Raw genomic sequence first — 57671 nt, forward strand, 5'->3', positions numbered from 1 at the left:
ACCCGATACAAAACGCAATGTCATGATTGATCAACCAATCGGTATCCCAATCCACGAACAGTTTCGATTTTGGCATCGGTGCCAGACAATTTTTTACGGAGTCGCGCAACATAAACCTCGATCGCATTTTCTGATACATCTTCGGCAAATGAAAACAAACGATCCATCAAATGTGATTTCGCAAATATTTGGCCAGGGGCCGCAAAAAATATTTCTATCAACCGCAATTCACGATTGCGCAATGTTTCCGCACCGATCTGCGTGTTTAACGTGCCTTCAAGCGAATCAAGTATGACGCCCGCGAATTCAATTTTGTTGTGCGCCACCCCACCTTGGCGGCGTAAAACGGCGCGACAGCGGGCCTCTAATTCAGAAAAATCGAACGGCTTGGTGACATAATCATCCGCACCCAAATCCAGCAAGCTGACACGATCCGATACTTGTGAGCGCGCGGTCATCACGATCACCGGCGTGCGTTTTTCGCTGGTACGATGGCGGCGCAAAAAATCGCGACCATCTCCATCTGGAAGCATAATATCCAATAAAATCAATTCGTAATCTGTTGTTTCAATAAATGCCTGCGCATCGCCCAGATCGGCGGCATGATCCACGGCATGCCCATCAAGTGCGAAACGATCCGACACAGCCTTGGCCAATTGTGCATTGTCTTCTACCAGTAAAAATCGCAAGCGTTGCCCCCAAAAAATTCGCGTGACAGGTTGCTGTCAGCTTTGTGTATTCTGTTTGCATAATGTTCGGGGATTTCCCCGCATGTCAAATGGGAGGAACATATGACAAAACGCTTTTTCAAGGCGCTCATTACGGGTGCCGCAATTACGGTTGGCGCAACAGGTGTTGCATCTGCCGCTGAATGTATCGCACCTGCGAACCCCGGTGGAGGCTGGGATTTCACGTGCCGTCAAATCGGTAAAATCATGTTTGATATCGGCGCGGTTGATAAACCTGTCCAAGTAACAAATATGGCGGGCGCTGGTGGTGGGCTTGCCTACACTCACGTGGTGAATGAACGCAACACCGATGATGATTTGATCATCGCAGCATCATCCGCCACATCAACGCGTTTGGCACAAAACGCATACGCTGGCATGACCGCTGATCAGGTACGTTTCGTTGGCGCGATTGGCGCAGATCCAGGCGTGATTGTTGTTGGCAAAGACAGCCCATTTCAATCATTGAACGATTTGATTGACGCAATCAAAGCAGACCCCGGTTCAGTTGCATTCGCAGGCGGTTCCGCCGTGGGTGGTTTCGATCACATCAAACCTTTGATGATTTTACAACGTGCCGATTTCACAGACATCGCCAAAGTTAAATACATCGGAGTTGATGGTGGCGCCGATGCGATCACACAGACCATTGGTGGCTTTACACAAGCAATGACAGGCGACATGTCAGAAATCGTTGGTTTTCTAAAGGCTGGCGAAGTGCGCGTATTGGCGGTTTTAACCGATGAACGCGTCCCCGGCTTTGACGATATCCCAACAGCTAAGGAACAAGGTTTTGATGTTGTCGCGGTAAACTGGCGCGGCATGTATATCCCACGCGGTGTCAGCGATGAAACATTCAATTCATGGGCAGAAAAACTGCAAATGGTTGCGGACAGCGCAGAATGGAAAGAAGCCATGGCCGCAAACGGTTTGGCACCATTCACCAAAGTTGGTAGCGATTTCCAATCATACGTTGATGGATTGGTTGCTGAAATCGCCCAAATGTCCAAAGACCTTGGGGTGATTCAATAATGGCCAGTGACCGGATCTTTGGTCTGGTCGTACTCATGGCGGCGCTTGCGTTCATCGCAAGCGCCACACAGATACAGACCAGCTTTCTCGCGGACCCAGTAGGGCCAAAAACATTCCCCATTATGATCGGAGTTGTCGCGGCAATCAGCAGCCTTGTGATGATATTTCGCCCAGATCCCGATCCTGAATGGCCTGACAAACCCACGTTTGGCGCATTGTTTTTCGCCATGCTGGTTCTGATTTCCTATGCATATGCACTCAAACCACTCGGGTTTATTATTCCAACCGCGATTACAGCAGGGATTTTAAGTTATCAAATTTCACCGCGTCCAAAACCAGCGGTTCTGTCTGGTATTGGTCTTTCGGTTGGTTTGTTCATTTTGTTCAAATTCGCGCTTGGCTTGGGATTGATCGCATTCCCCAAATTTTTGATCGGTTAGGGTAAGTTATGGAAATTATTGAAAATCTCGCGCTGGGTTTCAGCGTGGCATTGTCGCCCTATACATTGATGCTGGCGATTGTTGGCTGTTTCTTGGGCACAATTATCGGTGCATTACCTGGGCTTGGCCCATCAAATGGCGTGGCTATTTTGATTCCGCTCACATTCACATTGGGCTTGGATGCAACATCGGCATTGGTTCTGATGACGGCGGTATATTACGGCGCGATGTATGGTGGGCGGATATCGTCGATTTTGCTTAACATTCCGGGTGATGAACCTGCGTTGATGACAACGCTTGATGGGTACCCCATGGCAAAATCTGGCCGTGCGGGTGATGCGTTGGTGATTTCGGGTGTGGCATCATTTGTGGGTGCATTCTTGTCGACCATCGGGTTGATGTTGCTCGCACCAATGTTGGCGCGTGTGGCTTATTTATTTGGCCCCGCGGAATATTTCGCGCTCTACCTGTTGGCCTTTTGCACGCTTGGCGGCATGGCGTCCAATAACCAAGCCAAAGCCGCAATTGCATCATGTATCGGGCTTGGCATCGCCATGATCGGCGTTGATAACAATTCTGGTATGCCGCGATTGACGGGAGGCAATTTGCACCTGATGGATGGCATTGATTTTCTCGTCGCCATCGTTGGTTTATTCGCCATCGCCGAAGTTTTCTTTTTCATTGAAAGCCACGGTAAAGGATCAGCCATTGGTGTAAAATTGGGCAAGGTTCGCATTCCATGGCCTGATATTTTGGCTACAAAATGGACGATGCTGCGCGCCAGTGGCGTTGGGTTTATCGCGGGCATTTTACCCGGTGCGGGCGCATCTTTGGGTAGCTTTCTTGCCTATATGTCCGAAAAATCAATCGCAGGTGAAAATGCGGGCTTTGGCACAGGTGTAGCAAAAGGTATCGCCGCACCAGAGGCAGGCAACAATGCCGCCGCAGGTGGTGCATTGGTACCGATGTTAACATTGGGTGTTCCGGGTTCGGGTACAACGGCGGTGTTGTTAGCGTTATTGATGACCCTTAATATCACGCCTGGCCCTACGTTGTTCACTGATCGACCAGAGGTCGTTTGGGGATTAATCGCATCCCTGTTGATCGCAAACATCGTACTGTTGCTGATGAACGTGCCCATGGTGAAAATATTTGTACGCGTGTTGCAGGTGCCCGCATGGGTTCTGTTGCCCGGTGTGACGATGATTTCGTTTGTCGGTATCTACTCGTTATCTGGCAGTTACTTCGATTTGCTGTTGATGGTGGCATTTGGTGTCTTGGGATATGTGTTACGCAAATTGGATATTCCAACCGTGCCCGTGATCCTTGGCATTCTGCTCGGTGGCAATATGGAAGACGCACTTCGCCGTGCGATGGTATTATCCGATGGCGATGTGACATTCCTGTTTTCAACGCCGATTGCAATCGTTCTCTGGCTCGCGGCAATCGCAGGCTTTGTTGCGCCGATGTTCCTGCGCAGCGTTTTGAAAAAACCACAACGTATAACGGATTAAAACTATGACCAAAGTATTGGTGCCTTCGGGTGCTCTTGGATTAAACTATGACCAATCCGCTCTGATGCGCGGGTTGGATATGAAACCAGACATTATTGCCATTGATGGCGGTTCAACGGATTCGGGCCCTGCGTATTTGGGTAAAGGCATGTCCAAATATTCGCGATCATCGACCAAGGTTGAATGGCAAGGATTGATGGAAGCGCGCGCCAAGGCAGGAATACCTTTGGTTATCGGCACGGCTGGCACTTGTGGTGCGGACAGCACCGTTGATTGGATGCTGGATATCACCCGCGATATCGCCGATGAATTGGGTCAGTCAATTAAAATCGCCGTGTTGCGATCATCTCAAGACCCTGCCAATATCGCCGACGCGTTTGAAAACGGGCGCGTAACACCGTTACAACACGCCCCCGAAATTACGCGTGATACAATCCAAGGATGTTCCAATATCGTCGCCCTTGCGGGTGCCGAACAAATTCAAGCGGCAATTAACACGGGTGCTGATGTGATTATCGCGGGTCGCACTACAGACACCGCCATCATCGCCGCGTTGCCACTAATGCAGGGTGCCCATGCGGGCGGTGCGTGGCACGGTGCCAAGATTGGTGAATGTGGTGCGCTTTGCGCAACCAATCCACAATCGGGCGTGATCATGATTGATTTTGACGGTGACGGTTTCACCGTGACCCCACTTGCCGATGGCGCCAAGGCATCGCCGCACACCGTTTCCGCCCATATGTTATATGAAAATAGTGATCCCAATATCCTGTATGAACCCGGTGGGTATCTGGATGTGACAGATGCAAAATATGTGGCGCTGGATGATACATCCGTGCGCGTCACGGGTTCCAAATGGACAACCGCACCCTATACCGTGAAATTGGAAGGCGCGTCATTGGCGGGGTATCAATGCATATCGCTGGTTTTGCTGCGCGATTCACATTATGTGAAAAACGCACAAAAATGGGCCGATGACATTGGCGAAAAATGCAGCGCCAAGGTGGCGGATCGTTTAAACCTCAACCCAACGGATTTCAATATCGAGCTGCGTCTTATTGGTGAAAACGCCAGCTTTGGCACGTTGGAAACCCGCAGTGTTGATGCCGTGGAAATTGGAGTTTTGGGAATTGTGACCGCATCAACGGATGCATTGGCCAATGAGATTGGCAAAATTCTGAACCCCTATTTGTTGCACCACCCACTTACGCAATCAGAGGAACAACCAACATTTGCGTTTCCTTTTTCGCCAGCAGAAATCAGCCGCGGCGCGATTTATACGTTCAGCCTGAACCATATCATGACATTGGATGATCCCATGGATGCATTCGCATTGGAGGTACACGACATTGGCTAATCTTGGATCAATAGTTGGTAAAGTTCGTTCTAAAAATGCCGGGCCGTTTTGGTTGACGGTGGATATATTCTGCGAAACACCACAGGCGTATGAGCAGGTAGTATCATCGTTGCCCACCAAAACAATCGCGGATGTTTTCCGGGTGAACGAAAGCGTTGTGAAGCGCTTCGATCTATCTGAATTAAACGTGGTAAAATTCAGCCTCCCACGCCCAGAAATACAAGGATCAATGGCGGATCGGGATATGCACGGTGCATCTTGGGCGGCGCTGATATCCGAAATACCCGTTTAACAGCATTTTTATGGGCATCATCACGCAATAGGCAGGTCAAACCTGCCTATTTTTGTCACTTTCTTGTGAATTTCGGAGTATTTGATCGAGATTTCGCAAATGCAGCGTATCACAAGTCGCATTTATGTTGCACCTGCTCACAGATTATGCCACCCATTTTCCCAATCCAATACAAACATTACTAACACCAATCGAAAGGGCAAATAGATGCTCGATCATACAGATTTGAAATCTCTTCTTAACGACCCAAGTTTGCTTTGTTCCAAGGCATATGTTGCGGGCGAATGGGTTGATGCAAAAGCTGGCGAAACATTTGATGTCACAAATCCCGCGCGCGGCGATATTTTGACAACGGTTCCCGATCTAGAGGTCGCGGAAGCGGCACGCGCAATTGACAAAGCCTATGCAGTTCAAAAAGATTGGGCAGCGCATACAGGCAAAGAACGCGCAGCTATCATTCGCAAATGGTACGATCTGGTCGTCGAAAACCAAACCGATCTGGGCACGATTTTGACCGCCGAAATGGGAAAACCATTGGAAGAAGCTGTTGGCGAAGTTCTCTATGCAGCGAGCTATATCGAATGGTTTGGCGAAGAAGCGAAACGCATTTATGGTGAAACCATTCCAGGACATTTGCGCGATAAACGCATTACCGTGCAAAAAGAACCGGTTGGCGTTGTTGCCTCTATCACTCCATGGAATTTCCCTGCCGCGATGATCGCGCGCAAGGTTGCGCCAGCATTGGCCGCGGGTTGCGCATTTGTTGCGCGCCCAGCCAAAGAAACACCGCTTTCAGCACTGGCACTTGCGTTGCTAGCCGAACGCGCAGGCGTTCCAAAGGGTGTGTTCAGCGTGATCACCTCGTCACGTGCAAGCAAGATCGGCAAAGAATTTTGCGATAACCCAAAGGTGCGCAAATTAACGTTCACAGGTTCCACAGAAGTGGGCCGGATTTTGATGGGCCAATGTGCGCCACAAATTATGAAATTGTCACTGGAACTGGGCGGGAACGCACCGTTTATCGTGTTTGATGATGCCGATGTCGATGCCGCCGTCCAAGGGGCGCTGGTTTCCAAATTCCGCAACAACGGCCAAACATGCGTGTGTTCTAATCGCATTTACGTCCAGGAAGGCGTTTACGAAGAGTTTTCCAAAAAGCTCGCTGAAAAAGTATCGCAAATGGTTGTTGGCGATGGATTGATTGACGGTGTCACCACTGGCCCATTGATCGACATGAACGGCTTGGAAAAGGTCGAAGAACACATCAAAGATGCCACATCCAAAGGTGCGCGTATCATTGCGGGTGGTAAGCGCCACGCATTGGGCAGCACATTCTTTGAACCCACTGTATTAGCCGACGTCACATCCGAAATGATGGTCACAAACGAAGAAACCTTTGGCCCATTGGCACCATTGTTCAAATTCAAAACCGAAGAGGAAGCCGTAAAAGCGGCCAACGACACGATCTTTGGCTTAGCGTCATATTTCTATTCCCGCGATTTGAACCGCGTGAACCGTGTCCAAGAGGCGTTGGAATACGGCATTGTTGGCGTGAACACAGGTTTAGTATCAACAGAAGTTGCGCCATTTGGTGGCGTGAAACAATCTGGCCTTGGCCGCGAAGGTTCACACCACGGCATGGAAGATTTCTTGGAAATGAAATACATCTGTACCCACGTCGACGGTTAAACTGATTTCATTGCCCCGCCAAGTGCGGGGCAATTTACATTTGTGATACATAAAGTTTAAAAAACTGAATCCTTGGTTCATTAGCGTGCGCAACACACATGAACAAAGGATACAAACATGTTGATCAATTCCCAATCTTGGATTGCAGAGCGCATTGGCGCCGCAGCCATTATTATTGCCGCATCTTTCACCGCAGATTGTGCAACAGCAGACAGCAACTTTAACCGTATTTCATCATTTGCGACACCATCGAATATGGCAGCTGGCGAAGATTTGGCACGTGAAACATCGCCCGAAATCATCACTGCTACCGCCGATGGGATGCGTTTGGTTTACACTGACAGCCCGCTTGGCGCGTTGGGCATGGTTGATATCTCTGATCCACATGCCCCAAAACCGCTGGGCAATATCGCGATGAATGGTGAGCCGACATCTGTCGCACTCGCGGGTACTTCAGCCTTTGTTGGCGTGAACACCTCCGCAAGCTATACCGCGCCATCTGGTCTGTTGAAAACGATCAACATCGACACGAAATCAGAACTGGCGTCTTGTGATATTGGCGGCCAGCCCGACAGCATCGCAATTGCCAAAGATGGATCATTCATTGCCGTTGCCATCGAAAACGAACGCGACGAAGATTTGGACGGTGGCGTGATCCCTCAAATGCCCGCAGGCGCATTGGTAACATTGCAGGTGAAAGACGGCGTTGCCGATTGTGAAAGTTTAAACACCATCGCCATGACCAATCTGGCACAAATCGCAGGCAGCGATCCAGAACCAGAATTTGTAGATATCAATGCGCTTGGCGAAACCGTTGTGACCATGCAGGAAAACAACCACATCGCCGTGGTTGCCAAAGATGGGCGCATCATCTCGCATTTCGCAGCGGGAACTGTGACATTGAACAATGTTGATTTGAAACGCGACGGTGCGTTGACGTTTGATGAAACCGCAACCGATGTGCGTCGTGAACCAGATGCGGTAAAATGGTTGGACAACGATCATTTCATCACCGCGAATGAGGGCGATTACAAAGGCGGATCGCGCAGCTGGACCGTATTTCGCAAAGACGGAACAGTCGTGTATGAAAGCGGCGAAAGTTTTGAACATGCCTTGATCCAAGCGGGGCATTATCCCGAAAAACGATCTGGCAAAAAAGGCGTTGAACCAGAATCCGTCGAAGTTGGTATGTTCAACGGCACGCCGTATGCGTTTATCGGATCAGAGCGCGGATCAATCGTTGCGGTTTACAATATGTCAAACCCAGCGGAGCCTGTTTTAAAACAACTACTTCCATCAGGTATCGCGCCAGAGGGCATCGTGGCCATTCCATCGCGTAATTTGCTGGTTACCGCAAACGAGGCCGATTTGATCGAAGATGGCGGTATTCGTGCCCACGTCATGACATATGAATTGGGCGAAGGCGTTGCACAGTACCCATCCATCACATCGGCTGGTGCAGATGAATTGATCGGCTGGGGTGCGTTATCAGGTTTGGCGGCAGACAGCGAAACACCCGGTAAGCTTTATGCCGTTAACGACAGCTTTTATGGCATGTTACCCAGCATTTTCGAAATTGATGCAACTGCGACACCTGCAAAAATTACGCGCGCTATTCCAATCACGCGTTTTGGCCAAACCGCACAAAAGTTAGACATGGAAGGCATCACATTGGATGGAAACGGCGGTTTTTGGATCGCATCAGAAGGGCGCACAGATCGCGTCATTCCACACGCGATTTACAATGTGAATGCAAAGGGTGAAATCATACAGGAAATCGGTTTTCCTGCCGAATTGCTGGCCGTTGAAAAACGATTTGGGGCCGAAGGTATCACATTGATTGATGATACATTATGGATCGCCATCCAACGCGAATGGAAAGATGACCCCGCTGATCATGTGAAATTGGTGTCATACAATCTGGAAACCAAAGAATGGGGCGCGGTTTTATACCCAAAGGCCAAACCGGATACAGGTTGGACCGGCCTGTCTGAAATCACCGCATTTGGTGACAGTGTTTATGTCATCGAACGCGACAATCAAATTGGCCAAAACGCTGTTACAAAAAAACTATATCGTATTCCAATTTCGGATATGAAAGCTGCGAAACTGGGCGAAACACTCCCCGTGGTCACCAAAGAAGAGGTGCGCGATTTTATCCCTGATTTGGCGGCGGGTAACGGTTATGTCCAAGACAAATTAGAAGGCTTTGCCATTGATGCCGCGGGTGTTGGATTTGCTGTAACGGATAACGATGGCATTGACGATCATTCTGGTGAAACGCATTTCATCAATATCGGAACAATGACACAGCTGAACTAGGTTTACCCCTACCCCAAAACAACTGTTCGCTGACATTGGATATGCGCCCTTTCGGGGGCGCATATTTTATTTGGGGGTGGAAATAAATGGCGCCACCCCACGGGGAACGTTCAGGGGTGGCGCGTCGGCCTGATCTTGGAAGGGGAGAACCAGATCAGGTGTTCGAAAATCTGTGGGGGGATGACGGCCCAAATCTGGGCCGTCAAATGTTGGGCTTATGCCTCTAACACTTTTTTCTTGCTTGGTTTTGCTTCGATCGTTTTCGCAGCGTTTGCGATTTCGATGCGGCGCGGTTTCAACGCTTCGGGTACTTCGCGAACCAGATCAACGTGCAAAAGCCCGTTTTCAGATTCTGCACCTGTGGCACGCACATGGTCGGCCAATTGGAAACGTTTTTCAAACGCACGTGCGGCAATACCACGATGCAAGTAGTTTATATTTTCATCGGTGTCTGTTTCCGCTTTTTTGGCAGAAATAACCAACTGACCATCACGCATTTCAACGCTGATCTCATCTTCGGTAAATCCAGCGACGGCAACCGTAATGCGGTATTTGTCATCACCTGATTTTTCGATGTTATATGGGGGGTAACTGTTTGGTGTTACTTCGGCGCTGAGCGCGCGATCCAACATTGTTGCCAAACGGTCAAAGCCAACCGTAGAACGGTATAATGGCGCGAAATCATAAGTACGCATAAGGCATCCTCCTTTAGAAGCGATACGTATATAATGCTCCCCAAACTGGGCGAGCGGGTTAATCACCGAACCCCATATGGGCATTCGGATAAATTAAATATGGTGAGTTTTTCGAAAGCTTCAAGCAGAAATTCAATATTTTCTGCGCGCATCATTCACAGTTTGGTTACTATCGTCCCAACTGTTCGGATAATGATTTACCCGCCTTTTTGCCCTGAAACACGCTGCGATCAAATTTCAACTGGCTACGCAGTTGGTCCAGCGGTTCGCCCAAAGCCACCCCAAATGACAAGGGCTGGCCGAAATTTGTTTCACCCTTGGCCGAAACCACAGATGCGATTTTCGGCACGCCATTATCCATGACAAAAATCGGCGCACCTGATGCGCCAAAATCAACGCTACAGGTTGCTTGCAAAACACGATCATCCTTGCCCATCACATGACAGCCCTCTTCGATGGACGGGGCATCGTTGCGCCCCTTGCCGTATGATACAACAGTTAATTCAGCGCCGACCTTGGGTTGGTCGTGTACTGCAAATGGTTTCACCACATCCTTGCTGATGCTACGATCCAGTTCGATTATTGCCAGATCGGTCGCCACCAAATCGCGCCGTGTGCGCCCATCATATTCCATGTTGCGGTAATCCTTGTGGATCACGACGCGCCGCGCCGTACGATACGATGTTGCACGCCCCAACCGCCAACCGGGCAGAAATTTGATTGCACTGGTGTCATAGCGTTTTTTGGTGTCGTTCAAAAACATACAATGCGCCGCCGTTAGCACCTGATTGGGCGCAATCAGCGTACCCGTACAAGTGGCGTGCCCATCCATGATCAACAATCCAACAGCCTGCCATTTATTAGCATCAGTCGGGCTAAGCAATTGGCGCAGTGGTGCGGCATCGTCGGCGTGGGCTGATACGCCCGCAAGCGCCAAACCCAATATCATCAGTATTCGTTTTATCATTTTAGAATCTCTACAAATCAGGCGCTTAATGTCCAGAAAATGCGCCCAAACTATGACCCATGGGTAACTATTTTGTGCGTTCAGGTCGATTTTGCAGCTTTCGGGGCACAGGTCCACCCGTTGCCCAATCCAACAACTCCACCGTGTGTACCACCGGAATATCCGTGCCCGACCCGATTTGCATCATACATCCAATGTTACCGGCTGCGATGATTTCAGGTTGCAATTCAGTTAGCGTCGCCAGTTTGCGATCCTTAAGCTGTGTCGAGATTTCTGGTTGCATCAAGTTATATGTGCCCGCCGACCCACAACACAAATGTGAATCCGCTGGCTCCATCACCTCAAATCCGGCGTTTTTCAACAAAGTTTTGGGATGCGTTTTGATCTGTTGCCCGTGCTGCAATGAACAGGCCGCGTGATAAGCCACGCGTTTATTTTGCGGCTGTTGTGAGGAGATATCCAGATCAATCAAAACCTCGCTAATATCTTTGGCGATATTTGACACGCGCATCGCGGATTGCGCCATATCTGTATTGCGCATCATATGTGCGTAATCCTTTATCATCGTGCCGCAGCCACTGGTGTTGATCACAATCGCATCCAATCCGTCGCCATCCATTTCGCCAATCCATGCCGAAATGTTTTTGCGTGCGGCGGCATGGCTCTCATTTGTTTTACCCATGTGATGCGTTAGCGCACCGCAACACCCCGCGCCATTGGCAACAACAACTTCGCAACCATGGCGGCGTAAGATGCGGATGGTGGCATCGTTTATATCGGTATCAAGCGCCTTTTGCGCACAACCCGTCATCAGTGCCACGCGTTTTTTGCGCGAACCATCGGCGGGGAAAACCTGTGGGCGGTCATTCAAGGATGGTGGAGCGATTTTTTTCGGGGCGAATTCAACCATATTGCGCAACTTAGCTGGCAAGGCGAATGCAAAGGGACGCGCCATATTTGCACCGCGCATGGCCAGTCGGAACCGATTTGGATACGGCAAAATACGCGCCAACAACCAACGCATCGCGCGATCACCCAAGGGGCGATCATAATTTTTTTCGATGTAATCGCGCGCGTGATCAACCAAATGCATGTAATGCACGCCCGATGGGCATGTGGACATACAAGCCAAGCATGACAGACAACGATCAATATGTTTGACCGTCTTTTCATCGGGCTTGCGGTTGTTTTCCAACATATCCTTGATCAAATAAATGCGCCCGCGCGGGCTGTCTAATTCATCGCCAAGCACTTGATATGTTGGGCATGTTGCTGTGCAAAATCCACAATGCACACAGGATCGCAGTATTTCATTGCTACGCTGAATTGCAGGATCTTTTAGTTGTTCTTCCGAGAATGTTGTTTGCATGTGTCAGCCCATTATTCCCGGGTTCAAAACGCCCACCGGATCAAATTTGTCGCGCAGTCTCTGTTCGATTTTCGCCAATACGCTTGGTTGTGGGTGAAACGCAGCAAACCCATCGCCACGAATTATCGTGGCGTGTCCCGCCACGTTCAAACTTTGGCGCAAATCAAAGTCATTCGGCACGCGCACCCAGATTAATCCACCACCCCAGTCCAATTGCATTTCGGCGCTGGCGCAGGATTGTGTTAATTTTGCACAGAATGCTGGCGCATCTGATGGTTTCACAGAGACGCGCCAAATCGCATCAGAATTGCCCGACAACCGTTTTACGTTTTTGATATCTGCCCATATATCATGATCATTTCGTACAATCGAAACCTCGCCAAAACCGGAGACTTTTTCGGCCAGTTTATCAGCGCGATATTTCACCGATTTTGCGAAACCCTCTATACGCAAGACAGTTTTTGAATCTGCGCCTTTGATCGCTGGCAAATACGCTGCCCCTGTTACATCAAACGGGGACCCAAGTGCTGCTGACATTGCGTTGACGGCGGTATTTATATCCGCCCTGTGCAATGTAATTGTGCTTTGCACCTCTGGAATTGGCAGAACTTTGAACGCGACCTCGGTCAAGATACCAAGGCTGCCAAAGCTGCCTGCCATGAGTTTCACCAAATCATAGCCCGTGACATTTTTCATCACGCGCCCACCGTTTTTAATCGCCTCACCCTGTCCGTTTACGAACCGCACCCCGATCAAGCTGTCGCGACATCCGCCCGCCTGAATACGCCGCGGGCCAGAGATATTGCATGCAACAACGCCGCCAATGGTTGGTTCGCCCACGCTATTTAACAATGTGCGATGATCCATCGGCTCGAACGGCAATTGCTGGCCAGATTTGCGCAAAGTTTCGGTTATTTCGGACAACGGCGTGCCCGCCCCTGCGACCAAAGTTAATGCGCCCGGTTCATAGAGCGATACACCGCTGAATCCGTCCATTGAAATCGTGTCATCATAAGACACCGCATTGCCCAGCGCCAAGCGTGTGCCACCCCCACGAATGCGCAATTTACGGCCCGTTCCACTGGAATCCTTTACACATTCTGCGAGTTCTTGTTCATCCTTTGGCGTCATGATGCACGTCGTGATTTTGTCGTGGACAGTGGAAAAACCTTGGCTGCGTTTAATAACCACGCGGGGTCAAACACGTCTTTGACATGTAACTGTGTTTCGATATCTGCAATATTATATTGCGTCATCATCAAGTCGCGTTTTTCCACACCCACGCCGTGCTCGCCCGTCAAACATCCGCCAACCTCGACGCAGAGCTTTAATATATCCGCGCCCATGAATTCACATAATTCCAGATCACCTGGTTTATTGGCATCAAACAGGATCAGCGGGTGCATATTGCCATCGCCTGCATGAAATACATTCGCAACCTTTAACCCGTATTGTTTCGACAGCTCACCAATACGGCGCAGCACCAATGGCAATTCGGAGACAGGGATTGTGCCATCCAAACACATATAATCGGCAATGCGCCCCATCGCACCAAATGCTGCCTTGCGCCCCGCCCAAATTGCCGCGGATTCTTCGCTTGATTTGCTTTCGCGCAGCTCAACGGGGTTGTGCCGCGTTGCAATCGCAGTTATTTTTTCCAACTGCTCGGTGATTTCTGCTTCGGACCCTTCGACCTCGATGATCAGTACTGCCTCTGCATCTGGGTATCCAGCCTTGGCGAAATCCTCAACTGCCTCGATACAGGGGCGATCCATGAATTCGATTGCCACAGGCAACACGCCCGCCTTGATAATGTCAGACACACATGCACCCGCAACTTCGTTTGAATCGAACCCGATCAGGACAGGGCGCGCGCCCTCTGGTTTATGCAAAATGCGCAATGTTGCCTCTGTCACCACGCCAAGTTGGCCTTCTGATCCACAAATAACGCCCAGCAAATCCAAACCAGATGCATCAAGATGCGAACCGCCAATTTCGACGATTTCACCATCCATCATCACCATGGTGACACCCAGCAAATTGTTCGTGGTCACGCCGTATTTCAAGCAATGCGCACCGCCCGAATTCATCGCAACATTGCCTGCGATGGCACAGGCAAGTTGGCTGCTTGGATCAGGAGCATAGAAAAAGTCGTTTTGCTCTACGGCGCCAGTCACGCTTAAATTCGTGCGTCCCGATTGCACACGGATATAGCGATCATCGTAATTTGTTTCCAATACCCCATTCATCCGCGCCACACCCAGCACCACGCAATCGGCCGTGGGTAATGCCCCACCCGCCAATGATGTGCCTGATCCGCGCGGCACGACGGGAACGTTTAATCCCGAACATATGCGCAAAACCTCAGAAACCTGTTGCGTGTTGCGTGGCAAAACAACAGCCATCGGTGCACAGCGATACGCGGTAAGCGCATCGCATTCATATGCTTGGGTTTGGGATGGTTCAGATATGACGGCATCGTCTGGCAATACCGTACGCAATCGCGCGACAATGTCGGATTTGCGGCTTAACACCATTTCGCTGGGGATCGGCATTTCCATGGGATTTTTCCTTGCGTTCAATTGGTAATAATAAATTACCAATTTATCAAAGGCAAGTTTTCATTGCTTAGCGCCCTTCACGTCGCCACGCCCAAACGATCAAGGTTGCCGCCATCAATAACCAGACCCACCCAGGTAGCATCGGTGTTTGGCGTACATCCAGCGTAAGATATGCGTTACGAGGTGTTAATCCGAACCAATTTTCACCCGCACCACTCCGCCCCGCTCGGATTAGGCGCAGATTGGGCACGGCCACGTCTTGGGCGCGGATAACACCCGCACTGGTTTCCAATATCAACGGGCGCAACAAACTGGCATCCGCGATGGTTTTTTCAAATTCAATTGGTGCGGCGGGGCCAACCGCGAACACGGCTTTTAATTCACCGTCCGACAATTCAAACAAACCATTTTGTTCGGCATTTATTCGCGCCGTCCAACGCCCTGGCGACGTTTCGCGAAGTTCTAGCGTTTCGGTTTCCCCATCGGGATAGGTTATATCTGGCGCTTGGATCGATTCGGATAATGAACGGCGGGTGATAAACACCTGTTGGCCGTCCACCTGTGCGGACAACTGCTCTTCTTCCAGTTCGGGTTCTTTCATCATCCAATGAGCAAGTCGGCGCAACAGCTCCAATTGTGGGCCGCCGCCCTCGAACCCGCGTGACCACAGCCATGCTTGATCCGACATCAACATGGCAACACGTCCTTCACCCACACGATCAAGCACCAGTAATGGTTTTTCATCAAACCCGTGCATCACCATATGACCACTGCGCACATTGGTATCAAGCAATCTGAACCAGCGCCCCCAATTTGGGTCATTTTCAGGTGCCAGATCACCCGCCCAATTTTCCAACCCTTGTGTTACGGGGTGGCGATGCCCCGTTTGGGAAATCTGTGGTTTATAGCCTTGGTTAATCACATCAAAGCTGGGTACCGCAGGTAAAATTTCGGCAATATCAGATCGAAACAAGCTGTTCACACCCGCAAAATCGGGGCCGGTTGCAAACAGAACAGCACCACCGTTTTTGGTGTATTCCACCACATTGCGCAGATACGCAGGGCGTAACATTCCCCGACGCCGATATTTGTCAAAAATGATCAAATCAAAATCGTCGATTTTATCCAGAAACAATTCACGCGTTGGAAATGCAATCAATGATAATTCGCGCACGGGAACATTGTTGGATTTTTCTGCTGAACGCAGGATGGTAAAATGCACCAAATCAACCGCGCTGTCGGATTTCAAAAGATTGCGCCATGTGCGCCCACCCGCATATGGTTCGCCTGATACCAACAAAACCCGCAACCGATCACGCACACCATTGATGGTAACAACGGCAGAATTGTTGCGATCAGTCAGCTCGGTTTCATCGGCGGCGATGGTGAATTGCAACACGTTCATCCCGCCATGCGTTAGCGTGATTGGCAATTCCAAATCGGCATCGGTGCGCACCTGAAATTGGCTTTGCACTTCACCGTCAATCGTGATGGTAAGGTTCGCCAACTCGGATTCACTCACTGGAACCGCACCATCATTTTCAATGCGAAGGTTGAGGGTGATTTCTTCGTCAACAATTGCAAAGGCTGGCGCATTGGTCACAACAATACGGCGATCCCAATCCGTTGATTTGCCCGTTTGCAAAATATGCACAGGAGCCGCAAACGTTTGCAAAATCTCGGCATCATGTATGCGCCCATCGCTGATAATGATTGCACCCGCAATGCGATTTTGCGCAACCTTTGATGCCGCATTCGCAAGTGCCGTTAAAACAAGCGAACCGGTTTCATCTTGGGAGATATCATTTTCAATACGGACTTCTCGCAGTTCGAAATTTTCCAAATTTCCAATTTTTTCGCGCAACCCTGCAAGCGCGGTTGCAACCTGTTCAGGGCGATCACTAATTTTTTGGCTTTCGCTGGCGTCTTCGACCAAGAACACAATATCGCTGAGTGGATCACGTTCTTCATAACGTACCACTGGATTAGCCAAAGCACAAAGAATGACACCACCCGCAAGGGCGCGCAAAAACCACCCCGACAATCCACGCCAAGCCGCAAAGCCAGTGGCACAGATTAAAATAATCACACCAATAATAAGCAATATTTCAGAAATAAGCGGGGAAAAAACGATGCTGCTGTCCATGTTATTGCCCTAACCGATCCAACAATGCAGGCACATGTACCTGATCGCTTTTGTAATTACCGGTCATCACATACATCAACACATTCACACCGAACCGAATGGCAAATTCGCGTTGGCGTTCACCATTGGCACCACGTCCAACAGGATATTTAAACCGACCCGATTCCGTGATCGCCCAAGATGCCGCCCAATCGTTCGCACCGATCAACACTGGCGTTACACCGTCGTTGAGATTGCGAAATGGTATACCTTCGACTTGTTCGGCATTTTCTGGTGCTGCCTCAACCCAAACATCGGGGCCGATGTAACGCCCCGGGAAAACCTGTAGCAAATAAAATGCACGCGTCAAAACGTGATCAGTTGGGATTGGCTCTAGGCGGGGAATATCCAAACGACGTGCGATCTGTTGCAATTTGCGTCCATTTGGGGTGCTGCGCCCAATGGCGCCGCTTTGGTTGCCATCGCGTGTGTCAAACATAATGAACCCGCCATTGCGCAAATATTGATTAAGCGACGCCACCGCATCGATAGACAACGCTTGGTGTTTATCCGTGATCGGCCAATACAAAAACGGATAGAGCGACAAATCATCGTTCCCCAATACCACACCAACGGGCGGAACAGGTTCAATATTTGTACGCAGGTATAATTCTGCCGATAACCCATCCAAACCAGAGTGGGACACCTCGTCCACACGCGCATCACCCGTGATAACATAGGCCAGAACCGTATTGTTTGCCGCAAATAATGCGCCATCCTCATCCGATTGCGCGAATGATTTTGAATTGGCGCTGATGACACAAAGCAATGCAATCACCGCAATTTGCCCACTGCGTGCGCCCCGCAACCGCCCTGATAATACCAATGTCGCAAATACATCAATCAGCAAAAGCACAAATGCAAATTGCAGAAACTCTGCCTTTAACGCGCGTTCGCTGGATGGTGACAGGGACAATAAATTAGTGCCAATTGGCCATGTAGCAGAAGTGATCTGTCGATCTGTTTGGATAACATTCAACGCGATTGCACGATCCGCATTTGTGTAAATCCCCGGCTGTAATTCGGGGCCAAGTTGTCCAGCGGCCAATAATTCACCTGACACCCCACTGGCGGATTGTGTTTCGCCCAAAGCACCATATGCATCCAAAACATGCGTCGGCGTCCAAATCGTTCCTGCCACGTCGCTGCTGGTCACGGCACTGGTTTTTGCGGTAATGGCCAAGCGTTCCAACATTTGTACAAACAGGCCGGACAGCGGCAGATTTGACCATTTTGTACTGGACGTGACATGGAACAAAACAACACGCCCTTGGCCAATGTTTTGGCTCGTGACCAATGGCGTGCCGTCGTCCAAACTGGCAATAACGCGTGCGGCCAAATCGGGATCGGGTTGCGCCATAACTTGGCTATTCACATCAACATCATCGGGGATTTTCAAGCCGAAAAATGGGCTTTCTTTGGCGAAATCTTGCAATTTACGCGGCTCGCCCCATGACATTGCACCACCAACGCTGCGCCCGCCAGAACGCAATCGTACAGGCAATAGCGGATGATTTTCAGATTGCCCGATACCGCTGGAAATCAAATTGGGCCCTGCAAACCGCAACAACGTGCCACCCTGTTCGATCCATGTCTGAATATCTTGCGTTTCTGTTTCGTTCAATTCTCCAATGTCGGCGAATACGATTACCTCTGGGTTGGCGACCAGGGCTTCGGACAATTCAGTTTCGATCACCTCTGTTGTGGGTTGTAGCGCGTTGCGCAAATAATGTAGCTCGGATAGCAATGCGCTCGCTTCTGATGCGCGGTCACTGCCAAATAATGCGACCTTGCGCCGACGCAATGAATCATCGCCCAACACCACACTTCCTGCTGAATTCACATCATCAATCGAAACCTGCGTCACCCGATTGCGAAGCTCGATGGGGAGTTCGACCACACCAAGGCTCTGTGCGTTTCCTGCATCAAACACCACATCAACACTGCCAAGTTTGCGCGTAATCCCCGTCGGGTCGGGGCCAATCGCAGAAAGACGCACATTATCCATCGTATCGGAATGAATGCGTGTGAGCGTGGTGTTCAATGCGCCATCCTGAACGGTAATCGGCGATAGGGCGACAACATTTGTATCGCTTTGTACAATCGAAACATCGGCCAAACTGGTAAGTCGATTCAAAAATGCCGCGCGATCGCTGCGGTTTATCCCATCTGAAAACCATATGATTTGGCTGGCCTCTAAATTGGTGACAATATCCAGCCATTGATCGTAATTTGGTTCCCAAGAATTGGGATGAAATGATTGCAGCCGATCGATCCAATTGCTGGCCGCGCTAAACCCGTTTTCAAAATCCGATGTTGGTGTATCTGTCCATTTGACCACCATAACGGGGCGGTTATCTTGCTCCGCCTCATTCAACAAATTTTCCACCTTGTCTTTGCGCATTTGCCATGATTGCGCACTGGCCCATGATGCGTCCATCCCAATCAATAACGCACCGCGCCCAGCGACGCGATCGCTTGGGTTCAACACGGGTTCCGCAAATGCTAATATCGCCGCGCCGATTGCCACTGCACGTAACAAAAGCAACCACCAAGGGGTGCGATCAGGTGTGGAATCTTTGTCCCGTAAACCCAACAATAGCGTAATACCGGGAAAACGTTGGCGAATGGGTGCGGGTGGAATTGCGCGCAGCAACCAGATCAGAATCGGCAATGCCAATCCCGCAATCAACAACCATGGTGACAAAAATGCAATCGCACCGAACGTCATCGCGCAGCCCCCTGTTCCGTTGCATTATAGAGCCACAAAAATGCCGATTGCACCGCGCTATCCGTATTATGTGTGTAATACCGCCAGCCAGATTTACGTGCCAATGTACGCAGCGCGTCCTGTCGTTCTGCCAGTTTTTGAATATATTCATCCCGTAGCGAATTTGCCCGCAACGTTTCGAAATTCAGCGACGATTTCATGCTTTCGAAAATCACCCGCCCTTTGAACGGAAACGAAAGCTCGGTCGGGTCCAACACCTGAACCAAACAGCCAGAAACATTTTGATCGGCAGTTTTGGAAATTGCGCGCACCAGCGGTTCCCATTCCCCCATGAAATCGGAAATCAGGATTGCGCGGCTTCCGTTTGGTAATGCTTTTTGTGGCGGATATGCGTAATCGGATTTTTCGCCGATTGCCGCCAAGGTCTGAGCGATTTTCTGAATTTGGGATTCACCCGATTTTGCAGGGCGTGGATCAGATAATAGCCCAACACGTTCGCCCGCGCGCGATAGCAATATCGCCAAAGCCAAGGCCAGAACCGTGGCAAGCGATGATTTGGTTTCCAAATTTGCATCGCTGGAAAAATCCATCGACGCACCAGAATCCACCCAAAAATGCACCGTTTGCGCCGATTGCCATTCCATTTGACGGATGAATTGCGCATCCGTACGCGCCGATCTGCGCCAATCAATCGCGCTGCGACTGTCGCCCGAAATTGCGGGACGGTATTGCCAAAATTCATCGCCAACGCCCGCACGTTTGCGCCCGTGGGATCCAAGATTCAGCGACGCCACCAAATGTTGCGCACGCGCCAGCAATGCTGGAAAACCCGCGGCTAGCTGCCCCGCATCTGCGCGCAAATGCGCTGGCGTTATGATCTGTTCATCATTCACGCGGCATCTTTGGCTAATATCGCTTGGTCAACCATATTCTGAATCACATCTGACAGCGCAATATTTTGCGCACGCGCCGCAAAACTTAACGCCATGCGATGCACCAACACGGGATGCGCCAGTGCAGCAACGTCATCAAGATCGGGAGTTAGCCGCCCTTGTAACAGCGCACGCGCACGCGTGGCCAACATCAATGCTTGCGCGGCGCGTGGGCCTGGGCCCCAGCTAATGTTATCGCGCACCAAATCGGTTGCGGTCTCATCTTCGGGGCGACCTTGGCGCACCAGATCAAGGATCGCATCAACGATCGCCGCACCAACGGGCATACGACGAACCGCATTTTGCGCTTCTATCAATAATTCCGCATCAAACACCTGTTCAGCTTGCACATCCATAATACCTGTAGTCGCCTCTAGGATCAGACGCTCGGTATCGCGATCAGGGAAATTAACATCAATTTGCAACAGGAACCGATCAAGCTGTGCCTCTGGCAAAGGATAGGTACCCTCTTGCTCAATCGGGTTTTGAGTGGCCAGCACGTGAAACGGTTCTGGCAATGCGCGTGTTTGCCCCGCAATGGACACCTCTTTTTCCTGCATCGCTTGTAACAATGCAGACTGCGTTCGCGGTGATGCACGGTTAATTTCGTCGGCCATCAAAAGTTGGCTAAATATCGGGCCTTCGATAAATCGAAATTCTCTTGCGCCTTGTTTGTTGGTTTCCAATACTTCAGAGCCCAAAATATCCGCGGGCATCAGATCGGGCGTAAATTGAACGCGGCTCTCGCTTAACCCCATAACCGTGCCAAGCGTATCTACCAATCGCGTTTTCGCCAGCCCCGGCGCACCAATCAACAATCCATGACCGCCAGAAAGTAAAACAACCAAACTTTGTTCGATTACCGTGTGCTGGCCAATGATCCGTTTGCCAATCTCGGTTTTGGCTGCGGATAATAAACCGCCGATCTTTTCAATTGATTCTGCGAGATTCTTTTCGTCGGCTGTCATTACACACCCTTTCAAGTTACCAATTGTTATCTTATGTTCATTAAACGAACAAATTGTGGCGATGACAAATGACAAATACGACAAATGGAGAAAAAACGCCTGCGCCCAGTGCAGATAGCATCGCACAAGCGGCCACAAAGGCGACAAAAAAGGGCCCGCCGCCCGTCCATTTGTGGAATCCAGAGTTTTGTGGTGATCTCGATATGCGCATCGCACGCGATGGCACATGGTTTTATTTGGGCACACCAATTGGCCGAAAACCGCTAGTGAAACTGTTTTCATCCATCATTCGCAAAGACGGCGAAGATTATTTTCTGGTTACACCCGTGGAAAAGGTTGGCATCACGGTTGACGATGCCCCGTTTGTGGCAATTGATTTTCAGGTCTCTGGAACTGGACGCGATCAAATCATCACATTTCATACCCATGTGGATGACGAAGCGGTTGCCAGTGCGGATAACCCAATTCGTGTGGAACGCGACCCTAAAACAGGCGAGCCTAGCCCATATGTTTTGATCCGCACGAATCTAGAAGCACTAATAGATCGCAAGAGCTTTTATCGCTTGGTTGATTTGGGTGTTCAGGCGAAACATGACGGTGTGGATTGGTTCGGGGTTTGGTCGTCGGGCACATTTTTCCCAATCATTCCAGTGGCCGAACTCACTTAAATCAATCGTGCCACGGCCCATTTACAGCCGTGCCCAGATCATCAAGACGTTCAAACGTATGTGCACCAAAATAATCGCGCAATCCTTGGATCATGTTTGCGGTGGATTGGCCCGTGCGTGACATGTTATGAAAACTAAGCGCTGCAAACATTGCAGGGACATGCAAACCATGGGCAACAGACGCCGCTGTTACCTGTTGCAACGCGGGAATGTGATCTTTTAAGCGTTGGCCAAATACCGGTGACAGCGCCAGATTGGATCGCCCGCCATTGTCATAAACATCTGAAATTTCGTCCAAAAACACCGAGCGGATGATACATCCAGCACGCCAAACACGCGCAATTGCCGCCAAATCCAAATTCCATTCAAATTCGTTTGATGCCGCATTTAAAATTTCAAACCCTTGGATATATGCGCAAACCTTGGCGGCGATCATCGCCTGTTCCAATGAATTTATCGCATCAACCCGATCCCCCAGCGAATTTCCCAACGCTGTTGGCGATGCGCCAAATATCGTTTCCATTTCAAGACGCGAGTCTTTTTGCGCAGATAAATTTCGTGCTTCAACAGCGGCGGCGATCAGGCTGTTTGGCTGACCCAAATGCAATGATTCCACCACGGACCAACGCCCCGTACCCTTTTGCCCTGCTTTATCAAGAATGATATCCAACATTGCTCCGCCGGTTTTCGGATCGGTAGCGGCGGCAACTTCGCCGGCGATTTCAATCAGATATGAATTTAGCGGCCCATTCATCCATGATTTATATACATCTGCGATATCGCCCGCAGACATCCCCAAACCATCGCGCATAATGCCATAAGATTCTGCGATTTGCTGCATGTCGGCATATTCAATACCGTTGTGCAGCATTTTGATAAAATGCCCCGATCCACCTGGCCCGAACCAATCACAACATGGCGTGCCTTCGAATTTGGCGGCGGCGTCTTTAAGCGCGCCTTCCACCCGTGCCCAACTTTCGCGTGATCCGCCCGCCATGATTGATGGGCCGTGGCGCGCGCCTTCGGCACCGCCTGAAATACCCATGCCAAGAAAATACAGGCCGAGATTTTCCAATTCGGCCGTGCGCCGTTCGGTTTCTTTGTAATATGAATTTCCCAGATCAGCGATCAAATCGCCCTTGTCCAACAGGGGTTTGACCATTTCAATCACGCTATCCAATGGTGCACCTGATGGGACAAGTACCAGAACCGTGCGCGGTGTGGGGAGCGATTTTATCAATGCTTCTGCGTCTTTGCAGATGATCAAATCGCCTTTGAGCGTTTTACCTGCATCCGCGACCGCTTGCATTTTTTCAATGCTGCGATCCAACATTGAAACAGAATGGCCTTCTTCTGCTAAATTTTGCGCAAAAGATGCGCCCATTACACCGATACCAATCAACCCCACATGTGCCATTCACAACTCCGATTTTATTTCAGATAGAAAACCCTTTGTGCAATCGGCATGCAAGTACTTAAAGATGCGGCGTTGATTTTTTGGCTTGCCGTGAAGGATGCGAATGCTGTGGGGAGAGACATATCCGCATGTATGAAACGTAATTTCACGGCAAGCCAGTTAATCAGAACGAGCTACTTGTATGAGGTATTTCGTTCAGATCATTCCATCCCGCGGCAGAGTAAGATTTTGTTCCAGTATCAGCACAAGCGGTCAACATTCCCAACGCAACAACGCCAAGAGCGATTCTTGCGGTGGTAGAGAGTTTTAAAAAATTAGCCATTTCAACATCCTAACATGTTTTGTAAGCATCGCTTACTATTTGTAAGCATCGCTTATTTAGTATTGATTGACGCCGATGTAAACAGTGATTACAAAAAATTATGGAAAAAGTTCAAAAATTGAAACGCGGCGACCTGAAAGAAGCATTGATTGATTATGCAATGGATGCCGCGTTGGACGGGCATGTTGAAACCATGTCATTGCGCAAGGCTGCGCGTGATCTTGGCGTTTCTTCGGGCGCTGTATATCGTCACTTTCCAGACAAGGATTCATTACTTGCAGAGGTGGCCCATCTTGGTTTTTTGGAATTGCGCGAAATATTTTTGGCAATCCGTCCAGAAGGTTCACCTGCAACAGATGTGAAAACCGCAATTGAACGCACCCATGCGCTGGTTAAGGCATATATCAGTTTTGCAATTGCCAAACCCGCGTTGTGGCACATGATGTTTGGACGCATAGGCGTGTTGTGCCGTGAACGCATGATGAAAGATTCAGAGCATATGCGTTACACGCCGCTGGATGCGACAGGCGAAAATTTGAACGATTTATATGAATTGGGCGCATTGGACCGTAAACCAAACATTTCTGATGTGCGCTATATTTGGTCAGCGGTTCATGGCGCGGCCGATTTGGCACAATCAGGTGCGCGGATGGATTCCGATCAATTAGACGCAGTGATCAACGATACAGTTGTGCGAAATCTTCGCGCGGTGAGATATAAAGACGAAGTTGACTAATGCGCTTCGGCCCAGTTGTTTCCAACACCCGCATCCACGGTTAATGGCACGTCTAGTTTCACCACGGGATTGGCCGCATTTTCCATGACTTTGCGTACCGTTTCGGTTGTTTCTTCGACCGCATCTTTTGGCACCTCGAACAACAATTCATCATGCACCTGCAATAACATTTTTGCAGGCAGATGTTTGATCGCATCGGGCATTTGAATCATTGCGCGGCGGATTACATCGGCGGCGGTGCCTTGGATTGGCGCATTGATTGCGGCGCGTTTGGCAAAACCTGCATGGGGGCCTTTGGCATTGATTTCAGCGGTGTGAATTTTGCGCCCAAAGAGCGTTTCAACATGGCCGTGTTCTTTGGCGAATGCCACCGTATCATCCATATATTTGCGAATGCCGGGGAAGCGTTCGAAATAGGTGTCGATAAACGCCTGCGCCTCTTTGCGTGGAATACGCAAATTCCGCGCAAGGCCAAATCCGCTTATCCCATAAATCACACCAAAGTTAATCGCCTTGGCTTGGCGGCGGATCATTGGGTCCATGCCCTCTATCGGGACGTGAAACATTTCGGATGCGGTCATGGCGTGAATGTCATGCCCATCCAAAAACGCCTGTTTCAGATTATCAATTTTGGCGATATGCGCCAAAATGCGCAGCTCGATCTGGCTGTAATCCAGCGCGAGCAATACATTGCCCTCTTCGGCAACAAATGCCTCGCGGATTTTGCGCCCTGCTTCGGAACGGATCGGAATATTTTGCAAATTTGGATCGGTGGAAGCCAACCGCCCCGTGGACGCGCCCGAAATTACATAGGATGTATGTACCCGCCCCGTATCAGGATTGATATGGGTTTGCAGCGCGTCGGTATAGGTGCTTTTGAGTTTTGACATTTGACGCCAATCCAACACGCGTGCTGGCAGATCGTGACCCTCTGCGGCCAAGTCTTCCAAAATATCAACACCGGTTGAATATGCGCCCGTTTTACCCTTTTTGCCACCCTCAAGCCCCAGTTCATCAAACAGGATTTCACCAAGCTGTTTTGGCGAACCCACATTGAATGACCGCCCCGCCAGTTCGTGAATTTCAGATTCCAATCCCGCCATGGATTGCGCAAAACTATTGGACATGCGCGACAGGTGATCGCGATCAACCTTGATCCCGTTCATTTCCATTTTTGCAAGCACAGGGATCAATGGGCGTTCAAGTGTTTCGTAAACCTTTGAAACCTTGGCCGCGTGAAGCTGTGGTTTAAACATTTGCCAAAGGCGCAATGTGATGTCGGCATCTTCGGCGGCGTATTTCGTCGCCTCATCAATTGGAACCAAATCAAATGTGATCGCGGATTTTCCTGTGCCCAAAATCGATTTAATCGAAATCGGTTTGTGATCCAGATAGCGTTCGGACAACGCATCCATACCGTGATTATGCAACCCGCCATGCAGCGCATATGACAGCAACATCGTGTCATCAATCGGGGCGATATCAATGCCATTGCGTTTTAAAATCTTGGCATCATATTTCATGTTTTGCCCGATTTTCAGGATACTTTCATCCTCTAACATCGGGCGCAGGATATCCAAGGCTTGATCAAGGGGGATTTGATCGGGCACAAGGTTGGAACCGCCAAATAAATCGCCTTCGCCCTCTTTGTGGATCAGCGGGATATAGCAGGCTTCGCCCGCCTCTACGCTTAAACATATCCCGACCAGATCAACGATCATTTCGTTTAAACCCGTGGTTTCGGTGTCCACCGCGACATACCCGCGATCATATATTTTTTGAACCCAAGCGTTCAGACGATCAACATCGCACACGGTTTCGTATTTTTCCGGATCAATTGGCAATTGTGCGGCTGGTGTGGCTGTGCCCGATGGGCCAGTGTCGGAAACCGGTTCGGCAATCGCAGGCGCATCAACACCCAGCTTTGCCGCAATCCGTGCGGACATGGTGCGAAATTCCATTTCCGCCAAAAACGGCAGCAATACATCTGGATCGGGGGCATTCACCGCCATGTCGTCAAATGACAAATCAATTGGTGTATCCAATTTCAATGTCACCAATTCGCGGCTGACGCGGATCTGATCTGCCTTTTCAATCAGGGTTTCGCGGCGTTTGGGCTGTTTAATTTCGCTTGCGCGTTCCAACAACGTATCCAGATCACCGTATTCGTTGATCAAGAGCGCGGCGGTTTTAATTCCGATACCCGGTGCACCTGGGATATTATCCACACTGTCGCCCGCCAGTGATTGCACATCAATCACACGATCTGGGCCAACGCCGAATTTTTCTTCGACCTGTTCAACGCCGATGCGGCGGTTTTTCATCGCATCATACATTTCAACACCACCGCCAACCATTTGCATCAAATCCTTGTCTGATGAAACGATTGTGACGCGTGCACCTGCTGTGCGTGCCTGATCTGCCAATGTTGCGATGATATCGTCTGCTTCGAAACCTTCGGTTTCGATACAGGCCAAGTTGAACGCACGTGTTGCATCACGTGTGATCGGGAATTGCGGTGCGAGGTCTTCTGGTGCGGGTGGGCGGTGAGCCTTGTATTCGGGATAGATATCGGATCGAAATGTTTTACCCTTGTGATCAAACACCACGGCCAGATGGGTTGGTGCATCTGATCCTTTTTGATCCTCGACCATTTTGAATAGCATATTGCAAAAGCCGCTGATCGCACCCACGGGCAATCCATCGGATTTACGCGTGAGCGGGGGCAAGGCGTGATAGGCACGGAAAATAAATCCCGACCCATCAATCAGGTGTAAATGATGACCTTTACCAAACGTTGTTTGTGACATCCTGACACCCTCTTTGATTTTAATATTCTTTTAACCGACAGAAACCGCCAGTTTAATGCGCGTTATCTGCGTCTGGTTTGATAACATATTTGCAATCGCAATATGGGCATTCCACCCAACCATGTTCAGCCGGAATTTGCAGCCATACGCGTGGATGCCCACCTTCGCCGCCATCACATGCGATGCGGTATTTTTCGACATAAACTGTTTCTGGTGCGTCTTGAGACATTCATTTGCTCCGAAATTCAACTGTTGAACTTGTTTAGCTAAGCATTGCGATTGCTGCAATGGGTTGTGCCGATTTTGCGCAAGTTTCAGGTGGCTGGTAACATCCGCCCCAACATGCGTCCTGCCAAAATATGCGCATGCAGATGTGGCACATCTTGGACACCATGTTTGCCAGAATTTGCGATCAACCGATAGCCGTTCGCCTCATCAGGGCAAACCCCCAACAATGTGCAAACCTTGCCAATGGTGTGTACCCAATCAAGGATTTCAGCGTCACTGGCATTATTCGCAAAGTGATCAAAATTCACATATGCGCCTTTTGGAATGATCAACACATGATCAGGTGCTTGGGGTGCGATATCGCGAAATGCCAAACAATGATCCGTTTCCAAAACCGTGCCATTCGGGATTTCACCACGCAAAATTTTAGCAAAGATATTTTGATCGTCGTATTGATAAGCCATGAATGATCCTATTTCGTTTTCAGCGCCGCCAGTAATGGCGTGGCCTTCTTTTGAGATACTTCCAAAAATTCAGCCAATACTGCAACCTGTTTTTCAGACTTTGCATTGCGTGTAATGTGGAAAAAATCGTGATAACCAGCGGAGCCGATTTCGTCATTTTTTTCCGCAATTTCCATTTTCATTGCACGCGCGATTTGATCGCTTTCAAAATCAGAATATGTTGCATCTTCGCCAAGCTTTTTGCGAAGCTCGTGGCGGATTTCGCTATCTTCATCGCTTTCGACCAACAGCACCCGCGTTTCACATGCGTCATGAAAAATATCATCAATCACATATTTCGCGCTGGGTGTCACACAAATCGCCAGACGATCCGAATTTCTGGCGTCAAATACCGTGCGCAAAAATGCGCGGCGATGGCGGCTGCGTTTTTCAACATTTGATTGCAAACCGCCCAGATCCAAAATTTCTGCATCATCTTCTTCAAAGATATAACCACAGCTGGAAAGTGTTGTCATGTGCGACACCATAGACGAGAGCGCACGACCGAGGCGGCGATCAAATGATACAATCACATAAACCGTTCGCCCCTTGCCGATGCTGTTACCACGATCCCAAATACGCCCCGAAAATCGCCGCCCATGTCGCCCTGCTTGCACCAAATGGCCAAAAATGTTTTTGCCGTCATCCTTGACGGTTTTCGGCATGGTTTCGGATTGATATAAATCCAACAACTTGGTGCGAAATGGGCCTGCATTTGTGGATGCCTTGCGCGCGAAAAAGCGATCTTGGCGGGTAAGAAAATCCATATGATCGCTGTAAAACGTGACCGGCTTGCCATAATCAGAAAACATCAAAAACGTTGGTGGGGAGTTTTTGATTTCTTCTTGTGGAACCAAATACGACACCACAGTTTGAAAAAAGCATTCGTCTGGAATCCACACAGTTTTGAAAAATCGCACAACATCGGTGCGTTTTTTAACAAACGCAAGCACCGCATCCACCGTTGATCGGCGCAGGCAAAACCACTGTGATCCGATTTTCATCTCAAAACCCTTGGGGACATCACGTTTTAAACCCAAAATTTGTTGCGCTTTGATCAGATGATAAAACAGATTTGGATATTTGCGTTCATTCAGAAAATGGCGATAGTGAAGCCGTTCTTCCTTGATCCCAGTTTGAATCCAACCTGCGTTCCAAAAATCATGATGTTCGATATGATCAGTATTTTCCGCATCAAGGGATTGATGAACATAGGCCGCAGATTTAATGGGTGAACAATCACCTGATATCAAAAAACAATGTGTAAGGTCGGGAAAATGATCAATTGCGGTTTGCAGCCCATTTAACGTTGCTTGCACCAACGACCATTCCCCCCAACCGCATTTCACCCGTTTGGAAAATGCCACATTTGGCACATCCGACAACAACGATTTGAGTTTTTGAAATTCACTTTGGGGGGCAGCGCCATCAAAATGGATGGCAACACAATCGCCCGCATTCACCAACGCCGTGGCCTGTTGTGCGATTGCCTCTGCATTTGCGTGGCACAGTAAAATATACGCGATCTTTGCCAAATTCTTTTCCGTCTGGTTGCACAGCAGTGTTGCTATGGCTTGGATATTTCAAATTGTCCACTTTTATGTGGATTATTTTCAAAATGCCTTATAATTTCCTAATTCGAATTTTAGATGCATTTCATTGATATAATAGGTGAATAAAATATGGGTTTCCCAGGAACTTGGATGACACAAAGCAATAGCGTGGCCTATCGCGTCATTCCAAAATGTGCATGTTCGACAATCGGGCAAATTATGTATTATTCCGACCACGGCGAATTTTTCGACGGTGATGTACATGATGCGACCTCTGGTATTCACAAATGGGGCATCGAAGAATCCAAGCAAAACATCATTGACCGCATGCGCGCCCAAGATACCTATACCTTCACATGTGTGCGCAACCCGTACACGCGCATTCTGTCTTCGTTTTTTGATAAAATTTGCGGGATTCAGCGTAACGGCAATTATTATCGCGGCAACATGGTGCCAAAGCTGATTGCGCAATATGGCATTGAAAACACAGGCGATTTTGATCAAATCAAATCGTTTCGCCGTTTTTTGCTGTTCGCACGCGATACCATTCGTTTTCGCCGCCCCATGGACCCAGACATTCATTGGTCATCAACATCTGGTCACGCATCAACGCTGATCGTGAATGGCGGTCGCTATAACAAAATCATCACCACCGAAAATTTCAAAGAAGGCATGAAAGACGTGATGAAAAACGTCGATGCCAAGCACCAGCTCGACATCGACACGATGCCTCGTTTTAACGAAAGCGAAGGCCACGGGCCAAAACGCGCCCATCCTGTGGCAGACTATTTTGACGATCTGTCCATTCATTTGGTTTACGAAATCTACAAACGTGATTTCGATATGTTTGGCTATGACTGGCAAGATCCATCGCGCAAAGAACCCGTCAAAGAAATCGACCTTGATATGGTTCACGCGGTTTTGGGTGACTAAAGCGTAAAGTTTTCGGCAAGAAGCTGTTTAATATCCGCCTCTGGGCGCGCACCGATATGGCCGATCACCTCGCCTGCAACGACACAGCCCATTTGACCACAGGTCAACATGTCATGCCCGTTTACCAATCCATACATGAACCCAGATGCGAATAAATCACCCGCACCTGTTGCATCTACGCGTGCAACGGGTGCCGCGTCTGCATGATGTGTTTTTCCATCCTTGATGATCAGCGCGCCGTTCTTACCGATGGTACAGGCCACCATTTCGGTGTGCTGCCCCGCCAAGGCCAATGCATCATCAAGCGATGTATCACCATACATCGCCATCATTTCATGTTCGTTGCAAAACAACAAATCTACATGGTCTGCGATCAATTGCTTGAATGCATCACGGTGGCGTTCCACGCAAAACGGATCGGACAATGAAACCGCAACTTTTCCACCTGTGGATTTGCACGCTTCAATCGCCTTGGCGAATGCGGCATGGCTTTCGGGGCCATCAAAACGATATCCTTCCAGATATAACCATTCACAATCGGCCATTTGATCAACATCAATGTCATCAGGGCTAAGATGTTCAGAAACACCCAGATATGTATTCAATGAACGTTCGCCATCTGGTGTCACCAAAACCATGCAACGCCCCGTTTCCGCATCATCGCTTTTGGGGGCCAATGGTGTTTCGTAAACCGCGCCCATTGCGCGAATGTCATGGGCAAAGATGGCACCCAGCTGATCGTCTTTCACCTTGCCCACATATGCAGTGCGCACATCCAGTGCGGCCAAACCAGCAATTGTATTGGCACCCGAGCCGCCAGAAATTTCGGTCGCTGGCCCCATATGTGAATAAAGCTCTGCGGCGCGATCCGTATTGATCAATTGCATAATGCCCTTTTCGATACCGTTATCGACCAAAAAGTTATCTTCACAATGCGCCAGCACATCGACAATGGCGTTGCCGATTCCAACAACCTGAAATTTCTTAGACATTCGTTTTTTCCTCATACTGGCACAAATCTTCGATGATGCAATTTGCACAAACTGGTTTTCGCGCTTTGCAGGTGTAACGCCCATGCAGGATCATCCAGTGATGCGCATGGTGTTGAAATTCTGCTGGAATGTGATCTTCGATGGCGCGTTCCACCGCGACCACATCTTTGCCTTTGGCCACACCTGTTCGGTTTCCAAAACGTAAAATATGTGTATCCACCGCCTGTGTTGGTTGATGGAACCACATATTTAAAACCACGTTTGCGGTTTTGCGCCCCACGCCTGGCAAACTTTCGAGTGCTGCGCGTGATGATGGGACAATGGATTGATAATCATCGACCAATATTTGGCTTAACTTCATCACGTTTTTTGCCTTTTGGCGGAACAATCCAATGGTTTTGATATGTTCCGTTAATCCATCCAAACCAAGGGCGAGCATTTTTTCAGGCGTATCGGCAATTTTAAACAATTCTTTCGTCGCCTTATTCACGCCAACATCTGTAGCCTGTGCGGACAGTGCCACCGCCACCACCAAGGTATATGCGTTCACATGGTCCAGTTCGCCCTTCGGCTCGGCCTCATGTTCGCGAAAACGGCGAAAAATTTCGTATATGGTGTGATAATCAAGCTGTTGTGGCATGGGCGGTCTTTTGCCATGCGAATTGATCAAAGCCAAGGATAAACCCGCATGTTTCGGGTGGAAACACGGGGCAACTTGCGCCATTTTACCCGTATGAAACATGATCCATACCATTACGGCGTGATTGAACGCGCCATCGCACATATTGAAACCAGCGCCAATGCTCAGCCCAGTTTGGACGATGTCGCCGCGGCCGTTGGGCTATCGCCCGCCCATTTTCAACGAGTCTTTAGTCGATGGGCTGGCGTCAGCCCAAAAAAATATTTGCAATATCTAACCCTCAACCACGCAAAATCCATGCTCGATGATCGGTTCACCGTATTGGATACCGCGCTGCAATCTGGCCTGTCGGGTTCTGGTCGGCTCCACGATTTATTTTTGTCATGGGAGGCAATGAGCCCTGGTGAATACAGCCGCAAGGGTGCGGGTTTAACCATTTGCTATGGTTGGTTTGAAACTCCATTTGGCGCGGCATTGGTCATGGGTACGTCGCGCGGGGTATGTGGTATGGCCTTTGGGTCCGAATTTGGTCAACAGGCAACCTTTGCGGATATGACCGCACGTTGGCCGAATGCACAATTTGTGGAAAATCCTGATCACCTGCGCCCGTGGGTGGATAATATTCTCGCAATGCAGGGGCAAACCAACCTTCACCTGATCGGCGCCCCGTTTCAGATCAAAGTATGGGAAGCTTTGTTAACTATCCCCTCTGGTCAAGTCACAACATATGGCGAAATCGCCAAAACCATCGGCAATCCCAAGGCGGTTCGCGCTGTTGGCACCGCCGTGGGGCGCAATCCGATTTCATGGCTGATACCCTGTCATCGCGCCCTGCGAAAATCGGGTGGTCTTGGCGGTTATCATTGGGGTTTGCCTGTAAAACGCGCGATGCTGGCATGGGAATCCGCACGTTTCGACAGCTCAAAAAACCCCTAATTTTATGGCGATTTATTGCCGATTACACCCAATCTACGCGATTGTGACTTGATTATTGCCCAGCAGTGAACACATCTGATCACGAGGCAAATTAAGGAATAAACATGAAAACTCTCATGAAAATCACATCCATCAGTGGTGTCGCAGCATTAACATTAACGGCATGTGCCAATGACGATGGCAGCTTGGGCGAAAAAGGCCGCGAAGGCGCAATCGCTGGTGCCGTTCTGGGCGGGATTGTTGGCGCCATTGACGGCGGCAAACCCAAAAACGTTATCACGGGCGCCGTTATCGGCGCTGGCACGGGTGCCGTCATCGGTAACGAGCTAGACAAACAAGAACGCGATCTGCGCAATCAGATGGGCGGAAGTGGTGCAACCATCACCAACACAGGTTCCGAATTGATCGTAACCCTGCCAGAAGCAATCACATTCGAAACAGACAGCACATATGTGCGCCCAACATTGCAAGGGCATCTGAATTCACTGGCAACCAACTTGCAACAATATCCAAATTCTATGGTTGATGTCATCGGACACACGGATAACGTGGGGGACGCTGGTTATAACCAAGGTCTATCTGCACGCCGTGCACAATCGGTCACAGGTGTCTTGGTTGGTGCTGGTGTGAACCCTAATCGCATCCGCTCTTATGGCCGTGGTGAAACATCACCGGTGATGTCAAATGACAATCCAACGGGACGCGCTGCAAACCGTCGCGTGGAAATCATCATCACACCATCAAACTAATCTGACGTTAACTACAAATTTTGGGGCGGCCATTGCGCCGCCCTTTTCATATCTTGCGCCCACGCCTAACTGGTCATATTCTTTTACCAATTAGGAGAACGCATGCCATTTCAACCCATCGCCCAAGAACGCGTCGCAAGCGCGGTAGTTCACCAAATCGAACAATTGATACTACGTGGCCTACTTCGCCCTGGTGAACGTTTGCCCGCCGAACGCTTGTTGTCGGAAAAACTAGGCGTATCACGCCCATCCCTGCGCGAAGCAATCGCAACATTACAAGAATCTGGCCTACTCACGAGCAAGGCAAATTCAGGGATCTATGTCGCCGATATTCTGGGAAATGTGTTTTCACCCCCCCTGATCAATCTGTTTGCATCCCACAAAGAAGCGTTTTTTGATTATATCGCCTTGCGCCGTGATCTCGAAGGAATGGCCGCAGAGCGTGCCGCAATGCATGGAACCAAAAACGACCATCTGGTAATTCAATCTATCTTTGAACAAATGCAAACTGCACATGATCAAAACGATCCCGAACGTGATGCTGAATTGGATGCAAATTTCCATATGTCCATCACAGAAGCATCGCATAATGTTATGCTCCTTCATATGATGCGGTCCATGTTCGACATGCTAAAAACTGGTGTGTTTTATAATCGCAAGGTGATGTTTGAAATGGACACCACGCGCGTACATCTGTTGAACCAACATCGCGACATCATGCAAGCAATCGTCGATCGCAAACCAGATGCGGCGCGACGCGCGGTCGAGGCTCATCTGACCTATGTTCATGATTGCCTCAAACAAAACGAAACAATGCAATCCCATGACGACATCGCCAAATTGCGTTTGGAAACCACACGAACCCGAACTTAAGGCAAACCAACCTTAACCTCCATTTTGTCCAAATATCCTCGCCGAAGGCAAAAAAAGCCCCGCAATAAATTGCAGGGCTTTCAAATTTTTATGCGAAGGTTAATTAGTGAAGCTTTTCACCAACATCCTTGATAGCCGCGTCAATCAATCCACCAGCGTCCTTGGCGTTCATGCCTTTGGCAATCACGTCATTCGCTGCTTGGATTGCAACGTTTACCGCTGAATCACGAACCTCTTTCACCGCAGATGCCTGCGCTGATGCGATTTGATCTTCGGCGGCTTGCATGCGGCGTGCAATTGAAGATTTCAAATCTTCTTTTGCTTTCGCTGCGGCTGCTTTGGCTTCGTCTTTTGCTGTCGCTACGATTTTGTCAGCCTGCGTTTGCACTTCTTGTTGCTTGCGCTCGTAATCGGCCAAAATGCTTTGGGCTTCCTCACGTAATGAACGTGCTTCGTCCAGTTCTGCGCGGATGCCGTCTGCACGGCTATCCAACATACCAGCCAGTTTACCTGGAACCTTAAGATATGTCAGCAATGCCAAGAACAATACAAATGCGATCGCAACCACAAAGTCTGTATTGTTCAGGCTGAAAAACGGGCCACCAGCAGCAAGTGCAGGAAACGCAATCAGAGTGAAGGCCGATGTTAAAACTGTTTTCATCATCTTAACCTTTCAAACGTGCAGCAACCGCTGCTTTGATTGTTTTCGCATCACCTGAACCGGGCATCATCGCTTTCACGATATCCGCCGCGGCTGCATTGGCAACTTCTTGGATGGATTTTGCTGAACTGTCGCGAATTTCTTTGATCGCTTTTTCAGATTCCGCGGCTTTTGCTGCGATTTCTGCGTCTGCTTTCAAAATGGCTTTGTCCAGATCTTTTTGGATGTCTGCCTTTGCTTCGCCAACAATGTCTTGTGCTTGTGCACGCGCATCAGCCAACGCCTTGTTATAGGCTTCTTCGGCCTCTAACGCTTGGCGTTTCATTTGTTCCGCGCTGTCCAGATCACGTTGGATTGCGCCTTGGCGATCCGCCAAAACACTTGCGATACGTGGCAATGCGATACGATTAAGGATGAAGTACAAAACAACCAACGTCACCAAAAGCCAGAAAATCTGGTTTGGAAATGTTGAGAAGTCTAGCTGTGGCATGCCCGGCGCTGATTCAACAGCGTGGTCTGCACCATGAGTAGTTTCAGCCATTATGCTCTCCAATGGGTATGCGAGCGTGGATAATCCGCCGCTCGCTATCTCTTTTGCGCGCACATACGCGCGCGCAGCTCAATCAATTGGTTTGCTTGAACAAGCAAACAGTCTGCTTAAACAGCAAACATCAATAGCAATGCTACCAAGAATGAGAAGATACCCAAAGCCTCAGCAAACGCGATGCCGATGAACAATGTTGCAGTTTGCGCGCCAGCTGCTGCTGGGTTGCGAAGAGCACCTGACAGGAAGTTCCCTGCAACTGTACCCACACCGATACCTGCGCCACCCATGCCGATACAAGCCAAGCCAGCACCGATAAATTGACCCATTTCTGCGATATTACCTTCCATAGAGATTCTCCTTTTGATGGAATACGTAAGATTAGTGTTCAAACTTTAGTGGCTCGGATGCAGCGCATCGTTGAGGTACACACAAGTTAGAATAGTGAAAACATATGCTTGGATAGCGGCAACCAATACCTCTAGCCCGTACACAGCTGTAATTGAAATAATTGGGAAAATCGAAAACACACCCAATGCGCCAGCGAAACCCGCGAACACTTTGATCACGGCGTGACCCGCCATCACGTTACCCGCCAAACGAATGGAATGGCTAACGGGGCGAACAAAGTAAGAGATCAATTCAATCACAGCCAAGATTGGACGCAATGCCAATGGTGCTGATGAAACCCAGAACAGACCCAGAAATTTCGTACCGTTCTTAACAAAGCCCAAAATTGTCACGCCCAAAAACACACCCATCGCCAAAACGGCCGTCACGGCGATATGCGATGTTGTTGTGAATGAACCCGGGATCAAACCCAAGAAATTGGCCAACAAGATAAAGATGAACAGTGTAAAGATATAAGGGAAATATTTCAGACCCTCTTTACCGGTTACATCTTCGACCATTTTATAAACGAAACCGTACATCATTTCGGCAACTGACTGGCTGCGTGATGGGATCACTGCGCGACCACGCGTGCCGATAACCAACAAAACAGTTGCAACAACAACCGCAATCAACATCCACAAAGTGACGTTTGTTGGCGTGTACCAGTGAATTTCACCCGCACCAAACAAAGGTTTGATTTGGAATTGATCCATTGGATGGATGTTGAAACCTGTGCTTGATTCTGCTTCGGCCACGCGTCTTTTCCTTTTGTTTGACAACAACGATTAATCGTCGTCGTACATCTCGTCTTTGCCAGCGGGGGCCACGGGGGCGTCCGACTGCATCTTCTTGTCTTGGATTTCTTGCGCGGTTCGCATCATTGTGCGTACACCGGCAATAAACCCCAGCATTGTAAATATGATCATCAACAAAGGCAGCGTTCCAAACAGAACATCCAATCCGTATCCGATCCCGAAACCAAGCAACAAACCTGTTACCAATTCCGTCACCATCCGCCAGCCTGCTTGCGCTTGGCTATAGTGGCTTTCTTCGCGCGGTGCGGGCTCTTTCCCTTTGCGCAGCGCATCAAGCCGACCATTTAAGGCATCCAATCGCTCTTTATCGGGGCCATCTGACATATGTCTGCCTCCTGATTCTGGCGTTGAATTGCCCATACCGGACAGTTGCGCGGAAAATAGAAATTAACCCTGCCAGAGTCAATCATTCTATTTTCACTTAACTGACTGAAATCAAACAAAAATCACAAACTGCGACATATGCGAACCTAACGTCATCACAAATTCGTTCACGCAATTGATTATTCAACCATTCGGTTGAAAGTAACTTTGCGTTCCAAGGGGTGACAGTTTGAATTCTTCGTTCTAGGTTATCCAAAACAACGCAGGCAATTCACATGGTCAAACCAAACGCAGCACAACAAGCATTTACGCAAAACCTCCCCTTGTGTCAGGCATTGGGGATGGAAGTCACGGATGTGGATGAAGGAACCGCAACATTGATCATGCCCTATTCCCCCGAATTGATTGGTGACCCGACCACAGGCGTTATTCACGGTGGTGCGGTTTCCGCATTGATGGACAGCGCCAGCGGATTGGCTGTTTATATGCACCCTGAAAACAAAGGGCACACCGCAACGATAGATCTGCGCATTGATTACATGCGCCCCGCAGCACCGAATAAATCCATCACCGCCCATGCAGAAGTGTACCACGCAACCCGCAGCGTCGCGTTTTTGCGCGCAACGGCATGGACAGATGATCGAAACCGCCCCATTGCACAGGCCACGGGTGCATTTGTATTCACCAAGAAAAAGAAAACATCATGATTGAAAAAATCGAACCCGTCCAAGATGTCAAACGCCGCCGCGATGCGGTACTCAGTAGCTTTGTCGATCGTGTGCCGTTTTTAAAATTCATGGGCATAACATTTGATCGCCGCGGCAATGAATTAACGGGCATTATGAATTTCGATCCCAAGCTGATTGGCAACCCCGTTGTTGAACGCCTACACGGTGGTGGCACCGCGTCATTTTTAGAAAGTGCCGCGATCATTACCTTGGCATGGAAAAACATTTGGGATGCTATGGAAGCGGGCGAAATTGATTTGGAAAATCTTGAGGGCGGCGCTTTGCCCCCCTTGCCCAAAACCATTGACCTGACAATTGATTATCTGCGTCCGGGGTTGCCCCGCGATGCCTACGCCCGCGCCACGGTAAACCGTTCGGGGCGGCGTTACGCATCCGTTCATGTCGAAGCATGGCAAGATCGACGTGAGGTATTATTCGCACAGGCGACGGGGCATTTTTTAATGCCCTATGAAATGCGACCATAAAGATAATCACGTGTAATCGGCAGGCTATTTAAATCCTTCGTTAATTGGAATTGAAACACCACTTGGCGATCATTGCGAAAACTTGCCTCTGACACGGCCAGATAATATCGCCACATCCGACAGAAATCCGTGTCATACATATTGGTGGCCGCATCTATGTTTGCCTCGAACCGTGCGCGCCAATGGCGGATTGTTTCGGCATAATGCAAACGCCATATCTCGATATCTGCGGTTAACATATTTTCGTTTTCAATTGCGGTTAATGCTTCGGACATGGCGGGGACGTATCCCCCTGGAAATATATATTTCAAAATCCACTTACTTGTCGCATTGGGTGGCCCAGCGCGCCCGATAGTGTGGATCAGCGCAACGCCATCGCTGACCAAGAGTTTGCGAATTTTTGCAAAATATTCGGGATAATGGGGTACACCCACATGTTCAAACATGCCCACCGAAACAATGCGATCAAATGGTTCATCCAAATCACGATAATCCATCAGACGAAATTCAACCTGCCCGTCCAGCCCCATATCCTTGGCCCGCTGGCAAGCAACGCGATGCTGTTCACGTGACAAGGTTACACCAACAACATTCACCCCATAATCACGCGCCAGCGTTAACGCCATCCCACCCCAACCACAGCCGATGTCCAACACCCGCTGTTCGGGCGATAACTCAAGCTTGGCTGCGATATGTGCTTTTTTCTGAACCTGCGCCAGTTCCAAACTATCGTCTGGTGTTTTGAAATAGCCACATGAATATTGCAGGTCTTCGTCCAGAAACAGGCGATACAGATCCTCTGATAAATCGTAATGATGTGCGACGTTTTCTTGCGCGCGCCCTAAAATATTGCGCTGTTCCAAGCGGCGCAAAGATTTACGTAAACCAACCAACGGGCGTTGCCACCAAATTGTGCTGTTGGCGAACCGCCCTGAATTGCGCGCAATATTGCGAATGGCAAGCGCGACAAAACCATAGAGATCATCATTTGCAATGGTCAGGCGCCCATCTGTATAAGCCTCGCCCACTGCCAAATCTGGATTTTGAATGATTTTTCGCGGCAATGCGGGATCATGAAATGTCAGCGTGACAACTTTGCCAGACCCATCTCCAAATGCGCATTTCTGCCCATCGGCCAGATGAACTTCCAACTGGCCATGCTGGATCATTTTGCCCAGCATTTGTTTGAATAAAGCAGTCCACATATCACACCCATTTGGGCGCGATGTTTAAATGCGCGCCTCTGCAAATCGCACCATGCGGCGCGATTGTTCATCCCACAAGTGTAGGTTTACACAAGACAGGCTTTCCCACAATGTCAGACGTTTCATTTCCGCCAAAACGGGATGATCCTTGATCACCTCGGACAGGCGATAAAACGGAATACGCGCATATAAATGATGCACATGGTGCACACCGATATTGCCTGTCATCCAACGCAGCGGTCCTGGCAAAACGTAATGTGAACTGCCGTAAAGGGCGGCGTCATGCACATCCCAATCTTCGGGCTGATCCCAATGGGTTTCTTCGAATTGATGCTGAACGTAAAACAGCCAAATTCCCATGGCAGCGGCGAAAAATGTGGACAAACAAAATACAAACGCAAATGCTTTGAACCCCATGAAATAAATCAAAATCGCGGAAATCACGACGATACCCGCATTGGTGCCCATGGCGCTGATCCAATATTTGATGCCATCTTTGAAATAACCAATCGGCAAACGGTTTTCGAAACCAAACACATAGATTGGTCCGATGAAAAACAACGTGATCGGGTGGCGATACAGGCGATACATTATTTTGCCCATTTTTGTACTGGCGCGATATTCTTCGACCGTCATCGTGTGAATATCACCCGTGCCGCGCTTTTCCAAATTACCCGATGCGCCGTGATGGATTGAATGGCTACGACGCCACACGTCATAGGGTGTGAGGGTAAACACCCCAATCACACGCCCGACCCAATCATTCGCCAGCTTGTTGGAAAACAACGATCCATGTCCGCAATCATGTTGCAACATGAACAAGCGCACCAAAAATCCGCCTGCCACCAAACACACACCTGCCGTCAACCAAAGGCTATAAAACGTAGTCCACCACGCCAAGACCCACAGACCAATAAACGGGGCGAAGGTTACGAAAACCTCAAAGATACTGCGGGCCATATTGGGCTGACGGTATTTTGCCAAAATACGCATCCAGTCTTTGGCAGACATATCGCCAGTTTCTGGCAATGCTGCCGATTCCATATCTTTCATTGAGACGCCCGTATTATTTTCGTTACGCCACGTCGTTAAACTATCACGGTCAAACTGCCTAGCGTTTAGTGCATCACACACGCGTTATGCGGCAAAAAACCTTTCTTTTGCCGTAATTTCAGTCATTTCAAAGGGGTTTGATCGTCATTGACGGTTTTGCCAGCTGCGCAATTGCGCATCGACCTTGTCCAAATATGCCTGTTTATCGTTATCCGATTGAAACGACGCCTTGAACGAATTTTTGGCCAAGGTCACGATTTCATCGCCCGTTAAACCCACCGCATCGGCCACTTGTTTGTAGTTTTCATTCACATAACCACCAAAATACGACGGGTCATCTGAATTCACGGTCGCCAACAAACCAGCATTCAGTGCTTTCTTTATTGGGTGCTCTTTCAGGTCTGTGATTCCCTTCAGCCGCAGATTGGACAGCGGACACATGGTTAATGGCATCTGTTCCGCCGCCATGCGTGCCACCAGCGCAGGTTTTTCAAATGCACGATTGCCGTGGTCCACACGCGACACTTTCAAATCATCAAGTGCGGTTTCAATATATGCGGCGGGGCCTTCTTCGCCGGCATGGGCCACGGCCTTGAATCCTTGTGCGCGTGCTTGTGCAAACACGCGGCTGAATAATTCGGGTGGGCGGCCTGCTTCGGAACTATCCAAACCCACCGCGTAAATATGTTCCTTGTGTTTGCATGCGCAATTCAGCGCACCAAATGCATCTTCTTCGTCCAGATGGCGCAGAAAACACATGATCAATTTCGACGTCATATCCATTTCACGCCCCGCCGTTTCCAGCGCCGATGAAATGCCACCCAACACAGTTTCAAACGCGACACCGCGTTCCATATGCGCCTGAGGGTCGAAAAAGATTTCGACATGGCGCACACCTTGGCCATGCACCTTTTCCAAATAAGCCATGGTCAAATCATAAAAATCGCGCTCATTAATCAGCACCGACATGCCTTGGTAATAAACATCCAGAAAATCTTGCAGACAATCAAATTCATATGCGGCCTGCACCTGTTCCACGGTTTGATACGGCAATTCCACGCCGTTGCGTTTTGCCAATGCCAGCATCATTTCAGGCTCTAACGTGCCTTCGATATGCAAATGTAATTCTGCCTTTGGCAATACGTCGATCAAGCTGTGAAGGTTCATATATCCGTTCCTTTTACCATGCCCAAGAATGCGCCCCTTTGGCGCGAAATTCAACCCAGTGGTTGACCTTATCTGGCCTAAACCGCTAGGGGAAATTATGTCACATACGCTTGATCATGTTTTTGCAGCCCTCGCCGATCCAACACGGCGCGAAATCCTTGTGATGTTGCTCGAGGATGACATGGCCGTCACTGATGTGGCCGAACCGTTTGAAATGTCGCTCGCAGCAATATCAAAACATTTGCAAATCCTCACCCGTGCTGGGTTAATCGCACAGGAAAAACGCGGCCGAGTGAAATGGTGCAAACTTGAACCGCTGGCGATGAAAGATGCCGCCATCTGGATGGAAAGCTTTGGTCAATTTGAAAATGTGAACCTCGAATATTTTGAAGCATTCTTGGAACAAACAATTAAACCCGATTAGGCTTGTTCAAATTGAAGCGATGAAATTAACGCCCTGCTAGCGATTGCACGTTACACCTGATGACAATTCACACACGGGGTTGCGGCATTTTAAGGTTTATTCACATGGGCATTGCGGCGCTAACCCTGTGCTGTGCATTGGTAAAACAGGGACAGGCACAATCGGCATGGAACCCCATTCAAATTCCGCTAACATCCGATGCGAACACCACGCCAACCAACACATCGGGACAACATTTGCAAAACTATTTTGATATGCCAGCACCCGATCCACGACAATATCGCCCACGCCCACTGAACGATGTGGAACTTAACTTTGCCCGAACCGCGTGGCAGTTTTTTGAAAAAAACACTGACCCTGACACGGGATTGGTGCCGTCGGTGCAAAATTTCCAATCCATGACCATGTGGGATCAGGGCGGGTATCTGCTTGCCATTGCATCGGCACACCGCTTGGGCGTTATTTCACGCACCGATGCTGAACAACGGATTTTCAAAGCGCTGAGCAGTATGGCAAAATTACAGTTGTTTCAATCAGCGCTTCCAAACAAGGCATATAATATTCAATCGCTCGCGATGACCGACTATGCCAACAAACCAACACCAAATGGCATTGGGTATTCCGCGCTTGATATCATGCGGTTGATGTCGGGCTTGTTGGTGGTAACGCAAAATTTCCCAGAATTTTTTCCCATGGCGCAAAATATCGTTGATCGTTGGGATTTGAAACGCCTGACCGCGAACGGGCGGTTTCAAGGCATGGCGATTTTGCATCGCAAACACAAACGCAATGTCCAAGAGGGGCGCATTTGTTACGAACAATACGCCGCCCATACGGGCATGTTACTCGGGCTTCCAGTACAAGAGGCGTTTCAGTTTGCACCGATTTTACGCTGGCAAAAATATTTCGATATTCAATTGCCTGCCGATGTACGCACCAAATCAACACATGGTGTTTCCGCGGTGACAACATCCGAACCGTTTTTGTTGGAGGTTTTGGAATACGGTTGGCGCCCAGAAACATTTGATGTGGCATGGGCGGTGTTTCGTGCCCAAATGTTTCGCCATAAAGAAACGGGGATTTTAACGTCGCTCAGCGAAGACCATATCAAGGGGCCACCCTATTTTGCATATAACACGATCCTCACAGACCACGAACCATTTGTAAGTGTTACCGCGCGGCGCAAGGATGTATCAGATAAACGCGGGTTATCAACAAAGGCCAGCTTTGCTTGGTGGGCGATTACCGATCATCCCTATACGGTGGAATTAGTGAATGCGGTGCAAGGTTTGCAAACATCAAACGGGTGGTATGCAGGATTGTTTGAATCCACCATGCAACCTAATGAAATTTTAACGCTGAATACCAACGCGGTGATATTAGAGGCCCTGCATTACAAAGCGTTCGGGCCTCTTTATCAGCGGCAATAAACGATTTATTCTACGCGGCGCATGGTGCGCGTGACTGGTTTACGCTTTGAATAATCGATACTGTTCAGATCAATCACCAACCCCGTTTCATCGGCGGTGAAAACGGTTTGCGACATCACAGAATATGAATGATACGGGAAACGTTCCTTGTCATGGCGCAGGGTTTGATACCACAAACCGTTTTGATGCCCCGTTTGCACCAGCACAGGCATATAATCATCACCAACCTTGAGCGATGTTTTACATTGCCCCAACTTCATATGACATTTACCGCTTTGCAACTGCACCAATACGGGATCACCAAACGAAAGCGCATCAACGGGCGTTGTTGGAACGGGCGTTTCTTCCTCCGCAAAAAATGCGTTGAATATTGGTTTTGGTTTGTCTTCGCTAACCAAATACAGGTTTGAATTTGTTTCGGCACGGCGCGGGTTATGCGCGTATGTGGTTGATGTCACACCTGGCATCAATCCCATCGTTTCTGGCATTGCGCGCTCTTTTGGCCCGAATATGCTACACCCAGTCAATGACACGGCACATAGCAGAGTAATTGTCGCAAAACGGTTCATTTTGCCCCCATTTTTTCTTGAGCCATAGCTCAAATTAATTGTGCGCGCTATAAATTTAGCGGCGTAACAACATAAATAACGCAACGATAGTTGCAAAAACGCCAATCAACACCCCAATATCGGGTGTAGATTTGGTGATATACAACTCCCACAATATTACCCAACTTGGGGTTAAATAAGTGTAAGCCATCACATTCGCGGATGGCAATTGCATAGATGCATATTGCAACAACATAAATGTCATCGCGCTCGCACACACCGCCAGATAAAATAGGCCTGCCCAAAAATAGCTGGGTAATGTCGTCCATTGTGTCGATGCCAAATCACGTGCACCGACGCTTGCCAAAATAACCATGGCCGCAACAATCATGCCAAATGTGAAAACGACCGTTGGTTCACCACGGTTCAATTTGCGCACCAATGGCGTATATGCGGCATGTGCAATACAGCCGACAAAAAACACCTGCTCCCCCCGCCCGATATCAAATTGAACCACAGCGCCAATATCCGCGTTAAAAATCACCCATAACGCGCCAATCCCGCCGATCAGCAACGAAAGCCACATCCAGCGCGTGGTGATTTGGCCCAGAAACAGATATCCAAACCCTGCACTCATGATCGGGGTTAATGTAAACACCGCTGACGCTGAAACGGGGGCTGCGGTTTTTAATCCTTCGAACATCAAACCGAAATAAATCGCAAACAATCCTCCCAACAGGATATAGCGCCAGGGTGCGCGCCAATGGATGCGCTTAAACCCAACCGTGAAATGCGCCAACGCACCAACCAAGACACCCGAAATCACAAACCGCACCGCCATCATCGCAGCGGGTTCCATAAGATGCGCAATCCGTGTGCCAAAGCTGAACGACCCCGCAACCAGAAATGAAAACAACAGCATCGCCAAATGGCCGCGCGCAAAAGGGGAAATTGTCATATTTGTGGAGTGCCCTAGAAAATCATTATTTCAACCGCATCGCGGTGTTTAATTCTTCGCCAGATTTGGTGCGGCGCCAGATTTTACTGTCTTGGACAATACCATATTTGTCGAGCGTGAAATATGTTTCCACTTCCAATTCGTCTTCGCCCGCCATTGGCCGAACCACCGTTTCGATGCGGTGCCAGATACCCCCAGTTTCAGACAAAACCGAAACCCGTCTTTCACGCTTGTTGCCCTTGATGCGGGTGAATTTGCATTCGCCCAATGTAGATGAACAATCATGGGGTTCATATCTGACCTTGGTGATCCCAGACACGTTCAGCCCCTGAAACCGTTCATCCAGCTCCACATTAAACGGCAGTTTGATCTTGCCGTCTTTTAAAAATTCCGTGGCTTGCATTTGCACCGCCATGTTTTGCAAATCTTGGGGATCAATATCATCGGGTGGCGCAACCAAGACAAAGCCGGCAATGCGATGCCCACCTTCGCGCGGGCTATATGTGAATTCATACAGGCCAGATTCCTCTGGTACGCTGGATTTATAATCATATGTCACATGGTATTTGTTTGGAACGCTTTGGCGCGTATCGAATTGTGCCGCCGTAATCCCCGGTTTCAACCCGCTTGACGTTAACTGTAATTTTCGCGGCTCTGGCACGGTACACCCAGCCAAAAATACCAATCCCAACCCAAGCCCAACAAACATTCGCGACATGAAATATCCAATCCTTTGCACGCATAGGCTACGCAAATCATCACAAAAGAGCCAGTGGAATTTCCATAATCACACGCGCTTTTGTTTCCGTTTGCGCAACAGTCATTTTCCCATGATTTGGTTTAACTCAAACGCAAACAATCATAACTCTGTCCTAACCTGAAAGGACAATACAATGACCAAAACAATTTTGAATATTAGCGCATCAAGCCGCACCGAAACATCCGTATCACGCCAAATGGCCGATCGCCTGATTGGCAAGATTTCCGCCAATGGTGACACAATCGTGCAACGCGATACAACAAACGGCCTATCAATCATCAGCGAAGATTGGGTCAACGCCAATTTCACACCCGCTGATGATCGCACAGATGACCAAAAACAAATCTTGGCGCTTTCCGATAAATTGGTTGGCGAATTGCAAGATGCCGATACCATCGTGATCAGCACACCGATTTATAACTTTGGCGTGCCTGCGGCCCTGAAAACATGGGTTGATCTGGTTGCACGCGCTGGCAAAACATTCCAATACACTGCAAACGGACCAGAAGGATTGCTCGCTGGTAAACGCGCCATCGTATTGGTCGCATCAGGCGGCGTGCCAATCGGTGCTCCTGTTGATCACGCAACACCCTATTTGAAAACATTCTTGGGCTTTATCGGCATCACAGATGTGCAAATCATCGGTGCTACAGGTTTGAACATGGATGCAGAAGGCGCAATAGCCGCTGCCAACGCTAAAATCGACGCTGCTGCCTAGCGTCGCATATCGGGCCCGCTTGCCCCCTTTCGCGGGCCTGATATATTCCAATCTGCGCCCTGCACTGCGCGACTTGACTCTGTGCAAATTCACCCCTAAACACCCCTCAAATTCAAAGAAGTGCCAATGCTTCTGGTCTTATGGGTCACTCCCAAAGATCGCCACCAGTCAGCGAGTATCGCCCACTGGTGCATTTTGCGTTTGGCGCTTGTGATGTTTAAACGGGGTGCGCCCCACGGCTGAAAGGGCCAGCGAGATGTTCGAGAATTTATCCGACCGCCTATCTGGCGTCTTTGATAAGCTAACAAAACAAGGCGCTTTGTCTGACGAGGATGTCTCCGTCGCCCTGCGCGAGGTTCGCGTTGCACTGCTCGAGGCCGACGTTTCACTGCCCGTTGCACGCGAATTTATTAAGGCCATCCAAGAAAAGGCCACTGGCCAATCGGTAACAAAATCCGTCACACCGGGCCAACAGGTTGTGAAAATTGTTCACGATGAATTGGTACATTTTCTGGCGGGTGACGATGCGAATGCGGGCGAATTAAAAATTGATTCCCCACCTGCACCGATCTTGATGGTTGGTTTACAGGGGTCTGGTAAAACCACGACCACCGCCAAATTGGCAAAACGCCTTAAAGAAAAGAACAAGAAAAAAGTTCTGATGGCGTCGCTTGACACCAACCGCCCCGCGGCGATGGAACAATTGGCGATTTTGGGTGGCCAAATCGGCGTTGATACCCTGCCAATTATCAAAGGCGAAAACGCGGTCACAATCGCTAAACGCGCAAAACAACAAGCAACCCTTGGCGGTTACGACGTTTATATGCTCGACACTGCAGGTCGCTTGCACATCGATGATGCCTTGATGAACGAGGTCCAATCCGTTCGCGACGTTGCAACACCGCGCGAAACATTGTTGGTGGTTGATGGCCTCACCGGCCAAGATGCGGTGAACGTCGCCAAAGAATTTGACGAAAAGGTCGGCGTTTCTGGCGTGGCCCTGACCCGTATGGATGGCGATGGTCGCGGCGGTGCGGCCTTGTCCATGCGCTATGTCACAGGCAAGCCCATTAAATTTGTCGGTCTTGGCGAAAAAATGGATGCGTTGGAAGAATTCCACCCGGAACGTATCGCTGGTCGCATTTTGGGCATGGGCGATATCGTATCGCTGGTGGAAAAGGCCCAAGAAACAATCGAGGCTGAACAAGCCGAACGCATGATGAAACGGTTCAAAAAGGGCCAATTCAACATGAACGATTTGAAAAGCCAGCTTGAACAAATGCAAAAAATGGGCGGCATGGAAGGCGTCATGGGCATGATGCCGGGCATGAAAAAAATGGCTGGCAAAATCGAAGACGCTGGCTTTGACGACAAAATGATCAAACGCCAAATCGCGTTGATCCAATCCATGACCAAAATGGAACGCGCCAATCCCCAAATCATGCAGGCCAGCCGCAAAAAACGCGTGGCCAAGGGTGCTGGCCAAGACGTATCCGATTTAAACCGTCTTTTGAAAATGCAGCGCCAAATGGGCGACATGATGAAAAAGATGGGTAAAATGGGCAAAGGTGGGATGATGAAACAGGCCATGAAAGGCATGTTTGGCAAAGGTCCCCAAGTGCCCGGTGGTATGCCCGATATGGGCGACATCGATGAAAAACAATTGCAAGAAGCAGCGAAAAAAATGGGTGGCGGCCTGCCTGGCTTGGGCGGCGGTCTACAACTGCCCCCTGGCCTGTCTGGATTTGGTAAGAAAAAATGAGCCACGTCATCGAAACCGAACGCCTGATTTTGCGTGCACCCGTGGCCAAAGACTGGGATCAATTCCAGCCATTTGCCATGTCTGAACGTGCTGTTGGTATTGGTGGCCCGCATGATCTGGGCAAAGCGTTTCGTACATTCGCCGCTGAAATCGGCCATTGGGAAATTCGTGGTTACGGAATGTTTGCCGTGACCGAGCGTGGCAATGGCACTGCACTTGGCCTGATCGGGCCATGGTATCCCGCCGATTGGCCAGAAGCCGAATTGGCATGGATGGTTTGGGGCCAATCAGAGGGCAAAGGCATCGCCTATGAGGCCGCCGCCGCAACTCGCGATTTTGCATTTGATGTATTGGGCTGGGATACGGCAGTTTCTTATGTTGGGCATGGCGTTGATCGTTCCGCCGCTTTGGCGCGTCGCTTGGGCGCTGAAATTGATACGCTTGCAGCCACACCAAATGGCAAACCGTGTCAGGTTTTCCGCCATCCAAACCCAAAACAGGTGGCCGCATGATGTCCGCCAGTTGCCATACGGATGTCCGACGCTTGTCCGACGCATGTCCGACAGCCGCCATTTGCGTTTACGGAGCTTTGTCATGACACCTGATCAAAAACGCGCCGCAGAAATTTTGGCAGGTCACCGCGAAAGCATCGACCGCCTTGATGCGATCCTGATTTACACATTGGGTGAACGTTTCAAACACACTCAGGCCGTGGGCCAGCTCAAGGCCGAACACGCCCTGCCCCCATCCGACCCCGCGCGCGAAGCGCAACAAATCGATCGTTTGACAGATCTGGCAAATCGCGCCGATCTCGACCCGAAATTCGCCAAGGAATTTTTAAATTTCATCATTAGCGAAGTAATACAACACCACAAGAAACACCAAGAATAACAGGGGCTTGCCCCGTTAATAGCTTTTAGGAGAAAACATCATGGCTATGAAAATCAGACTCGCCCGCGGCGGTTCAAAAAAACGTCCTTTCTATCGCGTTGTTGCAGCAGACAGCCGCATGCCACGCGATGGTCGTTACATCGAAAAATTGGGCACATATAACCCATTGTTGCCAAAAGACAGCGAAGAGCGCGTGCAATTGAACATGGAACGCGTGAAATATTGGTTGGGCGAAGGTGCACAACCATCAGACCGCGTACGTCGCTTCCTAGAGGCCGCTGGCGATCTACCAAAAACAGAACGCAACAACCCAAACAAAGCGAAACCAGGCAAAAAAGCCCAAGAACGCCTTGACGAAAAAGCAGCAGCAGCCGAAGCCGCAGCAGAGGCCGCAAAGGCACCTGCCGAAGCACCTGCTGAAGAAGCACCAGCCGAAGAAGCCGCTGCTGAATAAATTGTTCATTTCGGGGGAATGTCATGCGTGAATTTTCAGCGGCATTTCAAACCGAATTGATGGAATTGTTGAAGTGGCGCCGCGATGTGCGCCACTTCAAAACCGACCCTATCCCCCTTGATTTATTACAAAAATGTTTGAACGCATTTCAAACATCGCCTTCTGTTGGCCTGTCGGAACCGTGGCGCATTGTGCGCATCACATCACCCGAACGCCGCGCACAGGCCTTGGATAATTTCACCATCGCAAATGCCGATGCACTTCGTGGATACAGCGACGAGCGGGCGAAAACCTATGCTTCATTAAAGCTGTCAGGCATGCGTGATGCCCCCGAACAACTCGCTATATTTTGCGATGAATCCACGCTGAAGGGCGCGGGATTGGGAGCACAATCCATGCCCGAAATGCGCCGCTATTCTGTGGTTGCCGCGATCATGAATTTTTGGCTGGTCACACGGGCAAACGGATTGGGGCTTGGCTGGGTTTCGATTCTTGATCCAGAACAGTTGCGCCGCGATCTGGACGTGTCCAATGATTGGGCATTGGTCGCATATCTGTGCGTTGGCTGGCCTGAACATGAAACGCTGACACCCGAACTGGAAACTGTTGGCTGGGAAACACGTGCACCCGAAATCACACTGATTGAAAAATAAATCATCATTTCAATCACGCGCCAATCACAGTATGAAAAACCCAAATAGATTTAAAAGGCAATGACGACATGACCGCACAAGACCGTATTTGCATTGGCGCAATCCAAGGCGCGTTTGGCGTGAAAGGCGAAGTGCGCATCAAAAGCTTCTGCGCCGATCCCGCCGCAATTGGTGATTATGGTTTGCTCACGAACGAAGATGCCACGATGAGCTTTGATCTGCGCATCGTTGGTCAGATTAAAAACGGTTTTTCAGCACGCATCAAAGGTGTGCAATTCAAAGATCAGGCCGATGCGTTGAACGGCACCACATTATGGATCGCACGTGATGCATTGCCTAATTTGCCCGACGATGAATATTACCATTCTGATCTGATCGGGTTGGATGTGTTTGATACGGGCGGCGAAAAAATTGGACGCGTGATTGGTGTGCATGATCATGGTGCAGGCGATATTCTGGAAATCAGCACCCCCAAAACAAAATCGAATGTGGCACTTTTGCCATTCACAAAGGCGGCCGTGCCGACCATTGATTTAGCAACCAAACGCATCATCGCCGACCCACCCGAAGGCGTGTTTTGATTCATGGCCGATAAACCCAGCAAATCCCATGGCCGCCTTGCTGTGCGCCCAACGTTGAAACCGACCGAGCTGATGACAGACCGCCCCGATCTTGCGGGGGCCTGGAAAGTGAAAATCGTAACCTTGTTTCCCGAAACTTTCCCAGGTGTTCTGGGTAGCTCGCTCACCGGTAAGGCATTGCAAGATGGTTTGTGGCAATTGGAAACAATCGAATTGCGCGGCTTTGGCATTGGCAAACACAAAGATGTGGATGCCAAACCAGCGGGCGGTGGCGCGGGCTTGGTTTTAAAACCCGATGTTGTTGGCCCCGCAATGGAACAGGCGCGTCGGGGAACACCCCTTAATCCCAACGCTTGGCCCGTGATTTACATGTCACCGCGCGGCAAACCATTCACCCAAAAAATGGCGCAAAATTTCGCCAAAGCCGAAGGCATGACCGTGTTGTGCGGGCGGTTTGAGGGTGTCGATGAACGCGTGTTGGAAGAATACAATATCCAAGAAGTTTCCATCGGTGATTTTGTCCTCACTGGCGGTGAAATTGCCGCGCAGGCCATGATCGATGCAACCGTGCGTTTGTTGCCAAATGTGTTGGGCAACGCGGATTCCACGGTTGAAGAAAGCTTTTCCAACGGTTTGTTGGAACATCCACAATATACCAAGCCCACGGAATGGAAGGGCCGCAAAATCCCCGAAGTTCTGCAATCTGGCCATCACGGCAAGGTTGACGCATGGCGGCGCGAACAATCGGAAAAAATCACAAAAGAACGCCGCCCCGATTTATGGGCCGCACATTTGGACAAAGAGGATTAGCCGATGCAAATCCGAAGCCCTTGGCGCGCTGTTAGTGCGATGTTTATTCTAAACGGTGGGCTTTACGGCGTTTGGGCATCGCGCATTCCAACACTGGCAAATCTGCATGAATTGGGTGCATCCGCGCTGGGTTTATTATTGCTAGTAATGGCCGCGGGTGGACTGGTTTCGTTTTCCATCGCTGGGCGCGCTGCCGATCATTTTGGCGCAAAATATGCAAGCATTTATGGTGGTATCGGTTGCGTATTGGGCTTGATCGCCGTTGCAATCAGCCCAAATATTTTCACCCTTTCCATCGCTGTGTTTTTGTTTGGTGGCTTTTTAGGCGGCACAGATGTTGCCATGAATGCATGGGCCGCAGAGGTGGAACGCAGCGCAAAACGCCCGATGATGGCCAGTTTTCACGCGATGTTTAGCCTTGGTGCTGGCATCGGTGCCAGCAGCGGATTTTTCGCCGCCAAACATGCAATGCCCTTGGCCGCGCATTTTTCAATTGTTGGCATTGTATTAGGTACCACCACTTTGTGGTTTGCAATGATCGCGTGGCAACCAAGCAAGCGGCGATCAGAAAACAAACCAAGCATGATCGCATTCCCCAGAGGGGTTTTATTGATCGTGGCGCTGATCGCGTTTTGCTGTTCCATCGGCGAAGGTGGTGTCGCGGATTGGAGCGCCTATATTCTGGTGGAAATGACGAATGCAACCGAATCCTCCGCCGCATTGGGATACACCGCATTTTCAATCACCATGGTGATCGTGCGCCTGATGGCGGATCGTTTGGTGGTTCAAATCGGTGCGGTGAATGCCGCGCGTGCGGCGGGAATTTTCGCCATGGTCGGTGTGATTTTTGTGGTTATGCCAGGTGCATATATCCCCGCGCTCATTGGGTTTGCGCTTATGGGGGTTGGTTATGCGGTTGTGATCCCATTGGCGTTTTCACGCGCGGCAAATGAACCATCCATGAACCAAGGGGCAGCGATTGCCAGTGTGGCAACGCTTGGTTACGGCGGCATGTTGATCGGCCCACCTGTGATCGGTTTTTTAGCAGAGCTGACAAATATCCGCTTTAGTTTCGGAATTTTGGCGGTTTTGGCAGGTTTTATCGTCTATTTCGCGGGTTTCTTGGAACAACGCGAAACTTCGGCGTGAAACACTTGATTGATCCTGCGATTCACCATATAGAGCGCCCACTTGGTATGGAAGAATCGCATTCCTCCACATCATAGGCCACTGAAATTTGAGGGGTCGTTTGCATTTGGGCTTTCTTCTGCCCCGATAACAAATGAATTTGCGCATCGTGTACCCGATAATAACAATGGCCGAAAACACGAAACGTCGACCTGTATCTCTGGTGGGCTTACAGCAATGTAGGGACCCAAGCGAAGACCAAGAGCCCTGAGGACGGAAAATCACATCGCCATTCAGGCGGGCAAAAGGAAAACGTTATGAACTTGCTAGCACAGCTTGAAGCTGAACAAATCGCAAGCCTTGGCAAAGATATCCCTGACTTCAAAGCAGGTGATACCGTGCGCGTAGGCTACAAAGTGACCGAGGGCACGCGCTCTCGTGTTCAAAACTACGAAGGTGTATGCATCGCGCGTCAAGGCGGCGACACGATTGCGGCATCTTTCACAGTTCGCAAAATTTCATTTGGTGAAGGCGTGGAACGTGTGTTCCCACTGTATTCAACAAATATCGACAACATCGAAGTTGTTCGCCGTGGCCGTGTGCGTCGTGCGAAACTTTACTATCTTCGTGATCGTCGTGGTAAATCTGCGCGTATCGCAGAACAAACCAACTACAAGCCTAAGAAATAAGGACCTGTTGATATGAAAAACGATCTGCACCCAGATTACCACACAATCACAGTTAAGCTAACTGATGGTTCAACATACGAAACACGTTCAACATACGGCAAAGAAGGCGACGTTTTGGCGCTGGATATTGACCCGTCTGCGCACCCAGCATGGACTGGTGGCAACCAGAAATTGATGGATGCTGGCGGCCGTGTTTCCAAGTTTAAGAAAAAATACGACGGTTTGGGCTTCTAAGCTTACACCACATTATTTCGCGAAACGCCGTCCCGATTTGGGGCGGCGTTTTTCGTTTGAAGGATGCGTTTGTCTGTTGATCTCGTACCCGCCATAGCGCACATATGGCACAGAATTTTGACAGCGAGGGTTACATGTCACGCATTTTGGTGTTTGGGAATGAAAAGGGTGGTGCAGGTAAATCCACCATGGCCATGCATATCACATCCGCACTTTTACATTCGGGCGCCACGGTTGGGGTGATGGATTTGGACATGCGCCAAGTCAGCCTGAAACGGTTTTTTGAAAATCGCACTGTATTTTCAAAAACGCACGACGTGACACTCCCGATGGCGGAAATTGGCGATATTGCCGCACACGAAGATATCACCCGCCCAGGTTGGGAAAAGCCCGCATTCGAGGCCGTTTTGGATGATCTAAAATCACGATTTGATTACGTGATCATCGACTGTCCAGGCGCTTTAACACCACTAAGTGCATTGGCACATGCGGCGGCGGACACGTTGATTACGCCGCTGAACGACAGCTATATCGATTTTGATTTGTTGGCGCGTGTTGATCCCGAAACGAATGCGGTCAAAGGCCCATCGATTTATTCGGAAATGGTTTGGGACGCGCGTAAAAACCGAGCCCTCGCAGGGGGCAAGCCGGTAGACTGGATCGTGGCGCGCAACCGTTTGTCATCACTGAACATGCACAACAAACGCAAACTTGGCGATGCGCTGACCGATCTGTCAAAACGCATTGGTTTTCGGTTTGCCGCTGGTCTGTCGGATCGTGTGGTATTTCGCGAATTATTCACACAAGGCTTAACCCTGTTGGATCACAAACTGGTCAACAGCATCCCAAGCAAGATGTCAAACGTCGCCGCGCGCCAAGAAGTGCGCGACTTGGTTTTGGAATTGAAACTGCCTGATTTGGAACTGGCGTTTTAATCAACCACCCGACAGCACTGGCGTGCAACGTTCAGAGCGTGCGTTCAAACGTGCGCATGTTTTGCTAGCGCGATCTTTGCTGATGCCGACAAACTGTGCGCGGTATAAACGCTGACCTTTGATGATCGTGGGTTCTATTTTGCGCAATGCACCATCAAGTGATCGCAGATCAGCCAGTGCCGTGCGCAACAATACCTTTTCCGCCTGATAACGCGAACCATACGCACCCAACTGGACCGCCCAAGCCTTGCTGCCAGCGGTTGACGCGACGCGTTCCACCACAACGGGGCCGGATTCCACATAGACGGCGGGTTCGGGTTCATAAACATCGGGCTGCGTAATTGCCTTGACGATCATCGCCTCTTTTTCAACGATGGATGCGGCGGATGCGACTTGAATTTCATCAACTGGTGCCGGCTCAGACGCGGTATTTTCCTGTAGGGTTGCCAAATTCGCCGCGATAATCGCTGCTTCGATTTGCTGTTGTTCTTTGGCGCTTACGGGTGGTTCCAGTGATGCCAATTGCGTTGGTCGGCTGCGCGGTAACAAGCTGGTCTTTACCGCAACGCGGCTTGGGGCCTTTTTGATCAAATCGCTTGCGTCGCCAACTCTGATAACCTTGGGTTTAACCTTGGTGGTTTGCTTTGGTTCAGATTTCGCAACACGCGTTACCGCAGATGCACGACCAAATCCAAGATCCAACAGGTTCGCAACACGCGAATAACGATCAGCAGAGCTCTTGCCGCCAAAAACGGTTGCGATTACGCGCTTGCCATTTTGTTCAGCAGAAGCCACCAAATTAAACCCAGCAGCGGATGTATATCCCGTTTTGATACCATCGGCGCCGCGATAACCGTTCAACAAACGACGGTTGGTGTTGGCAACCTGTTTGATTCCCGCATCCGTGGTTTTACGTGAAAACAGGTTATAATATTCGGGATAATCGTCCATCAAACGCTGTCCAAGGATGGTCATGTCACGCGCCGTGGACATATGCCCCGACTGCGTCAAACCGTGCGCATTTTTAAACGTTGTACGTTTCATGCCCAATTTTTTCGCTTGGCGCGTCATGCGTTTGGCGAATGCGGCTTCGCTCCCTGATACGGCTTCGGCAAGTGCGGTTGCTGCGTCATTGGCAGATTTCACCGCCGTGCCGCGAATCAAATGGCGCACCATCATTGTCGATCCTGGGCGAAGACCCAATTTCGAAGGCGGCTTTGATGCTGCGTTTTTGGAAATCTTTACCTTGCTTGTTTCAGATATTTCGCCATTTCGAATGGCCCCAAAGACGACATAAAGCGTCATCATTTTGGTCAAGGATGCTGGGTGCAACCGTGTGTCGGCATTGCGCGAATGCAAGACCTTGCCCGACTTTGCATCAACCACCATCGCAGCATACGGCGCTGCCTGAGCAATTGCAGAAACAAAAACTAAAATAAATGCGAGCACTGCCCCGCGGAACGCCTGATGACGCATCGGTTTCTCCGACGACTATTATTTGACTGCCTCATGCCACCTCATTTTAACGGATGGCTATTATTGAGCACACGCTAACACGCTTATCTTTTTGAGAAAACCGTTTATTTTCAAAGGGCTTCATGGTGTCTTTCAGACAACACACCACAAGATAGCGTGTAAAGCACTCACTCGGCACACTACACATGGTATATTTTTAGAATATGGACACTATGTTTCGCTCGAAATCCGCTCAATTTAATTTGACGCGCTATCCCTTTGATCTTCGTAAATTTTGGATATATATTGGTGGCTGATCTTTCAAAAACAGTTGAAAACACATGATCCCAATTTTGGCACAGAATGGCGATGAACACCCAGATGACGATTTGGGTCTGGCGACCAAAACGCGCCCAAAAACCGCGAAACCACCAATGTACAAGGTGATGTTGTTGAACGACGACTATACCCCTATGGAATTTGTGGTCATGGTTTTGGAACGCTATTTTGGCATTTCCAGCACGCAAGCCTATGAATTGATGATGACAGTTCACAAAAAGGGATTGGCGGTTGTAGGTGTGTTTAGCTTTGAAATCGCAGAAACCAAAGTGATGCAAGTCATGGACGCCGCACGCAAGCACGAGCATCCATTACAGTGCACAATGGAAAAGGAATAGGGTTTATACCCTGCCCCGATATGTCTCAAAACTCTCGTCTTTCGATC

61 protein-coding genes (2 of these 61 cut by a window edge) are annotated in these 57671 nt (G+C 49.6%); 31 read left to right on the forward strand and 30 right to left on the reverse strand.

Features of this window, described 5'->3' with window-relative positions; all coding sequences use genetic code 11:
• Positions 1-24: the start of a sensor histidine kinase gene (locus IE094_RS12070; protein WP_189640960.1), read on the reverse strand. The gene continues 1350 nt to the left of window position 1, outside the view; only the first 24 of its 1374 coding nucleotides appear in the window; the start codon lies at positions 22-24; the stop codon falls past the left edge of the window.
• Positions 21-689 (reverse strand): response regulator transcription factor, encoded by a 669-nt coding sequence (locus IE094_RS12075; RefSeq protein WP_189640961.1) that lies wholly within the window; start codon positions 687-689, stop codon positions 21-23. Before IE094_RS12075 ends, IE094_RS12070 begins: the two co-directional genes overlap by 4 nt.
• A gap of 102 nt (positions 690-791) precedes the next feature.
• On the opposite strand from IE094_RS12075, the gene IE094_RS12080 reads away from it, so the two are divergent.
• From IE094_RS12080 to IE094_RS12110, 7 genes are all read left to right on the forward strand, one after another.
• The gene (locus IE094_RS12080; protein ID WP_189640962.1) at positions 792-1760 is read left to right on the forward strand and encodes a Bug family tripartite tricarboxylate transporter substrate binding protein; all 969 of its coding nucleotides are present in this window, start codon (positions 792-794) and stop codon (positions 1758-1760) included.
• Entirely contained in the window at positions 1760-2200 is a 441-nt protein-coding gene (locus IE094_RS12085; RefSeq protein WP_189640963.1) for a tripartite tricarboxylate transporter TctB family protein, read from the forward strand. Before IE094_RS12080 ends, IE094_RS12085 begins: the two co-directional genes overlap by 1 nt.
• Before the next feature lie 8 nt (positions 2201-2208).
• Positions 2209-3714, forward strand: coding sequence for a tripartite tricarboxylate transporter permease (locus IE094_RS12090; RefSeq protein WP_189640964.1), 1506 nt, complete (start codon positions 2209-2211; stop codon positions 3712-3714).
• A 4-nt stretch (positions 3715-3718) separates the two neighbouring features.
• Positions 3719-5071, forward strand: coding sequence for an acyclic terpene utilization AtuA family protein (locus tag IE094_RS12095; protein WP_189640965.1), 1353 nt, complete (start codon positions 3719-3721; stop codon positions 5069-5071).
• Positions 5064-5363 (forward strand): DUF4387 family protein, encoded by a 300-nt coding sequence (locus IE094_RS12100; protein ID WP_189640966.1) that lies wholly within the window; start codon positions 5064-5066, stop codon positions 5361-5363. Before IE094_RS12095 ends, IE094_RS12100 begins: the two co-directional genes overlap by 8 nt.
• A gap of 207 nt (positions 5364-5570) precedes the next feature.
• The gene (locus tag IE094_RS12105) at positions 5571-7052 is read left to right on the forward strand and encodes an NAD-dependent succinate-semialdehyde dehydrogenase (protein WP_189640967.1); all 1482 of its coding nucleotides are present in this window, start codon (positions 5571-5573) and stop codon (positions 7050-7052) included.
• Positions 7053-7169: 117 nt separating this feature from the next.
• A complete protein-coding gene (locus IE094_RS12110; protein ID WP_189640968.1) occupies positions 7170-9374 on the forward strand; it encodes an esterase-like activity of phytase family protein in 2205 nt (734 codons plus the stop codon).
• A gap of 215 nt (positions 9375-9589) precedes the next feature.
• Here the strand turns inward: IE094_RS12110 and IE094_RS12115 are convergent, their stop codons facing one another.
• From IE094_RS12115 to IE094_RS12155, 9 genes are all read right to left on the reverse strand, one after another.
• Positions 9590-10069, reverse strand: coding sequence for an Hsp20 family protein (locus IE094_RS12115; protein WP_189640969.1), 480 nt, complete (start codon positions 10067-10069; stop codon positions 9590-9592).
• A 169-nt stretch (positions 10070-10238) separates the two neighbouring features.
• Entirely contained in the window at positions 10239-11036 is a 798-nt protein-coding gene (locus IE094_RS12120; protein ID WP_189640970.1) for a trypsin-like serine peptidase, read from the reverse strand.
• Between the two features lie 67 nt (positions 11037-11103).
• Positions 11104-12405: a glycolate oxidase subunit GlcF gene (glcF, locus tag IE094_RS12125; protein ID WP_189640971.1), complete on the reverse strand. Its 1302-nt coding sequence runs from the start codon at positions 12403-12405 to the stop codon at positions 11104-11106.
• 3 nt (positions 12406-12408) lie between these two features.
• Entirely contained in the window at positions 12409-13536 is a 1128-nt protein-coding gene (locus tag IE094_RS12130) for an FAD-binding protein (protein WP_189640972.1), read from the reverse strand.
• Positions 13533-14966, reverse strand: coding sequence for an FAD-linked oxidase C-terminal domain-containing protein (locus IE094_RS12135; RefSeq protein ID WP_189640973.1), 1434 nt, complete (start codon positions 14964-14966; stop codon positions 13533-13535). Before IE094_RS12135 ends, IE094_RS12130 begins: the two co-directional genes overlap by 4 nt.
• 67 nt (positions 14967-15033) lie before the next feature.
• The gene (locus tag IE094_RS12140; protein WP_189640974.1) at positions 15034-17112 is read right to left on the reverse strand and encodes a hypothetical protein; all 2079 of its coding nucleotides are present in this window, start codon (positions 17110-17112) and stop codon (positions 15034-15036) included.
• Position 17113: 1 nt separating this feature from the next.
• Positions 17114-19882, reverse strand: coding sequence for a DUF4159 domain-containing protein (locus tag IE094_RS12145; protein ID WP_189640975.1), 2769 nt, complete (start codon positions 19880-19882; stop codon positions 17114-17116).
• Positions 19879-20775: a DUF58 domain-containing protein gene (locus IE094_RS12150; protein WP_373295877.1), complete on the reverse strand. Its 897-nt coding sequence runs from the start codon at positions 20773-20775 to the stop codon at positions 19879-19881. The genes IE094_RS12145 and IE094_RS12150 overlap by 4 nt, the downstream gene beginning before the upstream one ends.
• Positions 20772-21782 (reverse strand): AAA family ATPase, encoded by a 1011-nt coding sequence (locus IE094_RS12155; RefSeq protein WP_189640976.1) that lies wholly within the window; start codon positions 21780-21782, stop codon positions 20772-20774. Before IE094_RS12155 ends, IE094_RS12150 begins: the two co-directional genes overlap by 4 nt.
• A 68-nt stretch (positions 21783-21850) precedes the next feature.
• Here IE094_RS12155 and IE094_RS12160 point away from each other — a divergent pair, with 68 nt between their 5' ends.
• Positions 21851-22450, forward strand: coding sequence for a DUF1285 domain-containing protein (locus tag IE094_RS12160; RefSeq protein ID WP_189640977.1), 600 nt, complete (start codon positions 21851-21853; stop codon positions 22448-22450).
• A 1-nt stretch (position 22451) separates the two neighbouring features.
• Here the strand turns inward: IE094_RS12160 and gnd are convergent, their stop codons facing one another.
• Positions 22452-23867 (reverse strand): NADP-dependent phosphogluconate dehydrogenase, encoded by a 1416-nt coding sequence (gene gnd, locus IE094_RS12165; RefSeq protein ID WP_189640978.1) that lies wholly within the window; start codon positions 23865-23867, stop codon positions 22452-22454.
• Positions 23868-24289: 422 nt separating this feature from the next.
• On the opposite strand from gnd, the gene IE094_RS12170 reads away from it, so the two are divergent.
• Positions 24290-24925, forward strand: coding sequence for a TetR/AcrR family transcriptional regulator (locus IE094_RS12170; RefSeq protein ID WP_189640979.1), 636 nt, complete (start codon positions 24290-24292; stop codon positions 24923-24925).
• Here IE094_RS12170 and polA read toward each other — a convergent pair.
• The 4 genes from polA to IE094_RS12190 all read right to left on the reverse strand — a co-directional run bounded on the left by polA (position 24922) and on the right by IE094_RS12190 (position 30001).
• Positions 24922-27735, reverse strand: coding sequence for a DNA polymerase I (polA, locus tag IE094_RS12175; protein ID WP_189640980.1), 2814 nt, complete (start codon positions 27733-27735; stop codon positions 24922-24924). The genes IE094_RS12170 and polA overlap by 4 nt on opposite strands.
• Before the next feature lie 52 nt (positions 27736-27787).
• Positions 27788-27964, reverse strand: a complete 177-nt coding sequence (locus IE094_RS12180; RefSeq protein ID WP_189640981.1) for a zinc-finger domain-containing protein — start codon at positions 27962-27964, stop codon at positions 27788-27790.
• A gap of 85 nt (positions 27965-28049) precedes the next feature.
• Complete coding sequence (locus tag IE094_RS12185) at positions 28050-28427, reverse strand: HIT domain-containing protein (protein WP_189640982.1); 378 nt, start codon at positions 28425-28427, stop codon at positions 28050-28052.
• Positions 28428-28435: 8 nt separating this feature from the next.
• Positions 28436-30001 carry a DUF5928 domain-containing protein gene (locus IE094_RS12190; RefSeq protein ID WP_189640983.1) on the reverse strand — a complete coding sequence of 522 codons (1566 nt, stop codon included), beginning with the start codon at positions 29999-30001 and terminating at the stop codon, positions 28436-28438.
• 147 nt (positions 30002-30148) lie between these two features.
• Between IE094_RS12190 and IE094_RS12195 the strand changes: the two genes are divergently transcribed.
• Positions 30149-30952, forward strand: coding sequence for a sulfotransferase family protein (locus tag IE094_RS12195; protein WP_189640984.1), 804 nt, complete (start codon positions 30149-30151; stop codon positions 30950-30952).
• Here IE094_RS12195 and IE094_RS12200 read toward each other — a convergent pair.
• Together IE094_RS12200 and nth are read right to left on the reverse strand one after the other, a co-directional pair.
• On the reverse strand, positions 30949-31944 hold the full coding sequence (locus IE094_RS12200) for an adenosine kinase (protein WP_189640985.1): 996 nt from the start codon (positions 31942-31944) through the stop codon (positions 30949-30951). The two genes, IE094_RS12195 and IE094_RS12200, sit on opposite strands and share 4 nt — an antisense overlap.
• Positions 31937-32584 (reverse strand): endonuclease III, encoded by a 648-nt coding sequence (nth, locus tag IE094_RS12205; RefSeq protein ID WP_189640986.1) that lies wholly within the window; start codon positions 32582-32584, stop codon positions 31937-31939. The genes IE094_RS12200 and nth overlap by 8 nt, the downstream gene beginning before the upstream one ends.
• A 48-nt stretch (positions 32585-32632) precedes the next feature.
• On the opposite strand from nth, the gene IE094_RS12210 reads away from it, so the two are divergent.
• The 3 genes from IE094_RS12210 (at position 32633) to IE094_RS12220 (ending at position 35142) form a co-directional block, all read left to right on the forward strand.
• Positions 32633-33520 carry a methylated-DNA--[protein]-cysteine S-methyltransferase gene (locus IE094_RS12210; RefSeq protein ID WP_229802308.1) on the forward strand — a complete coding sequence of 296 codons (888 nt, stop codon included), beginning with the start codon at positions 32633-32635 and terminating at the stop codon, positions 33518-33520.
• A 104-nt stretch (positions 33521-33624) separates the two neighbouring features.
• The gene (locus IE094_RS12215) at positions 33625-34269 is read left to right on the forward strand and encodes a YiaD family glycine zipper/OmpA-like lipoprotein (RefSeq protein ID WP_189640987.1); all 645 of its coding nucleotides are present in this window, start codon (positions 33625-33627) and stop codon (positions 34267-34269) included.
• A 102-nt stretch (positions 34270-34371) separates the two neighbouring features.
• Positions 34372-35142 (forward strand): FadR/GntR family transcriptional regulator, encoded by a 771-nt coding sequence (locus IE094_RS12220; protein WP_189640988.1) that lies wholly within the window; start codon positions 34372-34374, stop codon positions 35140-35142.
• Positions 35143-35245: 103 nt separating this feature from the next.
• On the opposite strand, the gene IE094_RS12225 is transcribed toward IE094_RS12220, so the two are convergent.
• The 5 genes from IE094_RS12225 to IE094_RS12245 all read right to left on the reverse strand — a co-directional run bounded on the left by IE094_RS12225 (position 35246) and on the right by IE094_RS12245 (position 37879).
• The gene (locus IE094_RS12225; protein WP_373295878.1) at positions 35246-35806 is read right to left on the reverse strand and encodes a F0F1 ATP synthase subunit B; all 561 of its coding nucleotides are present in this window, start codon (positions 35804-35806) and stop codon (positions 35246-35248) included.
• A gap of 1 nt (position 35807) precedes the next feature.
• Positions 35808-36344 carry a F0F1 ATP synthase subunit B' gene (locus IE094_RS12230; protein ID WP_189640990.1) on the reverse strand — a complete coding sequence of 179 codons (537 nt, stop codon included), beginning with the start codon at positions 36342-36344 and terminating at the stop codon, positions 35808-35810.
• A 116-nt stretch (positions 36345-36460) separates the two neighbouring features.
• Positions 36461-36697 (reverse strand): F0F1 ATP synthase subunit C, encoded by a 237-nt coding sequence (locus IE094_RS12235; protein ID WP_099591843.1) that lies wholly within the window; start codon positions 36695-36697, stop codon positions 36461-36463.
• Between the two features lie 45 nt (positions 36698-36742).
• Positions 36743-37453: a F0F1 ATP synthase subunit A gene (locus IE094_RS12240; protein ID WP_189641054.1), complete on the reverse strand. Its 711-nt coding sequence runs from the start codon at positions 37451-37453 to the stop codon at positions 36743-36745.
• A gap of 72 nt (positions 37454-37525) precedes the next feature.
• Complete coding sequence (locus IE094_RS12245) at positions 37526-37879, reverse strand: AtpZ/AtpI family protein (RefSeq protein WP_189640991.1); 354 nt, start codon at positions 37877-37879, stop codon at positions 37526-37528.
• A 275-nt stretch (positions 37880-38154) separates the two neighbouring features.
• Between IE094_RS12245 and IE094_RS12250 the strand changes: the two genes are divergently transcribed.
• Together IE094_RS12250 and IE094_RS12255 are read left to right on the forward strand one after the other, a co-directional pair.
• Entirely contained in the window at positions 38155-38586 is a 432-nt protein-coding gene (locus tag IE094_RS12250) for a PaaI family thioesterase (protein WP_189640992.1), read from the forward strand.
• Positions 38583-39092, forward strand: coding sequence for a PaaI family thioesterase (locus tag IE094_RS12255; RefSeq protein WP_189640993.1), 510 nt, complete (start codon positions 38583-38585; stop codon positions 39090-39092). Before IE094_RS12250 ends, IE094_RS12255 begins: the two co-directional genes overlap by 4 nt.
• On the opposite strand, the gene IE094_RS12260 is transcribed toward IE094_RS12255, so the two are convergent.
• The 3 genes from IE094_RS12260 to IE094_RS12270 all read right to left on the reverse strand — a co-directional run bounded on the left by IE094_RS12260 (position 39074) and on the right by IE094_RS12270 (position 42517).
• A complete protein-coding gene (locus tag IE094_RS12260) occupies positions 39074-40297 on the reverse strand; it encodes an SAM-dependent methyltransferase (RefSeq protein ID WP_189640994.1) in 1224 nt (407 codons plus the stop codon). The two genes, IE094_RS12255 and IE094_RS12260, sit on opposite strands and share 19 nt — an antisense overlap.
• Before the next feature lie 24 nt (positions 40298-40321).
• Entirely contained in the window at positions 40322-41350 is a 1029-nt protein-coding gene (locus IE094_RS12265) for a fatty acid desaturase (protein ID WP_189640995.1), read from the reverse strand.
• Between the two features lie 144 nt (positions 41351-41494).
• The gene (locus IE094_RS12270; RefSeq protein ID WP_189640996.1) at positions 41495-42517 is read right to left on the reverse strand and encodes an adenosine deaminase; all 1023 of its coding nucleotides are present in this window, start codon (positions 42515-42517) and stop codon (positions 41495-41497) included.
• 97 nt (positions 42518-42614) lie between these two features.
• Between IE094_RS12270 and IE094_RS12275 the strand changes: the two genes are divergently transcribed.
• Positions 42615-42941 carry an ArsR/SmtB family transcription factor gene (locus IE094_RS12275; RefSeq protein WP_189640997.1) on the forward strand — a complete coding sequence of 109 codons (327 nt, stop codon included), beginning with the start codon at positions 42615-42617 and terminating at the stop codon, positions 42939-42941.
• Positions 42942-43000: 59 nt separating this feature from the next.
• Complete coding sequence (locus IE094_RS12280) at positions 43001-44371, forward strand: DUF3131 domain-containing protein (RefSeq protein ID WP_229802310.1); 1371 nt, start codon at positions 43001-43003, stop codon at positions 44369-44371.
• Positions 44372-44376: 5 nt separating this feature from the next.
• On the opposite strand, the gene IE094_RS12285 is transcribed toward IE094_RS12280, so the two are convergent.
• The 3 genes from IE094_RS12285 to IE094_RS12295 all read right to left on the reverse strand — a co-directional run bounded on the left by IE094_RS12285 (position 44377) and on the right by IE094_RS12295 (position 46595).
• Entirely contained in the window at positions 44377-44859 is a 483-nt protein-coding gene (locus tag IE094_RS12285; RefSeq protein ID WP_189640999.1) for a hypothetical protein, read from the reverse strand.
• A gap of 136 nt (positions 44860-44995) precedes the next feature.
• The gene (locus tag IE094_RS12290; RefSeq protein WP_189641000.1) at positions 44996-45877 is read right to left on the reverse strand and encodes a DMT family transporter; all 882 of its coding nucleotides are present in this window, start codon (positions 45875-45877) and stop codon (positions 44996-44998) included.
• A 25-nt stretch (positions 45878-45902) separates the two neighbouring features.
• Positions 45903-46595: a hypothetical protein gene (locus tag IE094_RS12295; RefSeq protein ID WP_189641001.1), complete on the reverse strand. Its 693-nt coding sequence runs from the start codon at positions 46593-46595 to the stop codon at positions 45903-45905.
• Between the two features lie 175 nt (positions 46596-46770).
• Between IE094_RS12295 and IE094_RS12300 the strand changes: the two genes are divergently transcribed.
• The 12 genes from IE094_RS12300 (at position 46771) to IE094_RS12355 (ending at position 55492) form a co-directional block, all read left to right on the forward strand.
• Entirely contained in the window at positions 46771-47355 is a 585-nt protein-coding gene (locus tag IE094_RS12300) for an FMN-dependent NADH-azoreductase (protein ID WP_189641002.1), read from the forward strand.
• Positions 47356-47611: 256 nt separating this feature from the next.
• Positions 47612-49117 (forward strand): signal recognition particle protein, encoded by a 1506-nt coding sequence (gene ffh, locus IE094_RS12305; protein WP_189641003.1) that lies wholly within the window; start codon positions 47612-47614, stop codon positions 49115-49117.
• On the forward strand, positions 49114-49629 hold the full coding sequence (locus IE094_RS12310; RefSeq protein WP_189641004.1) for a GNAT family N-acetyltransferase: 516 nt from the start codon (positions 49114-49116) through the stop codon (positions 49627-49629). Before ffh ends, IE094_RS12310 begins: the two co-directional genes overlap by 4 nt.
• A gap of 82 nt (positions 49630-49711) precedes the next feature.
• Positions 49712-50008 (forward strand): chorismate mutase, encoded by a 297-nt coding sequence (locus IE094_RS12315; RefSeq protein ID WP_189641005.1) that lies wholly within the window; start codon positions 49712-49714, stop codon positions 50006-50008.
• Between the two features lie 40 nt (positions 50009-50048).
• Complete coding sequence (gene rpsP / locus IE094_RS12320) at positions 50049-50462, forward strand: 30S ribosomal protein S16 (RefSeq protein WP_189641006.1); 414 nt, start codon at positions 50049-50051, stop codon at positions 50460-50462.
• 23 nt (positions 50463-50485) lie between these two features.
• On the forward strand, positions 50486-51115 hold the full coding sequence (gene bluB / locus IE094_RS12325; RefSeq protein ID WP_189641007.1) for a 5,6-dimethylbenzimidazole synthase: 630 nt from the start codon (positions 50486-50488) through the stop codon (positions 51113-51115).
• A 68-nt stretch (positions 51116-51183) separates the two neighbouring features.
• Positions 51184-51696, forward strand: coding sequence for a ribosome maturation factor RimM (rimM, locus tag IE094_RS12330; RefSeq protein WP_189641008.1), 513 nt, complete (start codon positions 51184-51186; stop codon positions 51694-51696).
• A gap of 3 nt (positions 51697-51699) precedes the next feature.
• Positions 51700-52506: a tRNA (guanosine(37)-N1)-methyltransferase TrmD gene (trmD, locus tag IE094_RS12335; RefSeq protein ID WP_189641009.1), complete on the forward strand. Its 807-nt coding sequence runs from the start codon at positions 51700-51702 to the stop codon at positions 52504-52506.
• Between the two features lie 3 nt (positions 52507-52509).
• The gene (locus IE094_RS12340) at positions 52510-53655 is read left to right on the forward strand and encodes an MFS transporter (RefSeq protein WP_229802312.1); all 1146 of its coding nucleotides are present in this window, start codon (positions 52510-52512) and stop codon (positions 53653-53655) included.
• 296 nt (positions 53656-53951) lie between these two features.
• Complete coding sequence (gene rplS / locus IE094_RS12345; RefSeq protein WP_189641010.1) at positions 53952-54323, forward strand: 50S ribosomal protein L19; 372 nt, start codon at positions 53952-53954, stop codon at positions 54321-54323.
• 12 nt (positions 54324-54335) lie between these two features.
• Positions 54336-54557, forward strand: a complete 222-nt coding sequence (gene rpmE, locus IE094_RS12350) for a 50S ribosomal protein L31 (RefSeq protein ID WP_099591863.1) — start codon at positions 54336-54338, stop codon at positions 54555-54557.
• Between the two features lie 134 nt (positions 54558-54691).
• Entirely contained in the window at positions 54692-55492 is an 801-nt protein-coding gene (locus IE094_RS12355; RefSeq protein ID WP_189641056.1) for a division plane positioning ATPase MipZ, read from the forward strand.
• Here the strand turns inward: IE094_RS12355 and IE094_RS12360 are convergent, their stop codons facing one another.
• Complete coding sequence (locus IE094_RS12360) at positions 55493-56968, reverse strand: serine hydrolase (protein ID WP_189641011.1); 1476 nt, start codon at positions 56966-56968, stop codon at positions 55493-55495.
• A gap of 320 nt (positions 56969-57288) precedes the next feature.
• On the opposite strand from IE094_RS12360, the gene clpS reads away from it, so the two are divergent.
• The gene (gene clpS / locus IE094_RS12365; RefSeq protein WP_189641012.1) at positions 57289-57624 is read left to right on the forward strand and encodes an ATP-dependent Clp protease adapter ClpS; all 336 of its coding nucleotides are present in this window, start codon (positions 57289-57291) and stop codon (positions 57622-57624) included.
• Between the two features lie 20 nt (positions 57625-57644).
• A protein-coding gene (locus IE094_RS12370) for a class I SAM-dependent methyltransferase (RefSeq protein ID WP_189641013.1) crosses the window boundary here: on the forward strand, positions 57645-57671 show its 5' portion. 981 nt of this gene lie beyond the right edge of the window; only the first 27 of its 1008 coding nucleotides appear in the window; it begins with the start codon at positions 57645-57647; its stop codon lies beyond the right edge, outside the window.

Source organism: Paramylibacter ulvae (assembly GCF_014652655.1).
In the GTDB taxonomy this organism is placed as follows: domain Bacteria; phylum Pseudomonadota; class Alphaproteobacteria; order Rhodobacterales; family Rhodobacteraceae; genus Amylibacter; species Amylibacter ulvae.

Excerpts from the sequence above, each read along its gene's own strand:
- IE094_RS12080 (WP_189640962.1), top strand. The coding sequence starts at position 792 with ATGACAAAACGCTTTTTCAAGGCGCTCATTACGGGTGCCGCAATTACG.
- IE094_RS12085 (WP_189640963.1), top strand. The coding sequence starts at position 1,760 with ATGGCCAGTGACCGGATCTTTGGTCTGGTCGTACTCATGGCGGCGCTT.
- IE094_RS12090 (WP_189640964.1), top strand. The coding sequence starts at position 2,209 with ATGGAAATTATTGAAAATCTCGCGCTGGGTTTCAGCGTGGCATTGTCG.
- IE094_RS12095 (WP_189640965.1), top strand. The coding sequence starts at position 3,719 with ATGACCAAAGTATTGGTGCCTTCGGGTGCTCTTGGATTAAACTATGAC.
- IE094_RS12105 (WP_189640967.1), top strand. The coding sequence starts at position 5,571 with ATGCTCGATCATACAGATTTGAAATCTCTTCTTAACGACCCAAGTTTG.
- IE094_RS12110 (WP_189640968.1), top strand. The coding sequence starts at position 7,170 with ATGTTGATCAATTCCCAATCTTGGATTGCAGAGCGCATTGGCGCCGCA.
- IE094_RS12115 (WP_189640969.1), bottom strand. The coding sequence starts at position 10,069 with ATGCGTACTTATGATTTCGCGCCATTATACCGTTCTACGGTTGGCTTT.
- IE094_RS12120 (WP_189640970.1), bottom strand. The coding sequence starts at position 11,036 with ATGATAAAACGAATACTGATGATATTGGGTTTGGCGCTTGCGGGCGTA.
- glcF (WP_189640971.1), bottom strand. The coding sequence starts at position 12,405 with ATGCAAACAACATTCTCGGAAGAACAACTAAAAGATCCTGCAATTCAG.
- IE094_RS12130 (WP_189640972.1), bottom strand. The coding sequence starts at position 13,536 with ATGACGCCAAAGGATGAACAAGAACTCGCAGAATGTGTAAAGGATTCC.
- IE094_RS12135 (WP_189640973.1), bottom strand. The coding sequence starts at position 14,966 with ATGGAAATGCCGATCCCCAGCGAAATGGTGTTAAGCCGCAAATCCGAC.
- IE094_RS12140 (WP_189640974.1), bottom strand. The coding sequence starts at position 17,112 with ATGGACAGCAGCATCGTTTTTTCCCCGCTTATTTCTGAAATATTGCTT.
- IE094_RS12145 (WP_189640975.1), bottom strand. The coding sequence starts at position 19,882 with ATGACGTTCGGTGCGATTGCATTTTTGTCACCATGGTTGTTGATTGCG.
- IE094_RS12155 (WP_189640976.1), bottom strand. The coding sequence starts at position 21,782 with ATGACAGCCGACGAAAAGAATCTCGCAGAATCAATTGAAAAGATCGGC.
- IE094_RS12160 (WP_189640977.1), top strand. The coding sequence starts at position 21,851 with ATGACAAATACGACAAATGGAGAAAAAACGCCTGCGCCCAGTGCAGAT.
- gnd (WP_189640978.1), bottom strand. The coding sequence starts at position 23,867 with ATGGCACATGTGGGGTTGATTGGTATCGGTGTAATGGGCGCATCTTTT.
- IE094_RS12170 (WP_189640979.1), top strand. The coding sequence starts at position 24,290 with ATGGAAAAAGTTCAAAAATTGAAACGCGGCGACCTGAAAGAAGCATTG.
- polA (WP_189640980.1), bottom strand. The coding sequence starts at position 27,735 with ATGTCACAAACAACGTTTGGTAAAGGTCATCATTTACACCTGATTGAT.
- IE094_RS12180 (WP_189640981.1), bottom strand. The coding sequence starts at position 27,964 with ATGTCTCAAGACGCACCAGAAACAGTTTATGTCGAAAAATACCGCATC.
- IE094_RS12185 (WP_189640982.1), bottom strand. The coding sequence starts at position 28,427 with ATGGCTTATCAATACGACGATCAAAATATCTTTGCTAAAATTTTGCGT.
- IE094_RS12195 (WP_189640984.1), top strand. The coding sequence starts at position 30,149 with ATGGGTTTCCCAGGAACTTGGATGACACAAAGCAATAGCGTGGCCTAT.
- IE094_RS12200 (WP_189640985.1), bottom strand. The coding sequence starts at position 31,944 with ATGTCTAAGAAATTTCAGGTTGTTGGAATCGGCAACGCCATTGTCGAT.
- nth (WP_189640986.1), bottom strand. The coding sequence starts at position 32,584 with ATGCCACAACAGCTTGATTATCACACCATATACGAAATTTTTCGCCGT.
- IE094_RS12210 (WP_229802308.1), top strand. The coding sequence starts at position 32,633 with ATGTTTCGGGTGGAAACACGGGGCAACTTGCGCCATTTTACCCGTATG.
- IE094_RS12215 (WP_189640987.1), top strand. The coding sequence starts at position 33,625 with ATGAAAACTCTCATGAAAATCACATCCATCAGTGGTGTCGCAGCATTA.
- IE094_RS12220 (WP_189640988.1), top strand. The coding sequence starts at position 34,372 with ATGCCATTTCAACCCATCGCCCAAGAACGCGTCGCAAGCGCGGTAGTT.
- IE094_RS12225 (WP_373295878.1), bottom strand. The coding sequence starts at position 35,806 with ATGATGAAAACAGTTTTAACATCGGCCTTCACTCTGATTGCGTTTCCT.
- IE094_RS12230 (WP_189640990.1), bottom strand. The coding sequence starts at position 36,344 with ATGGCTGAAACTACTCATGGTGCAGACCACGCTGTTGAATCAGCGCCG.
- IE094_RS12235 (WP_099591843.1), bottom strand. The coding sequence starts at position 36,697 with ATGGAAGGTAATATCGCAGAAATGGGTCAATTTATCGGTGCTGGCTTG.
- IE094_RS12240 (WP_189641054.1), bottom strand. The coding sequence starts at position 37,453 with ATGGATCAATTCCAAATCAAACCTTTGTTTGGTGCGGGTGAAATTCAC.
- IE094_RS12245 (WP_189640991.1), bottom strand. The coding sequence starts at position 37,879 with ATGTCAGATGGCCCCGATAAAGAGCGATTGGATGCCTTAAATGGTCGG.
- IE094_RS12250 (WP_189640992.1), top strand. The coding sequence starts at position 38,155 with ATGGTCAAACCAAACGCAGCACAACAAGCATTTACGCAAAACCTCCCC.
- IE094_RS12255 (WP_189640993.1), top strand. The coding sequence starts at position 38,583 with ATGATTGAAAAAATCGAACCCGTCCAAGATGTCAAACGCCGCCGCGAT.
- IE094_RS12260 (WP_189640994.1), bottom strand. The coding sequence starts at position 40,297 with ATGTGGACTGCTTTATTCAAACAAATGCTGGGCAAAATGATCCAGCAT.
- IE094_RS12265 (WP_189640995.1), bottom strand. The coding sequence starts at position 41,350 with ATGAAAGATATGGAATCGGCAGCATTGCCAGAAACTGGCGATATGTCT.
- IE094_RS12270 (WP_189640996.1), bottom strand. The coding sequence starts at position 42,517 with ATGAACCTTCACAGCTTGATCGACGTATTGCCAAAGGCAGAATTACAT.
- IE094_RS12275 (WP_189640997.1), top strand. The coding sequence starts at position 42,615 with ATGTCACATACGCTTGATCATGTTTTTGCAGCCCTCGCCGATCCAACA.
- IE094_RS12280 (WP_229802310.1), top strand. The coding sequence starts at position 43,001 with ATGACAATTCACACACGGGGTTGCGGCATTTTAAGGTTTATTCACATG.
- IE094_RS12285 (WP_189640999.1), bottom strand. The coding sequence starts at position 44,859 with ATGCCAGAAACGATGGGATTGATGCCAGGTGTGACATCAACCACATAC.
- IE094_RS12290 (WP_189641000.1), bottom strand. The coding sequence starts at position 45,877 with ATGACAATTTCCCCTTTTGCGCGCGGCCATTTGGCGATGCTGTTGTTT.
- IE094_RS12295 (WP_189641001.1), bottom strand. The coding sequence starts at position 46,595 with ATGTCGCGAATGTTTGTTGGGCTTGGGTTGGGATTGGTATTTTTGGCT.
- IE094_RS12300 (WP_189641002.1), top strand. The coding sequence starts at position 46,771 with ATGACCAAAACAATTTTGAATATTAGCGCATCAAGCCGCACCGAAACA.
- ffh (WP_189641003.1), top strand. The coding sequence starts at position 47,612 with ATGTTCGAGAATTTATCCGACCGCCTATCTGGCGTCTTTGATAAGCTA.
- IE094_RS12310 (WP_189641004.1), top strand. The coding sequence starts at position 49,114 with ATGAGCCACGTCATCGAAACCGAACGCCTGATTTTGCGTGCACCCGTG.
- IE094_RS12315 (WP_189641005.1), top strand. The coding sequence starts at position 49,712 with ATGACACCTGATCAAAAACGCGCCGCAGAAATTTTGGCAGGTCACCGC.
- rpsP (WP_189641006.1), top strand. The coding sequence starts at position 50,049 with ATGGCTATGAAAATCAGACTCGCCCGCGGCGGTTCAAAAAAACGTCCT.
- bluB (WP_189641007.1), top strand. The coding sequence starts at position 50,486 with ATGCGTGAATTTTCAGCGGCATTTCAAACCGAATTGATGGAATTGTTG.
- rimM (WP_189641008.1), top strand. The coding sequence starts at position 51,184 with ATGACCGCACAAGACCGTATTTGCATTGGCGCAATCCAAGGCGCGTTT.
- trmD (WP_189641009.1), top strand. The coding sequence starts at position 51,700 with ATGGCCGATAAACCCAGCAAATCCCATGGCCGCCTTGCTGTGCGCCCA.
- IE094_RS12340 (WP_229802312.1), top strand. The coding sequence starts at position 52,510 with ATGCAAATCCGAAGCCCTTGGCGCGCTGTTAGTGCGATGTTTATTCTA.
- rplS (WP_189641010.1), top strand. The coding sequence starts at position 53,952 with ATGAACTTGCTAGCACAGCTTGAAGCTGAACAAATCGCAAGCCTTGGC.
- rpmE (WP_099591863.1), top strand. The coding sequence starts at position 54,336 with ATGAAAAACGATCTGCACCCAGATTACCACACAATCACAGTTAAGCTA.
- IE094_RS12355 (WP_189641056.1), top strand. The coding sequence starts at position 54,692 with ATGTCACGCATTTTGGTGTTTGGGAATGAAAAGGGTGGTGCAGGTAAA.
- IE094_RS12360 (WP_189641011.1), bottom strand. The coding sequence starts at position 56,968 with ATGCGTCATCAGGCGTTCCGCGGGGCAGTGCTCGCATTTATTTTAGTT.
- clpS (WP_189641012.1), top strand. The coding sequence starts at position 57,289 with ATGATCCCAATTTTGGCACAGAATGGCGATGAACACCCAGATGACGAT.